Origin of the sequence: Microcoleus sp. B5-D4, assembly GCF_036705145.1 — a bacterium.
In the GTDB taxonomy this organism is placed as follows: domain Bacteria; phylum Cyanobacteriota; class Cyanobacteriia; order Cyanobacteriales; family Microcoleaceae; genus Microcoleus.
The window spans coordinates 17,483-58,086 of record NZ_JAUBTV010000048.1; the positions used below are offsets into that span (position 1 = coordinate 17,483).

34 protein-coding genes are annotated in these 40,604 nt (G+C 45.1%); 15 read left to right on the plus strand and 19 right to left on the minus strand.

The annotated features are described in order from the left end of the window. Nucleotides 1-291 (minus strand): hypothetical protein (locus QUB10_RS20985; protein ID WP_333205234.1); only part of this gene is annotated, 291 nt, incomplete at its 3' end. Between QUB10_RS20985 and QUB10_RS20990 the strand changes: the two genes are divergently transcribed. Then, on the plus strand, nt 278-1,579 hold the full coding sequence (locus QUB10_RS20990; RefSeq protein ID WP_333205236.1) for a CHAT domain-containing protein: 1,302 nt from the start codon (nt 278-280) through the stop codon (nt 1,577-1,579). The two genes, QUB10_RS20985 and QUB10_RS20990, sit on opposite strands and share 14 nt — an antisense overlap. A gap of 255 nt (nt 1,580-1,834) precedes the next feature. Here the strand turns inward: QUB10_RS20990 and QUB10_RS20995 are convergent, their stop codons facing one another. The 8 genes from QUB10_RS20995 to QUB10_RS21030 all read right to left on the minus strand — a co-directional run bounded on the left by QUB10_RS20995 (nt 1,835) and on the right by QUB10_RS21030 (nt 9,531). Beyond that, nucleotides 1,835-2,182 carry a type II toxin-antitoxin system PemK/MazF family toxin gene (locus QUB10_RS20995; RefSeq protein WP_333179692.1) on the minus strand — a complete coding sequence of 116 codons (348 nt, stop codon included), beginning with the start codon at nt 2,180-2,182 and terminating at the stop codon, nt 1,835-1,837. Further along, nucleotides 2,179-2,424, minus strand: coding sequence for a hypothetical protein (locus QUB10_RS21000; RefSeq protein ID WP_333205238.1), 246 nt, complete (start codon nt 2,422-2,424; stop codon nt 2,179-2,181). Before QUB10_RS21000 ends, QUB10_RS20995 begins: the two co-directional genes overlap by 4 nt. A gap of 137 nt (nt 2,425-2,561) precedes the next feature. Beyond that, complete coding sequence (locus QUB10_RS21005) at nt 2,562-2,900, minus strand: type II toxin-antitoxin system PemK/MazF family toxin (RefSeq protein WP_333205240.1); 339 nt, start codon at nt 2,898-2,900, stop codon at nt 2,562-2,564. Continuing rightward, a complete protein-coding gene (locus QUB10_RS21010) occupies nt 2,887-3,111 on the minus strand; it encodes a CopG family transcriptional regulator (protein WP_333205242.1) in 225 nt (74 codons plus the stop codon). Before QUB10_RS21010 ends, QUB10_RS21005 begins: the two co-directional genes overlap by 14 nt. A 162-nt stretch (nt 3,112-3,273) precedes the next feature. Beyond that, entirely contained in the window at nt 3,274-4,659 is a 1,386-nt protein-coding gene (locus QUB10_RS21015; RefSeq protein WP_333205244.1) for a hypothetical protein, read from the minus strand. Between the two features lie 65 nt (nt 4,660-4,724). Beyond that, nucleotides 4,725-7,997 carry a hypothetical protein gene (locus QUB10_RS21020; protein ID WP_333205246.1) on the minus strand — a complete coding sequence of 1,091 codons (3,273 nt, stop codon included), beginning with the start codon at nt 7,995-7,997 and terminating at the stop codon, nt 4,725-4,727. Nucleotides 7,998-8,115: 118 nt separating this feature from the next. Continuing rightward, complete coding sequence (rph, locus tag QUB10_RS21025; protein ID WP_333205248.1) at nt 8,116-8,841, minus strand: ribonuclease PH; 726 nt, start codon at nt 8,839-8,841, stop codon at nt 8,116-8,118. A 123-nt stretch (nt 8,842-8,964) separates the two neighbouring features. Beyond that, nucleotides 8,965-9,531, minus strand: coding sequence for a nucleoside monophosphate kinase (locus tag QUB10_RS21030; RefSeq protein ID WP_333205271.1), 567 nt, complete (start codon nt 9,529-9,531; stop codon nt 8,965-8,967). Nucleotides 9,532-9,887: 356 nt separating this feature from the next. Here QUB10_RS21030 and QUB10_RS21035 point away from each other — a divergent pair, with 356 nt between their 5' ends. Further along, nucleotides 9,888-10,415, plus strand: a complete 528-nt coding sequence (locus QUB10_RS21035; RefSeq protein ID WP_333057848.1) for a P-loop NTPase family protein — start codon at nt 9,888-9,890, stop codon at nt 10,413-10,415. A gap of 256 nt (nt 10,416-10,671) precedes the next feature. On the opposite strand, the gene QUB10_RS21040 is transcribed toward QUB10_RS21035, so the two are convergent. Both QUB10_RS21040 and QUB10_RS21045 read right to left on the minus strand, forming a co-directional pair. Beyond that, nucleotides 10,672-10,935, minus strand: a complete 264-nt coding sequence (locus tag QUB10_RS21040; RefSeq protein WP_333205251.1) for a hypothetical protein — start codon at nt 10,933-10,935, stop codon at nt 10,672-10,674. A 349-nt stretch (nt 10,936-11,284) separates the two neighbouring features. Then, nucleotides 11,285-12,784 carry a GUN4 domain-containing protein gene (locus tag QUB10_RS21045; protein ID WP_333205253.1) on the minus strand — a complete coding sequence of 500 codons (1,500 nt, stop codon included), beginning with the start codon at nt 12,782-12,784 and terminating at the stop codon, nt 11,285-11,287. 610 nt (nt 12,785-13,394) lie between these two features. Between QUB10_RS21045 and QUB10_RS21050 the strand changes: the two genes are divergently transcribed. After that, a complete protein-coding gene (locus QUB10_RS21050; RefSeq protein WP_333205255.1) occupies nt 13,395-14,846 on the plus strand; it encodes a hypothetical protein in 1,452 nt (483 codons plus the stop codon). Nucleotides 14,847-14,893: 47 nt separating this feature from the next. On the opposite strand, the gene QUB10_RS21055 is transcribed toward QUB10_RS21050, so the two are convergent. Beyond that, nucleotides 14,894-15,061 carry a hypothetical protein gene (locus tag QUB10_RS21055; protein WP_333205257.1) on the minus strand — a complete coding sequence of 56 codons (168 nt, stop codon included), beginning with the start codon at nt 15,059-15,061 and terminating at the stop codon, nt 14,894-14,896. A 580-nt stretch (nt 15,062-15,641) separates the two neighbouring features. Here QUB10_RS21055 and QUB10_RS21060 point away from each other — a divergent pair. The 10 genes from QUB10_RS21060 (at nt 15,642) to QUB10_RS21105 (ending at nt 28,357) form a co-directional block, all read left to right on the plus strand. Further along, nucleotides 15,642-18,467 (plus strand): ATP-binding protein, encoded by a 2,826-nt coding sequence (locus QUB10_RS21060; protein WP_333205259.1) that lies wholly within the window; start codon nt 15,642-15,644, stop codon nt 18,465-18,467. Beyond that, nucleotides 18,464-19,855, plus strand: a complete 1,392-nt coding sequence (locus tag QUB10_RS21065; RefSeq protein WP_333205260.1) for a response regulator — start codon at nt 18,464-18,466, stop codon at nt 19,853-19,855. The genes QUB10_RS21060 and QUB10_RS21065 overlap by 4 nt, the downstream gene beginning before the upstream one ends. Nucleotides 19,856-19,914: 59 nt before the next feature. After that, a complete protein-coding gene (locus QUB10_RS21070) occupies nt 19,915-20,076 on the plus strand; it encodes a thiamine S protein (protein ID WP_333205261.1) in 162 nt (53 codons plus the stop codon). An 84-nt stretch (nt 20,077-20,160) separates the two neighbouring features. Then, entirely contained in the window at nt 20,161-20,373 is a 213-nt protein-coding gene (locus QUB10_RS21075) for a hypothetical protein (protein WP_333205262.1), read from the plus strand. Nucleotides 20,374-20,698: 325 nt separating this feature from the next. Then, a complete protein-coding gene (rimP, locus tag QUB10_RS21080) occupies nt 20,699-21,166 on the plus strand; it encodes a ribosome maturation factor RimP (RefSeq protein WP_333040953.1) in 468 nt (155 codons plus the stop codon). A 270-nt stretch (nt 21,167-21,436) separates the two neighbouring features. Next, nucleotides 21,437-22,723, plus strand: coding sequence for a transcription termination factor NusA (nusA, locus tag QUB10_RS21085; protein WP_333205263.1), 1,287 nt, complete (start codon nt 21,437-21,439; stop codon nt 22,721-22,723). 95 nt (nt 22,724-22,818) lie between these two features. Further along, nucleotides 22,819-23,133 (plus strand): YlxR family protein, encoded by a 315-nt coding sequence (locus tag QUB10_RS21090; RefSeq protein ID WP_333152294.1) that lies wholly within the window; start codon nt 22,819-22,821, stop codon nt 23,131-23,133. Nucleotides 23,134-23,515: 382 nt separating this feature from the next. Then, nucleotides 23,516-26,680 (plus strand): translation initiation factor IF-2, encoded by a 3,165-nt coding sequence (gene infB, locus QUB10_RS21095; protein WP_333205264.1) that lies wholly within the window; start codon nt 23,516-23,518, stop codon nt 26,678-26,680. 470 nt (nt 26,681-27,150) lie between these two features. Next, nucleotides 27,151-27,891 (plus strand): low-complexity tail membrane protein, encoded by a 741-nt coding sequence (locus QUB10_RS21100; protein WP_333205265.1) that lies wholly within the window; start codon nt 27,151-27,153, stop codon nt 27,889-27,891. A gap of 241 nt (nt 27,892-28,132) precedes the next feature. Then, nucleotides 28,133-28,357: a hypothetical protein gene (locus QUB10_RS21105; RefSeq protein WP_333152289.1), complete on the plus strand. Its 225-nt coding sequence runs from the start codon at nt 28,133-28,135 to the stop codon at nt 28,355-28,357. Nucleotides 28,358-28,992: 635 nt separating this feature from the next. On the opposite strand, the gene QUB10_RS21110 is transcribed toward QUB10_RS21105, so the two are convergent. From QUB10_RS21110 to QUB10_RS21135, 6 genes are all read right to left on the minus strand, one after another. After that, nucleotides 28,993-29,568, minus strand: coding sequence for an alpha/beta hydrolase (locus QUB10_RS21110; protein WP_333205266.1), 576 nt, complete (start codon nt 29,566-29,568; stop codon nt 28,993-28,995). Between the two features lie 678 nt (nt 29,569-30,246). Continuing rightward, complete coding sequence (locus QUB10_RS21115) at nt 30,247-30,555, minus strand: DUF3493 domain-containing protein (protein ID WP_333205267.1); 309 nt, start codon at nt 30,553-30,555, stop codon at nt 30,247-30,249. Nucleotides 30,556-30,723: 168 nt separating this feature from the next. Further along, on the minus strand, nt 30,724-31,956 hold the full coding sequence (locus QUB10_RS21120) for a DUF445 family protein (protein WP_333205268.1): 1,233 nt from the start codon (nt 31,954-31,956) through the stop codon (nt 30,724-30,726). 85 nt (nt 31,957-32,041) lie between these two features. Then, complete coding sequence (gene ubiE, locus QUB10_RS21125; RefSeq protein WP_333205269.1) at nt 32,042-32,749, minus strand: bifunctional demethylmenaquinone methyltransferase/2-methoxy-6-polyprenyl-1,4-benzoquinol methylase UbiE; 708 nt, start codon at nt 32,747-32,749, stop codon at nt 32,042-32,044. Between the two features lie 392 nt (nt 32,750-33,141). After that, on the minus strand, nt 33,142-34,086 hold the full coding sequence (locus QUB10_RS21130; RefSeq protein WP_333057724.1) for a response regulator: 945 nt from the start codon (nt 34,084-34,086) through the stop codon (nt 33,142-33,144). Between the two features lie 87 nt (nt 34,087-34,173). Then, nucleotides 34,174-35,388 carry a transposase gene (locus QUB10_RS21135; protein ID WP_333057725.1) on the minus strand — a complete coding sequence of 405 codons (1,215 nt, stop codon included), beginning with the start codon at nt 35,386-35,388 and terminating at the stop codon, nt 34,174-34,176. A 227-nt stretch (nt 35,389-35,615) separates the two neighbouring features. Here QUB10_RS21135 and QUB10_RS21140 point away from each other — a divergent pair, with 227 nt between their 5' ends. Next, nucleotides 35,616-36,710 carry a RuBisCO accumulation factor 1 gene (locus QUB10_RS21140; RefSeq protein WP_333057726.1) on the plus strand — a complete coding sequence of 365 codons (1,095 nt, stop codon included), beginning with the start codon at nt 35,616-35,618 and terminating at the stop codon, nt 36,708-36,710. Between the two features lie 143 nt (nt 36,711-36,853). On the opposite strand, the gene QUB10_RS21145 is transcribed toward QUB10_RS21140, so the two are convergent. Further along, nucleotides 36,854-37,861 (minus strand): DUF4349 domain-containing protein, encoded by a 1,008-nt coding sequence (locus QUB10_RS21145; RefSeq protein WP_333057727.1) that lies wholly within the window; start codon nt 37,859-37,861, stop codon nt 36,854-36,856. 166 nt (nt 37,862-38,027) lie between these two features. On the opposite strand from QUB10_RS21145, the gene QUB10_RS21150 reads away from it, so the two are divergent. Continuing rightward, nucleotides 38,028-40,484: an ATP-dependent helicase gene (locus tag QUB10_RS21150; protein ID WP_333205270.1), complete on the plus strand. Its 2,457-nt coding sequence runs from the start codon at nt 38,028-38,030 to the stop codon at nt 40,482-40,484. The last annotated feature ends 120 nt before the right edge of the window (nt 40,485-40,604 follow it).

Genomic DNA, 40,604 nt, shown 5'->3' on the forward strand with positions numbered 1-40,604 from the left:
ACCTACTCCACCTACTCCACCTACTCCACCTACTCCACCTACTCCACCTACTCCACCTACTCCACCTACTCCACCTACTCCACCTAATCGCAATAACTCAAATTCCCCCCCAATATTACCAAGGGATAGATCGCGATTTGATAGAGGGCGATCGTTTTTTTTCGATCCCAACCAACCCTTTAGTCGCGAACAGCGGCAGAACCAAAACAGAATATCGCGAGATATAGGAAAACCCAGAGAAAGGATGCCGCCCGAAAGAATGCAATTTCCCAGGGGAATGAGAAATTTCATCGATTCAAAAATCAGAGATTCTGTTATTCAGTCAGCATTTCGCGGCGACATCGGCAGGAATTTGGAGGCAGGCCAAATATCGGCAGCTTTGTCTATGCTGGACAAATCTTTCAGCCAAGAATTCGGGGAATATTTCGGCCTCAACATTAGCAACGAGTTGGTATCCCCAGAGGAAATTCAAAAAAACTTAGCATCGGTGGGCGCACAAACCGGCACGAAACCCAGCTTAATTTATCTGTTCTCGCAGCCCGAAGAATTAAATTTAATGCTGATCACTTCTTGCGGTGAAGTGGTTCACAAAAGTGTGCCGTCAGCGAACCGACAAGAACTTCTGAAAGTTGTAAATGAGTTCAGGGGTGAGATTACCAAACCGGGGGTGCGGGCTACTACGAGTTATCTACCATCTTCCCAACAGCTTTATAAGTGGATGATTGGGCCTTTAGAGGACAGTTTGACAAAGTGCGAAACTGATACTATTTCCTTTGTTGTCGATCGAGGTTTGAGAGGTATGCCCTTTGCTGCTTTGCACGACGGACAGCAATTTTTGGTGGAAAAGTACAATCTCAGCCTGATGCCCAGCATTAATTTAACAGATACCCGCTACGTCGATCTCAGAAATTCTCAAGTTTTAGCAATGGGTGCCTCGGAATTTTCCGAGTTGAATCCTTTGCCGGCAGTTCCTGCTGAAATAGCGGCTATTTCTAGAGAGTGGCCGGGAGTTAGTTTTCTAAATGAGGGTTTCACTTTGGAGAATTTGAAGCGACAGCATCAAAGCCGACCTTTTGGCATTATTCACTTAGCTACTCACGGCGAATTTCGACCTGGAGTACCGAATAATTCTTTTATTCAGTTGTGGAATAGTCGGCTGCGACTGGATCAATTACGGGATTTGAGATTGAATGATCCGCAGGTGAATATGTTAGTTTTAAGTGCTTGTCGGACTGCGGTGGGAGATGCACAGGCCGAGTTGGGTTTTGGGGGTTTGGCGCTGCAAGCCGGGGTGCAAACGGCTTTGGGAAGTTTGTGGTACGTGAGTGATGAAGGTACTTTGGGATTGATGAGTGAGTTTTACCAGCAGTTGAAGACGGCGCGAATTAAGGGGGCGGCCCTGCGACAAGCGCAAATTGCGATGTTGCGGGGAGATGTGCGTTTGGAGGGCGGCCGATTGCGGGGTTTGAGTCGGGGTGAGGGGGTGGAGTTGCCGGCTTCGCTGCAAGGGTTTGCGGATTTAAAGTTGTCGCATCCTTATTATTGGTCTGCTTTTGTGATGATTGGGAGTCCTTGGTAATTGGTGATTAGTGATTAGTGATTTGTTATTAGTGGGATATCAATGATTTTTTAAAAGGTCAGGAATATTTAGAACGGGAGGTTTCTCCTCACTTCGCTTTTTTGTCGCCCTCTGAGATTATGGGATTTTTGGAAACGCAAAAAGATGTGGGGGAAACGTCGATGATTCGAGGTTTTAGGCAATGGGTGAGGAGTCAAATTCAGTCAGGGGAATGAAAGGGATATTTATCTGTATGAAAACTAAAATTTTTTTTAGCTATAAATTCAAAAGAATACGCAGTCTTTCTTCTACCATCATTAATGTTGTGGGAGAAACTGTACCCCACAGTTCAAAAAATCTTTCTATACTGATCGATCGCACATCTTCACATTTAATGAAACTTCGCTGTCTAAGTCCTCCTTCTGGGGGGTTAACTTCGACGTGCCAGGGAATTCCTTTATCTTTCGATGTGACTGGTAGTACGACAACTAATCCCGAAGCACCCTGATTGAATAAATCTACAGATGTCACTAGACAGGGACGCTTGCCAGCTTGCTCTCTTCCTCGTGTTGGGTTCAAGTCAATCAGCCATATATCACCCCGTGATGGTTTGGCGGATGTCATTCTAAACCATCCTCTAAAGTGATATCCCAAGCTTCCCGTTCTTCAAGTTCTTCTTTCCAAGCTTCTGGGCGATCGCGTAAGGCAAGATAAGCTTGGTTGGCTGCTGCTAAAAACTGTTGTCTTCGGTATTGTTCTATTGCTTGTTCGAGAACTGTTTCGATTGGTTTTCCTGAGAGTGCAGAGATTTCTGCGAGGGTTTGATAAGATGTATTGCTAATTGTAACTGTAGAAGTTTGATCCATGTTACTTTTTTACTTATCTCGACTTTACGCAACTATTATAGCTTAAAAGCTTGGGGTCGCACAGGCGAGACGCCCGCGATCGCACAGGCGCACAGGCGGGATGCCCGTGCCACGAAAAAAACGCCTATATATCACAGTTAATCGACATCTAAATGCAGTTTGAGAGCAGCATTTACCAACTGCATGATTTCTTCACTCAAACTTCCCACTACATCGCTGCTAATTCGCTGTTTAGAACTTGTCCGTCCTTGCTGTGCTTGTACTTTAGAAGGTTTGGATAAACCGCTATCCTCTGGATTTAGTAGGATATCGAAAGGGGAGACACGGGTTACATTAGAGGTAATTGGTAGAATTGTAACTGTATTGGCAGCACGGTTATTAGCGTCATTGCTCACCACTAATACTGGACGGCGTTTATCTATCTCAGAACCAATCGTAGGACTGAGATTAGCGTAGTAAATTTCACCACGTTTCATCTGTCAATCCATCGGCAACTGTTAGATCCCAAGCGGAGTCTACTTCGCTAGATGCTTGTCGGTAAGCAGATTCTAGTTCTTGATTCCGCAACAATTCTAAAGCTACTTCAATTACTTGGGAAGGGGATTGGCATCCTTTAGCAATTTTGTAGCTTTCAATAAACTGTAGTAGCGATTGTGATAGGGAAATTGATATTTTTTCAGCTTGCATTATCTTAGCAATTGGTAATTACAAAGATTTTTATTTAATTCTAGCACAAGCAATAAACGGGAGTAAATTCTACTTATAGGGCGATCGCTCTTTTTGAACCGATCTATTGCACAGGCGGGACGCCCGTGCCACGATGGAGGCGGATGGATGAAAGGGCGATAGTCAAATATTCGAGCTTTTGAGAAGCAAATCGGGTTTTCTATGCCAAGTATTCAGCTCTTCTCCATCTATTACACCATTTTTTAGCCGATACACACCATAAATTTCTAGGCGTCCAGGCCATTCATTATGATTTCCACCAATCAATTGACGTTCTCCTAATACTGTCCAAATAATATCTAAATTATTTTCACTTAGAAAGTTAACCAGTTGATTTTTGGAGATTAAAAAGTTGTCGGGAGACAGTTCATCTAAAGGATTAAATGCAACAACTTCATTATTTGAATTCCTAAATTTAAAATATTCTCCTGACCATCTTAATTCCATCTTCTTCATTAGCCAAGCCGAAGGAATTAAAGCATATATTGTTTCATCAGTTGAACAATCAAAACTACTACTAAAAGAATATTGTGTTGTTGTTACAACGACTGGATAAGGTAAGTCTCCGTGTGTAATATTTGTGTCAGACTCCCAATAATTATCTGCATTCCATGTATGATAGGGTAAACCCCAAGAAAATTCGCCAATAAATATATCAGAAATTATTCCAGATTCTGGCATCCGTTTCCCTTCAAAATTTTTATCTTTTAACCATTGGTAGGTTTCTTCCATATTTTCACAACGCACAATATAGCTTCGTATCAGATACGACATTTCTCGTTGAGAAGTTTCATATTTTTCTTCTTCTAAAGGTTCTTTTTCGGCCCAACCATAATGACCTTCTAGAGTTAACCAAACTGTTCGATCGTTAGGATTAGTTAATTCAATGAGTTGACATGGATCTGGACAGTCATCTTGTTGTTTTATCCAGTCTATCTGTCCTTGTCGAGCAACTTCGTTAAATGTATAGTCAATAGGTTTTAACCAATTTTTTTTATTATTCTGTTGAGATTCAGGAATTTGTTTTAACAAAAAGGATGGATCGATATCTCGGATTCCAATCTGCCAAGTTCCTTCATAAACAGATGATGCAGATTCTTCCTCCAACCCAGAAGAAACTGTAAACTCTAAATTATCTGCCATGCAACCAAGAAATTCATGAAGGGCAATCCATTGGTATTTCTTACCAATTCGTTCTGGTTTATCTGCAGCACGACCATGACTACCACAACGCCTATCAAACCAACCGAACTTCTCAATTGTCCATCCTAATTCAAGGACTCGCTTAACAATCCAGCGTTTGGCAATAGAAGTATCGAACCGATATTCATCTTCTCTTGGATTTTCTAAAAATGGTACAACATACTTTTCAAAAAATTCTGTTTTTTCCTGGTCAATAGTGCTCAAAAAAGATTCTTTCCCAGATGTAATAGCTTCCTTTAATTCTTCGTCTGTAAACTCTTCTTCAAAAGATTCTATACGACTTTCAGGCTCTAGTTGTTTATACAAATCTACATTCTCGGATATTGTTTTATATTCTTCCCAGGCTTGTTTCTGTGTAGTTGTAAGAGAGTCTATAAATTGCTCCTCTCTTTTTTAGTGGGTTCTTTTGGCTCTCCTAATATACAGGAAGACCAGTAACGAGTACGAGATTCTATAACATACCGAGAAAAATCGCCTCCACCAAAATAGTGCATAACTGATGTGTATAGACGATCAAGGCTCCATTTAGGATCGTCTTTAAAACTCTTAAATTTAGTTTTCTTTGAAACACTTCTTAGCTGAGATATAATTAAATAATTTGAATCCCATGACTTAAATAATAAAAGTAATAGTAATAAAGGTAGATTGATGTCAAAATCAAGCTTTATTAATTCAATATATAGTTTTAATTCTTCTTCTGTTGGTAGATCGAGATTCCAATCACTTTTATAAGGGGGATGAGTTTTATCAATATCTACTTGGTCTGATAAAGTACCCAGATGATTAGCTACTTCAATAACACCACGAGCATAATCACGCAAAAGTATATGTACTGGTGGTGTACCTTCTTTAAATACCCATTCATAGATTTTGTTGGCAAGTCCTCCTATTTTTTCAGCATCATTGCTAACCATTGCGACTCCATAAGCAACAGCATAGAGACGTTCTAATACATAAATATCATCAACTTCTAAAAACTGCTCGATAACTTTGACTAAAACTTGAGGTTTTGGATGTAGCATTGAAACAAGAGCTTTTGTTGCACGATCGCGAAGAAAACGATGAGATGTTGTTAAAAACCATGTCAAAGCAATTGCACAAAGTTCGATGGATTCATCTGAGATATGGTCTTTTTCGGCTTCCCATGCCCATTCAAGTAAACGATCGACTGCCCCTTTTTTTTCATACTGATCGAATAAATAAATTGACCAAATTTCATCGCGATCTGGCATTCTGAGATTTATGAGATGACGATGAAGAGATTTTGCATTTAAAGGATGTTCAGGATCGGTAGCTACTGTCAATAGTACATTATAAACTTTTTCTTCGTTTCCTGCTTCTTGGAATATTTCATCAAGATAATCTTTGGTTTTTTGAGTAATTTTAGTGGGATTACGCCAAATAAGACTTTGTAAAAATGGATGTTCAAACCACCATAATCTAATTGATGTTAATTCCATTACTTCTTTTCCAAGTAGTTCAGGAATTTGAATAAATAAAGCTTCCAGTAAACCACTTATACTCTGTGTATTCCATCTAGCTGCTACTAACCGACCTAGCGGTTTATTTTCATCAAAAGATGTAGTTGGATTATCTTTATCTAGGTGGTTTGTCAGCAAATAACGGACTATTAAATGATCGCTAAATTTTTCATAGGGAAATTTAATAATATCAACCCTGTGATTTTGTTCTTCATATTCGTTTTCTGAGGGACGATAAATTAAATCTTCTGATAGTAGGCCCTCAGCAAGCAGGTTATAAAATAAAGTCTGTGAAAACTCTCTATTAGGCAAACAAGAATTAACAATATTTTTGGCTTCTTTTCTTTCTATCCAAGGCTGTTCTTTTTCTGCCATCTTACAGGCTAAAGAATGTACTGATTTTCGTACTAAATTGTCTTGATAATCATAATCAATTCGTTCACATAAGACCTCGTTAATTGAATCTATAAATAGATTTAAAACATCAGTAATGCCGTTAATTCCTTTAGGTATTCGTGTTAATTTACGCTTTTTAATCCCTTGACAAAGTGTTTTTAAAAAAAGTGGGTTAGAAAACTCTGGAACTAACAAAGGAACGTTAGGCTGTTCAATACCATAATAATTGAAAATTTTTTTTGTAGCACTATATTCATGGTTGGCAAATCCATGATGTTCAACTTTAACTAACTTTTCTTCTGGAACCAGGTTTTGTGGTATTGTTGCTTTCTCGTATGAAGTACGACAGCTTACTGCAATAGTAATGCGTGGATACTTATGCAAAACAGCTAATATACCTGCTAGTTCCTTTTTCCATAAACCTTTATCATCACTCTCATTAAGAGCATCAATCAAAATCATTGCATGACTACCACAAGCTTGTGCAGCAGCATCTAATGCGCCTAAAAACTCGTCACGCTGACAAGAAAGGTGCAATCTCTGCATTATTTGAATCCAAGGGTTGCCTTGACAAAAGTGCTGACCCAGTAAAATTATGGTTGGAAGTGAGTTATCCAAACGATGTTTAGCTATATCACAGAAGAGATGAGTTTTACCTGTTCCAGCTTCACCCGTAAGTAGAAGTGCGCCTTGATTACACGCAGCAGTAATATCACTGATGGCAAACTCGTAAATTTCTATTCCTATTTCTTTTACTTTTGAAATTTTATAACGAACTGTTTGTAATAAGTCTTCAATTGAACGATTAATGTCTCTATTTTCTATTTGTTCTCCTTGCTGTTCGTTATGAGATGGATTCACTTGCCAAATTTGTGTGTAACTATCATATTGCCAAACTTTTTTTGACAAACAAGCAATTGAATCAAAATCAATTGGTGACAATGCCTGTCTATCAGATGCTTTTTTCAATGCAGTGATGAGTAAGTTGACATCTTTACTCAGATCGTTTAAAGAGTTAGCTACCTTAGGAACTTTCTTCTGTAAGTCTTCTGATGGCTTCTTGGCATCTTTCCACTTTCGACAAAGCTGACTGTATAAGTTATCAATGCGGTCAAAGAAAATATCTGTTCTAGCAAGTCCTTCAAATATTTGAGCTTCTGGTAAATAAACATGAATTTCTGGTGTGTATCGTGGGCCAGCATTTTCTTTAACTTCTTGAAAACGCTGAATCATCCATTCATTAGTTAGTTCTTGTTTATTAAACCAAAAATAGGCACGACCAGCATACTGAGGTTGTGGGCGAGAAAGCCTTTCAAGAATTTCTGATTCTCCCCAATAGACAAACTGAACAGTCATATGACGTTCTTTAGCCCATCCTTCCCATGTTTGAACACGCTCATCCCAGCGATCCATTTGGGATTTTTCTCCGTCCTTGCGTCCTTCAGTACGGTTAATGGGCAAACAGACTATATATTCAATTAAATTTGGATGTTTATCCAAGGCCGCTTTAACGGATTTATCAATTTGTACCCATTGGCTATCTCCCAATTTATCAGGAAAATATTTTGTTTGCCAAGCCTTCTCATTTCCATTAGGTAATCGCCAGTAACATTCAACACCAGCATCTCCTCCAGCACCCGATTTGCGACGAAAAATAGAGTCTTTTGGTACTTCCTCAAATGATGCAAGTTGACAGCATAGTTCTTCAAATCCTTCATGTTGACTACCTTTGTGAGTGCGAATGTCTTTGAAATCGATTTTAGTCATTACTAATACTCTCCTAGACAAAACTAACGTTCTACTTAGCTAACCTCGGATTCACGGACAGGCTTATATTTTATTCATCTGCCAGATCGAGTACATAAAAATGACTGCTGAGTAATGACTAATGACTGCTGACTAAAGCCTGCCGCTGAGCCTCCAACAATTCCTGAATCCCGGTTTCTGCCAAATCCAAAATTTGATTTAACTGACTCCGACTAAAACTTCCTTCTTCCGCAGTTCCCTGAACTTCGATGATGTTCAAATCTCCATTCATTACCACATTACAATCAATTTCTGCCGCCACATCTTCAAGATAATTCAAATCTAAAAATGGCTCGCCTTCCAAAAGCCCCACAGACACCGCCGCTACTTGACGAATAATGGGCGATCGCACCAAATCACCTTTTTGCACCAACTTATTCAAAGCATCAGCCACAGCCACAAACCCGCCAGTAATTGAAGTCGTGCGAGTCCCAGCGTCCGCTTGCAAAACATCCGCATCCACAAGTATCGTGCGTTCTCCCAAGAGTTGCATATCCAAGCACGATCGCAAACTGCGCCCAATCAACCGCTGAATCTCTTGAGTCCGTCCCGATAATTTCATAAATTCCCGCTCTTGTCGCTGCGGCGTAGAACCCGGCAACATTCGGTATTCCGCTGTCAGCCAACCTTGTCCGGTATTCTCCAAAAATCTAGGCACTCCCGGCTTGATTGTAACGCTGCAAAGTACCTGAGTATCGCCACTTTTCGCCAGTACGGAACCGCTAGCAAATTTGGTAAACTGTCGATCGAAACTAATCGGACGAAGTTGATTTGGTTGTCTGCCATCTGGACGCTGGAAAGACATAATATTTAGGTGATTGGTAATGGGTAATTAGGCATTAAAACTTTAAAAATTGGTATTAATCTTCCGGTTTTTTTGCTCCGGTAAATATGCAGTCATTCAATCTAAAATCTAAAATCTAAAATCTTATGCCGATTGGCCCTTAGCCTCGATTAATTTGAGAATATCCTGCTGGACTTGTTGTGGAGATTGGTTGCCATCAACAGTTAACAGTTTGTTGCGGTATTCGTAATACTCTAAAAGAGGAATAGTGCGTTCGTGGAACAAATCCAGCCGACGCTGTAATATTTCAGGATGGTCATCCGATCGATCGCGCTCGATCGACCTACTCAGCAAAACCTCGATCGGCACTTTCAACAAAATCGCCCAATCTAGCTGCTGAGCCAAATCGTCCAACAAAAAATCCAACTCCTCAGCTTGAAAAGCCGTTCGCGGATAGCCCTCCAGCACCCAGCCATTAAAGACATCCCACAGCAGCAGCCGGCGGCGAAAGAATTCAATCATAGTTGCGTCGGGAACTAATTCCCCTCTTTCGACATAAGACACCGCCAGCTTGCCTAAATCTGTATCTTCTGCGATCGCCTCCCGTAGAATGTCCCCCACAGCCAGCAAAGGAAGGCTCAAATTGCTGCACAGTAGTTCAGCCTGAGTTCCCTTTCCCGCTCCTGGCCCTCCCAGAATCACCACTCTCACAGTCCCTGCTCCTAGTGCCGCGACATTCAAATTTTACGCGATGTGTGTACTTTTTCTTCACAGTCCTGGACTTCCCAAGACTCTCATCGCCTTGCTTTTTCACCCTCTAACTCTCTAACTGGGGCGATCCCCGCCGTATTTTGGTAAAAAACCCCGTTTCTCCCTAAGTGCTAATTGAGTTCAAAAATCCCACAAACGACTGCGAATGCCACTGCAGCGAGCTTTTGACAACTTGTATATATAGTGTTTGATCCGATGTGCACTCGGCCCAGTACACTATATATTGTCAAGCAGGCTTCAGCCACGCCAAGGTCGGAGCTGCACTCAAGACTTAGTTGCTGATTAAATATTGCCCTATGGTTGCTCAGTTACAAACCCCTAAACTCAATTTAACCCACAGCTTGCCCTACACAGTTCAAGGGCTGGTGCAAGTTTTTACAGGCCCGCACCGCTGCTTTTTTACCAGTGTCATGGCTCAGGCCCTCAGAATTGCAGGACAGGGAGCTCCGGTGCTGGCGGTGCAGTTCCTCAAAGGGGGAATTAATCAAGGGCACCAGCATCCGGTGCGACTGGGGCAAAATTTAGATTGGATGCGCTGCGATTTGTCACGCTGCATTGAGAATGCCGATTTAGATGAGCTGGAGACGCGATCGATCGAACAATTGTGGCAGTATGTTCAAAATGCGGTGCGCGAAGGTCGTTATGCCTTAGTTATTCTCGATGAATTGAGTTTAGCGGTTAATTTGGGCTTGATTCCCGAAGCAGAAGTGGTGGCATTGATTGACAACAAGCCGCATCATTTGGATATGATTTTTACTGGGCCATCCATGCCCCAAAGAATTTTGGATGTTGCCGACCAAATTACTGAAATTCGCCGCAGTTAAGGACAATGATTCAAGTTGCGATCGCCTGTTTAGGAATGAGAATTAAATAACTTCCACTCTTGAAAGTGGGATGGGCGCCCCGCCGGTCCAAAAGGGCGGGGCGGGACGCCCATCCCACAATCACAATTAAAATTGTAAGTTATTTAATTCGCGATCCTTAGCGATCGCATTTTTTATGTAAAAAAACAGTATCTAAAAAAAGAGGCGATCGCTTAGCTCAAAGAGCGATCGCACGCTGATCAATTTACCAGCGACGTTACGCTTGAACTACCGGATCGAAGACAACACTCAATCGATCTGCCGGCACCATCCGCTTGAGAATTTTCAAGTGACCGTCTGCATCAGACCAACTGCGAAACTCACCCACAACCACCTTTTCCACATTTGGAAGCGAGCGAACTATAGTCCACGGCTTGAGACGTTTTTCTTGCAACATACTAGATAAATCTCCTTGGTAAATTGGAGCCAACGCCAGTCCCCATCTTTGGCCACGGCCGAGGACTGGCTTTTGACTTTGCAAACTTGCCCTTCTCTAAGAACATAGCACAAAAAAAAGGGTTTGGGATTATATCTTATTTTTCGCTTTTTTTAGAGCTATTTTCTACATAACAAATGATTAAACTCAAAACTTGTTAACTCTTTAATTCGCAACTCAAAACTATTTCATGACTAACACTTCGACTTCGCTTGGGGTGCAGTCTGACTAATAAATTCTGCCTTCTACCTTCTACCTTCCTTTTACTGAGATATTGCACCATTCTCAATAAGTTTTTTATGAACAGGCTTTTCGGCCTGTTCCACAAAGAGTGAATTTTCTTGTGGAACAGGCCGAAAAGCCTGTTAAGCGAGAATAGTGCAAGATGTGAGTTTTACAAATCCCGCCGCGACAGCAGAAACCAGATCCCACCTAAACCCAAAACACCGCACAAAACCCCGCCTTCCCACCCAAAAACAGTCCCCCCCGGCAAATGTCCCGGCTTTGCTTTAGAAGTAAAATTCAGCTCAGAATAGTATACCCACTGGCTGTTAACCCGCCAGCCCACTCGATCGCCAAACTTCTCCCAAACTGTAGCATCATAAACACCAGGCTTTCCCCCCAACTTGAGCCACAAACCCTTTTGCACAGAAAAACCGAATCTGCGGTGACTGTGCCGCACCCAAAGTCGATCGATAGTCTGCAAATCCTTAGCTGGAAACTTCCTAATATCTTCCTCACTCAAATAACCCCGTGAATTTTGCTGCATCACCTCCAGCATTTTCACAGAAGTTTCCTCATCAGCACCACGCCAATTTTTAGCAGCCAGCAGCCTTTCCAAGTGAGAATAATCAATACCTTTTTCGGACTCTAAATTCACAGAAATTAGCGGAGTCTCAGTCACAGGTTGAGTCGGAACCGAAGGACTAACAACAGTTGCCTGCTGCGACTTTTCCAGCACGGGCACAACAACAACAGGAGGTTTTAAAGCATCCAAAACTTCCACAGCCGATTTGTAGCGATCTTTAACATATTCCTGAATCAACTTATCCAAAACCTGACCTAAATCGTCGCTAATTTGTGTTCCTTTTGGCAAAGCCTCCCTCCAAAGCCATCGGCCTTCAAGCGGATCGTAAAGGTCATCGTGAATGTCCCCGTAGATATCCAGATAAGGCATAACAGAAGTCAGCAAGCGAATGCAAGTCACCCCCAAACTATAAAGGTCGCTAGCAGGAACAGCCCTACCGTGACGCTGTTCTAGAGCCGCGTAGCCGGGAGTTCCCAACTTCGTTCCAGTTTTGGTCGGAGCAGCAGCTACTACCTGTTTAGAAACCCCAAAATCTATCAGCACTAACTTACGATCGCGAGCTCGGCGGATCACATTCTCAGGCTTAATATCGCGGTGAATCACATTTCGGTCATGAACAAACTTCAATAAAGGCAACAAATCTAACAGCAGTTCGCAAGTTTTAATTTCGCTATAAGCACCGTACTTATCTAACTCATCCTTTAAATTATTGCCATCAATAAACTCTTGCACTAAATACAATCGCCCATCTTCCTCAAAATAAGAAATTAACTGAGGAATTTGCGGGTGCTTCAGTTCGTATAACCGCCTTGCCTCTTGTTCAAACAGTCGAACATATTTTTTAAAATGACCGGGCTTCCGTTGAAACTCTTGAGGAGGTGACAACTGTTTTATCACGCACAATTCCTCAAATTTGCCATGATTAACAGCTCGGAAAGTCCTACCAAATCCCCCATCGCGCAGCGGTTCAGTTGCTGCATAAAGGTCTTTTAGCAGCAGCTTTGAACCACAATTAAGACAATACTTTGTGCCTGGTGGGTTCTGACGCTTGTCTCTTGGGCAATCGAGATTAAGGCAGTATGTCATATATTAAAAAAATGCGAACAAAATTAGTAGGAAGGGTTTTATATTATTCAAGAGTCCGATCGCGAGCTGGTTTTTGTAGAGGCGATACCTCGAACCTTACGGAGGCGGCAGCCACCTTCGCCATCAGAGGAGGCGCTCTCGCCAGACTGCCCCTGAGCAAGTATAACTCTCTTGAGGGTTTGACCTCAAACTCGAAGTCCTCATCTAACCTTAGACTCCGCTCCGTGCAATACATTTGATTTAGCGGTCAAAGAGCCACCAGATCAAACAGAAATAGTAATTTATTACCAGCCCCGTGAGTTCTGCAACGCCAAAAAAACTGAGGATTCCGCCTGAGATATAATTTTATTGCCAGAGAGAAGCACACTAACGGGAGCCACAGCTTCCGTCAAGTTCGATCGACCTTAATATTTTACCCGTAAAATATTTAACTTAACCAGGCATAATTAACAATCCAAAAATCCCCAACAAACGCACGTTAAAATAAAGACTAGCTTCCGCGATCGCCATCCGATCTCGATCAGACACTTAGCCAGTTTTCCCTGTTTCCTTTTTTCAGCTATTACCAGTTACATCTAATTCGATCGGTCTACTTAATTAGGAACCGCTAGTGACACCAAAACTACTGCCCTCTCCAACTCCCAACTCCCGCAAAAAATCACCAAAAGTACCTTGGTTCGAGCGGTTCATGGCACTGGTCGCCCTAGGAAATTTAAGCCTAGTAATATTTGACATAACTTACGTGCCCGGTCGAGATTTCTACCTCCGGCAACTGCCAGTTCTAACTCAAGTATACGACCCATTTAAAGGAATTAAACCCCACCGAGACACCCAGCAATATCTGGAAACCTTAGAAGAATTAAAAATTCAAGTAGTGCAAACAGGGTTGCCCTCTCCCCAAGTAGCAGCCAAATTGCAGGAAATAAACAATCTGAGCGCGAAAATGATCGACGAAGATCCCTTTCGAGTAGCATCAAAAAGTGGCACCCTAGAAAAAATAAAAGACCGGATGCGCGATCGCGTCCCCAATCCGCAAGACTCCGCTAAACAATCATTCCAAGCATTCTGGAGCCAAGACTATTTAAACAAACAAGGTTGGCAAACAGAAATCAAGTGGTTTGACTCCAAAATCAAGCCATTAATCGCCACCAACTATTACCGCGAGATTGGAGAAAACGGCGAATTTACCGATAACTTCTGGCTAATCGACCTGCCATTTATTGCCATATTCGCGATCGAATTTCTAGCCCGTACCTACTGGATCACCCGCCGCCACCGCAGCGTCACTTGGCGAGCAGCCATGCTCTGGCGATGGTACGACATCTTCATGCTGCTCCCATTCTGGCGCCTGTTGCGAGTATTACCCGTCACAATTCGCATCCACCAAGCCAAAATGCCGGATCTCCAACCCATACGCGCCCAAATCAGCCGAGGTTTCGTCGCCAACTTCGCTCAAGAATTGACCGAAGTTGTAGTAATTCAACTCATCAACCAGATGCAACAATCAATCACCACAGGCGAACTCGCTCGTCAACTCTTTAAATCCCCAAAACAGCGCTATCTAGACATCAACAATATCAATGAAATAGAAGCGATCGCCACCCATCTCGTCCAAATAACCGTCTACAAAGTCCTCCCCCAACTCCAGCCAGACCTAGAAGCCCTCCTCCGGTACAATATTGAAAGCTTCCTCAAACAATCCCCCCTCTATCAAGGATGGAAGCAAGTACCCGGCCTGGGAAACCTGCCCGAACAGCTAGCACAGCAATTAGTTGCAGAACTCTCAAAATTAGCCACCCTCGGCCCCCAAGATGCCTACGAAGCCTTCAAAATCGCCACCGAAGACCCCATAGGCATGAAACTCTCAAGCCAGCTAGTCCAACATTTCGGGCAAGCTTTAGGAACCGAACTGCAACAGCAGCAAACCTGGCAAGAAATACAACTGCTGCTGTGCGACTTCCTAGAAGAGTTCAAAATCAACTACATTCAGCGGTTGAGCGAAGAAGACTTCGAGAAAATTTTAGAACAAGCCAAAGAACTGCAACGGATAGCCCCGCGTTAGAGCAAGTCTCCACCGCTTTACTTATTTTTTTCTTCCCCAATTAGCAATTAGCAATTACCCTGCTGTAACTCCTGCACATGAAGCTTGCGGGAATTGTAAAGTTTCATGTGCGATCGGCATTCTTTACCAGAGTCATCTGCAGAGTTGTGCATCACATCTTCAGCGCCGTAGTTAGTTAGACCGCCGTTAGGGTTCTCAGCGGCCTGGCGTGTCATGTTTTTAGCGAGAAAGGTCAATCGATTTTCGATTTTCGATTTTCGATTGAAGCATTGACTTGCGCGAGATAAATACGTTCGGCAAGTTTCATCGGATACAGGTTTTTTATTTCTGGGTCCTGAGTCTGCTTTCGGAATGAATCGGGGGGCTTGTATCCTGGATGCTTGATTGTCAATTTTTTTAGACGTATATTATATCAATTTCTATGTAAGTTTGATGAGATTCTACTTTTTAGACTCAATCTGTAAAGTAAAGTTAAAAAAATACTACAAATCTCTCTAGACCAAGTAATCTATTAGATATGATTGCTAAGGGGTTTCCTAAAGGCTAAAAAAAATTACAAATGCTCTAAAAAAATAAGCCGCGTCAGTATCTTTAGTCAGTATCTTTAGTCAGCTCTTATTATACCCCTCTCAGAGAAAGCACGTAAGTAGCCCGGCTTGTTTAAGCAAGTTACTGTCTAAAACTTTTCACTAAATATTATAGATTGCTTTTCAATATATATTTCCTCAGCCTCATTTCACTCTTCTCCACTGAGATTTTTCCGCCAACTCGTTACCCCAGAAGTAACATCAATCAATGTCACAGACCTCTGCAACCACTTTCCTGTCAAACCGTTCTAAAAAAAAGGTGTCCCTGCGCCTAATTTTAGTATTCCCATTCGTCCTACAAATATTTGCCGCCGTCGGGCTGACAGGCTGGCTATCCTTACGCAACGGGCAAAAAGCAGTCAACGAAGTTGCTAGTCAGTTGCGGAGTGAAATTACGGCCCGTATCCAGCAGCAGCTCAACACTTACCTAGACACAGCCCCTCGCGTCAATCAACTGAATGCCAATGCCCTTCGCCTAGGATACTTAAATCCAGACGAATTGGAGAGTACGGAGCGCTATTTGTGGGAGCAACTTCAAGCCTTTCCTTCTCTGCCCCAGATGGGTTTTGCTACTAAAACGGGAGAGTTCATTGCCATTGAACGCCAAGAGAATGGCCAAATATTTTTTAAAATAGCAGACAAAGAGCATCGGAATGAACTTCATATTTATGAATCTGATAGCAAAGGCAATCAAACGAAGCTCTTAAAAGTCTCCCGCAACTACAATATACTCCGCCGTTCTTGGTATAAAGACAGTGTACGCTATAGCCGGCCCACATGGAGCGAAATTTTTCCGCTTACAGGTCAGAAAACGCTCTCCCTCCCTGCCGGACATCCAGTTTATGACGAAAGTGGCGAACTGCGCGGAGTATTCGTTGCTAATTTTTTGATCTCTTTCCTCAGTGACTTTCTGCAAAGCATAAAAATCGGTCGATCGGGACAGACATTCATTATGGAACGTTCGGGACTCCTAGTAGGCAGTTCAACTCTCAAAGAAGCATTTATCACCAACAATGGCAAACTCGATCGCCTGAATGCTTTAGACAGCACCGATGATTTAATTCGGCTGACAACAGCGCATTTAAAAGAACACTTTGGCGACCTCACTAAAATTAATAGCTCTCAGCAATTGGATTTTACGATCGCCGGTCAGCGGGAATTCCTCCAAGTTATGCCCTTTCAAGATAGGCGAGGATTGGACTGGCTGATCGTCGTCGTAGTTCCTGAAAGCGATTTCATGGATCAAATTAACGCCAATACCCAGACTACCATTTTGTTGTGTTTGGGAGCCTTGGGGCTGGCTACCGTTCTGGGAATCTTAACCGCACGCTGGATTACCAGCCCGATTCTCCGTTTGAGCGCCGCTTCTAGGGCGATAGCAAGTGGCGACTTAGAAAAAAATGTCCAGGTAAAAGGCATAGAAGAACTAGAAATTCTGGGTCAGTCTTTCAACCTTATGGCACAACAGTTGCGCGAATCCTTTGAGGCGCTAGCCAAGACCAATTCCGAGCTAGAAATCCGAGTAGAAGAACGCACTGCTGAACTCACGGAAGCCAAACAAATCGCTGATAGTGCCAACCAAGCTAAAAGTGAATTTTTAGCGAATATGAGTCACGAATTGAGAACACCACTCAATGGCATTTTAGGATACGCTCAAATCCTAGAACGATCGAAAACTATGGCTCCCAAAGATATCCAAGGCATCAGTATTATTCACCAGTGTGGTTCCCACCTGTTAACCCTGATTAATGACATCTTAGACCTCGCTAAAATTGAAGCCCAGAAATTGGAACTGTACGCGAAAGATTTCCATTTTGCTTCCTTTTTGCAAGGAGTAGCGGAAATCTGCCGCATCCGAGCCGAACAAAAAGGAATTGCTTTTGTTTATCAACCTAGTTCGGACCTGCCTGCTGGCATCTACGCTGACGAGAAACGCTTGCGACAGGTACTAATTAACTTACTGAGCAATGCAATTAAGTTTACCGACGGTGGAGGGGTGACTTTTAAGATAGAACATCTGGAAAAGGACACAGGTGAAAAGGTACAAAGCTCTGAGCAAAAGCCAGCCTCACCAATTCACAAAATTCGGTTTCAAATTGAAGATACTGGCGTTGGTATGACACCAGAACAATTAAAAAAAATATTTTTGCCCTTTGAACAGGTAGGAGACAGTAAGCGTCAGGCGGAAGGAACCGGGCTCGGTTTAACAATTAGCCAGAAAATTGTCGAAATGATGGGTAGTACAATTCAAGTAAAAAGCCAGTCAGGAGTCGGCAGTGTTTTTTGGCTAGATTTGGATTTACGGGAAGCGGCAGACTGGGCAAATACAGCCACGATTACCAAGCAAAGAAAGCTAGTTGGCTACCAAGGTAGAAAGCAGAAAGTTTTGGTTGTGGATGACAAATGGGAAAACCTCTCAGTCATTGTCAATTTGCTGGAACCCCTCGGCTTTGAAGTAACCGAAGCTAAAAACGGTCAAGAAGGTTTAGAAAAAGTAGAAGAGTTTAAGTTTGATCTGATTATCACTGACTTGGTGATGCCAGTGTTAGATGGCTTTGAGATGATGCGTCGTATCCGAAATTTTTCACACTATAAAGACGTGGCAATCATTGCTTCATCTGCCAGTGTATTTGCTACCGATCAACATAAAAGTTTGGAGGGGGGAGCCAACGATTTTCTCGGTAAGCCAGTGCAGGCAGAAGAGCTATTTGAGATGTTGCAAAAGTATTTAAAACTTGAATGGATATATGACGAACCCAAAAATGAAAAAATCAGCACTATTCCCTTTTCCTCTGATCCTCAATCACTTTCTGAATCGAATTCTGTAGTGGCTCCCCCGCCAGGAGAAATTGAACTTTTATTTGAACTGGCGATGAGAGGCAACGTGAAAGGAATTGTGAAGCGCAGTGAGCACCTAGAGAAGTTAGATCAGAAATTTGTGTCCTTTGCTGTTGAGCTGCGCCAGTTAGCCCAAGGCTATCAGGTCAAAAAAATCAAAGAGTTTATTACATCCCACAGAATACAAAAAGAATGAAGGCAGCAAATATGGAAACAAGTAGCATCTTAATCGTCGATGATAATCCTAGCAATCTGGACGTGCTTTCTGAAGCTTTAGCGGGTTTTGGATGGGAGATATTGGTAGCAACTGATGGCGAAACTGCCATCGAACAGGCTGAATATACTCAGCCTGATTTGATTCTGTTAGATGTGATGATGCCAGGAATTGACGGGTTTGAAACCTGTCAGCGGTTGAAGGCAAGTCCGTTGACGAACGAAATCTCCGTAATTTTTATGACCGCTCTTTCTGACATAGGAGATAAGGTCAAAGGCTTTAATCTAGGGGCGGTGGATTACATTACTAAGCCCTTTGAACAAAAGGAGGTGTTAGCTCGCGTCAACCTCCATTTAAAACTGCGTTCTCTTACTAAAATCCTTGCAGAGCAAAACCTCATGCTGAAACGGGAAATAGAAGACAGGCTCGCAGCAGAAGCAGCGTTACATCAGCTCGCGCAGGAGTTAGAAAAACGGGTGGAAGAACGAACGGCTGAACTTTCTCAAGCTTTGGAGAATCTTAAAAAAGCTCAAGTGCAAATCGTTCAAAGTGAAAAGATGGCTTGTCTTGGTCAACTTGTAGCTGGGGTGGCTCACGAAATTAACAATCCAGTTAGTTTTATCTCCAATAATATCCCTATTGCCAAGGAATATATTGCCGATTTGATCGAGATGACTCGGCTTTGCCAGCACAACGTTACTTCGACATCAGAATTTGAGGATAAGTCCCAGGAGATTGAGTTAGATTTTATTGTTGAAGATTTGCCCAAAATTATTGATTCAATGGCGCTAGGAACAGAGCGACTTTACAATCTTTCTATGTCACTGCGTAATTTCTCTCGGTTGGATACATCGGCACTAACGCCAGTGAATATTCACGATGGGCTAGATAGTACCCTGTTGATTTTAGGTCATCGATTGAAAGGTAAAGGCACTCACCCAGCTATTAAGGTTATTAAAGAGTACGGCGAATTACCGCTGGTCGAGTGCTATCCTGGGCAAATAAATCAGGTGTTTATGAATGTATTAGCGAATGCAATTGATGCTTTAGAAGAGTCTACGATCAGTTGTCCGCTCTGCGGGGAAAAGCAACAGAGCAATGACAATCCACAGATTCGGATCTGCACTGAAATGCTTCAGGGCGACAGAGTGGTGATTCGGATTGCTGACAATGGGCTGGGGATAACGCCGGAGATAATGCAGCATTTATTTACGCCGATGTTTACTACAAAATCAGTGGGTAAAGGGACAGGTTTAGGCTTGTCTATTAGCCGTGAGATTGTAGAAGCAAAACATGGTGGTAAGCTGACTTGCATTTCCTCGCCCGAATGGGGGGTAGAGTTTGTAATTGAGCTTCCAATCCAGCATTAGTAAGGGGACTTTTTTAGGGTAAATCTTAGTTTTGCTGTTTTGTCAAGATACCGTTAATCATGGGATCGCCCCTGTCTAATCTACCAATCACCCTCACTGTCAAACTCTTCACCCCCTATCAAGAAGCAGAGGGCTTGTCCGAAGGGAAATTACAATTTCCCAAAGCAACTCCCGTATCGCAAGTCCTAGAACGCCTGAGTGCCACTCCCCCCCTGTTCTAGGATCGATCGCACATCTTGCACCATTGTCAATAAGCTTTTTAGGAACAGGCTTTCCGGCCTGTTCCACAAGAAAATCTACTCTTTGTGGAACAGGCCGGAGAGCCTGTTAAGCGAGAATGGTGCAACATCTCAGATCGATCGCACCTGCTTGAATATCAACCAGGAATTTGCCCTCGCCCCACCCCACTCCAAAACGGTGATGAAGTCGTCCTTATTCCCCCTCTCAGCTCTCCCCTTCTGCCCTCGGACAGTCCGCCGAGGGCGATCGGTTTGTCACCGGGCGGGCGATCGAGCTAAACTGAGAACTGAGGCCTCCCTTCGATCAGAAGAAGTCCTCAAACTTCTTGGAAGAAATTGTTTTACCTAGGAGTGGGTCAAGCCCACTTTTTTTGTTGCATTAGTCGCAGGAAAAGAGTTCAGGGCATCAGACTTGCAAGTTGAGGACCGATCCAGCAGGGGTAATCCCCCCGCTTGAGAGCCCCAGCAGGGATGTTGGGTAAGTCCCAAAGTTGAAGACGAAAGTCGCAGCCACCTAATCAAACCACCTCAAAGCCAAGCAATCTCAACACCAAATTTTTCCTTGCCGTGTCCGAGTTCAGGAGTTTTAACTTAAGTATTCGATATGACTCATCCCCTAATCCCACAAATCATTGACTTAGCTACCCCCGTTGCGGAAACACTGGGATTGGAAGTAGTGGGAGCAGTGTTTCACACCAACCAAAATCCTCCCGTCTTGCGGGTAGACATCCGCAACCTCCAACAAGACACTGGTTTAGCCGACTGCGAGCGCATGAGCACAGCCCTCGATGCCGAGTTAGAGGCAGCCGACATCATACCCGATGCCTACGTGCTAGAGATTTCCAGTCCCGGAATATCCCGATTGCTCAGCAGCGATCGAGAATTTATTACCTTTAAAGGTTTCCCCGTGACAGCCAAAACCACCGAACCCGACTCGCGAATCAAAGAGTGGAAAGGACTACTCCTGGGCCGGGATGAAACAGCGGTTTATCTCAATCAAAAAGGGCGACAGGTTAAAATTCCCCGCCCTCAGATTGTCAAAGTTGAACTAGACGAAGGAAAGGAGATGTAAAGGGAAGTTTTGAGTTTTGAGTTTTGAGTTTTGAGTTTTGAGATTGCCTCGCAGCAAGCTGAAAACGCTTGGCTGCGAGTTAATTTTTAACAAGCATATCTGTATCAGCGGCTTGAATAGGGACAATAAATAAATTGTTATAGCAACAATTTCCCCTGAGCCTATTCAGTAACTCATCACTTTTCTGTCATCACTTCTACTTGAAAATTTCCCAGTACCAATTACCGATTACCAGTTACTTATTACCACAGCAAAAAAGGAGAGTTTTATATGTCAATGGTTCCCCTGCCCGGACTAAAAGAAATGGTCGAAGGTATTAGCAAAGAACGCAATTTACCCAAACACGCCGTCCAAGCAGCCTTGCGAGAAGCCCTGCTCAAAGGATACGAACGCTACCGCCGTACCCAAAAACTCGATCACTTCAGCGAAGAATACTTCGACAACTTTGATGTAGAACTCGACGCAGAACAAGAAGGCTTCCGCGTTTTAGCAAACAAAACTATTGTCGAAGAAGTCATCAATCCCGATCACGAAATCTCACTTTCCGAAGTGCAAGAAGTAGCCACGGAAGCTCAGCCGGGGAGTATCGTGCTCGTAGACGTAACACCAAATCAAAAAGAATTTGGTCGGATGGCGGCCATCCAAACCAAACAAGTTCTCGCTCAAAAACTGCGCGACCAACAGCGCAAAATGATTCAAGAAGAGTTTAAAGATTTAGAAGAAACCGTTCTTCAAGCAAGAGTGCTCAGGTTTGAGAGGCAGTCGGTAATTTTAGCAGTTACCAGCAGCTTCGGTCAGCCAGAAGTAGATGCCGAACTCCCTAAGCGCGAACAGTTGCCCAACGACAATTACCGGGCCAACGCTACATTCAAGGTTTATCTCAAAAAAGTAGGCGAAGGCTCAACTCGTGGGCCGCAGTTACTTGTTTCTAGAGCCGACGCAGGTTTGGTGGTTTACCTGTTTGCTAACGAAGTACCAGAAATAGAAGACGGGGTGGTGAGGATTGTCGCCGTAGCCAGGGAGGCAAATCCGCCATCCCGGCACGTCGGCCCCCGGACTAAAATAGCAGTTGATACTCTCGATCGCGACGTTGACCCTGTAGGAGCCTGCATCGGAGCGCGGGGATCGCGGATTCAGGTAGTAGTCAACGAATTGCGCGGCGAAAAAATCGACGTGATCCGCTGGTCTCCAGACCCAGCAACTTATATTGCTAACGCTCTGAGTCCCGCTAGAGTAGATGAAGTGCGTTTAGTTGCTCCAGAAGGCAGGAGAGCTCACATTTTGGTCGCTGAAGACCAACTGAGTCTTGCCATTGGCAAAGAAGGTCAGAATGTCCGCCTCGCAGCCCGCCTAACCGGTTGGAAAATCGATATCAAAGATATTGCTAAGTACGATCGCGCGGCCGAAGACAGCAAATTGGCAGCAGAAGCAACTAGGCTCGAAGAACTAGCAGGCGACTACGACGCAGACGAAGCAGGCGACTACGACGACGAGGAAACCGCAGAATTTGAGGAAGAGGAGGCAGTCGCCACGGAGGAAACCGAAGCCGCAGTCTAAAAACTGTGACATTCACTGTTATTTTCTCTCTTCGGGAGACAAGGAGGACTTGTCCCCTACTCCCTCCTCTCCCCCTACTCCCCCTCTGACAAGAAATGAAACCGAACTACCGGTGCTGTGCAAGTTGTCGAAAAATAGCTCCTAAGGAAGCTTTTTGGCGAGTAGTCAGGCTCTATCCTTCTCATCAGGTACAATTAGATCGTGGCATGGGCCGTTCTGCTTACCTTTGTCGGGAAGCCGAATGCCTCAAAGCAGCTCAGAAAAAAAATCGACTTGGGCGATCGCTCAAAGCGTCTGTGTCTGACGAACTGTACCAAACACTTTGGCAGCGTTTAGCCACATCTGACTGTACATCTTACTCGGGCCTAGCCGGACGAAAAACCGACAATAGTTCGGCATCGACTGTATAAACCCTCTTGGCAGCCCTACCAGTAATTACCGGTAGCGCCAGCTATAAAACCCCAATCCGATCTGCCCACCAGTCTGGAAAGATTTGTGTCAGATTAGATAAGGGTAGGGTACTAGCAGAGGTATCCTCAAGGTGGAAAGGCCAACTTTGAAGCTTGAGAGAGTGGGTTTTGCCAAAACTCAGACTTCGGAGTTCCAAGTTCCCAAACAGACTTGAGAATTCTTCAACCGCAGACTTCAGCGAGTTGCATCTTTTAGATAAAATTGCTGAGCGAGTACCAAAACCCCGATTCCTGACACTGAATCAATCACACCGAATGATGTCGTCATTAGCACAAAAAATCACAATGTAAAAACTGGTTGGCACAAAAGAGGGCAGAGTGGATGAACAACGGCAAAGTAAGAATTTACGAATTATCACGGGAACTAAATTTGGATAATAAAGACATCTTGGCAGTTTGCGAGCGGCTCAATATTTCAGTCAAGAGCCACAGCAGCACAATTACAGAATCCGAAGCAGAGCGCATTCGCAAAACGGCGGAAAAATACGTAGCCAGTAGCCACTCTTCCCCCGGCAAGCCAGCTCCACCCGAAAGAGCAGCCGCGCCATCGAGAGAATCTGGCCCTCACCCTAACGACCAACAAAAAAAGCAGCAAATTTTAGAAATACGCAGTCCAAAAGTACGGCCGGCTGGTGCCTCCTCCCAGCCTGCAGGCAACGAGGAGAACAAAAACCAGCCGGCGGCAACCGTGGCAACTCCTCCCAAGTCGCCTGCTGCTCAACAACTCCAGCCTCCAGCTAAACCAAATATCAATCGACCTGTACTGTCGAAGCCAAATGTCGCTGTGTCGGCGGCTCCGTCAGAAAGAGTGTCGGAAAATGTAGGTGCGATCGCCCCGGAAACCACCGCCCAGGCTCAGGCACCGGCGGCACCTCAACCGCCGTCGTCCAAGGCTCCAGAACGCACCCAGCAACCGCCGATGGCCCCTCCTGCGCCCTCGGCAAAACTCACGTCGCCGCCCGTCAGAGGGGCGTCCGAGTCGGCTAGCCGTACCCCACAAAATCTGGGGAACAAGCCGGTACTCAAACTGGCAAAAACCGAGCAAGAGCAATCAGGACAGTCAGAAACTCTGGAAGCGCCGGCTAAACCGAGCCGCCCCAGCAGACCTGCACCGGGAGGTACCGAATCTCGCGACGCGCGCATACCGCGCCGGGAAGGCCCTGGTGGCCCAGTCAAAACTCCACTGGCCGATCGACCCCAGCCCGGTGGGCCGCGCCGGAGCCTGGCCCCCGCAACGTCAGCTACCGGGCTGCGTAGCCGGGGCGGTGGCACCGGAGCGCTAGGGGATGACACTGATGACAATGAAGAAGATAATACGCCGTTGCTGGAGATTCCTCTCCTCGAAAGGCCCTCCCTCCCTCGTCCTGCCAAAAAGACATCGGTCATTTGGGAAGAAGATGATGACGAAAACTCAGATGCTGCCAAAGCTGCCAAAGCTGTTAAGGCAAAACGTTCTCGCCTCAAACCCATAGACGAGGATGACGATGACTTAGAAAACGGCTTGGATCTCCCAGCACCAGTCACGGTCAGCCTGTCCCTAGCCCGCCCAGCGAAAGCGAAGGGACAAGCAGCACCCAAGTCAACACCAACTCCGGGCGCACCCGGAAGCAGCGGAAAAAATAAGAGACCAGGCCCTTCTCACGATAAAAGTTCTTCAGGTTCGAGCGGGGGACGCGGCAACCGGGGCAAAACAGCCGAAGCTAAGGTAGAACGTCCAGAAAAGCTGCTGCTGAGCAGGCCGATGACCGTTCAAGAACTAGCAGTTACTCTGGCTGTTCCCGAAACCGAAATTATTAAGCGGCTTTTCTCTAAAGGAATTGCGGTAAATATTACCGAAACCCTGGACATTCCAGCGGTGAGGATGGTAGCCGAAGAAATGGGCGTAGAGGTGGAAACCCCAGAAAAAGTAGCCCCAGCTATCAAAGTGATCGAGATGCTGGACGAAGCGGATTTGGAATACCTCGAACGCCGTCCCCCAGTAGTAACGATTATGGGTCACGTGGATCACGGTAAAACTACCTTGCTCGACTCGATCCGCAAAACCAAGGTGGCTCAGGGAGAAGCTGGGGGCATTACCCAGCACATCGGTGCTTACCACGTGGATGTGGTACACGAAGGCAAGAGCCAGCAGGTGGTATTTTTGGATACGCCCGGTCACGAAGCCTTTACAGCGATGCGGGCTCGGGGAACACGGGTTACGGACATCGCCATCTTGGTGGTGGCGGCGGACGACGGCGTGCGACCCCAGACAATTGAAGCGATCAGCCACGCGAAAGCTGCGAAAGTGCCAATTGTCGTGGCTATCAATAAAGTTGACAAGGAGGGTGCTCAGCCGGAACGGGTGAAGCAAGAGCTTACTGAGTACGGCTTGGTGGCAGATGACTGGGGGGGCGATATCACGATGGTTCCAGTCAGCGCGATCCGAGGCGAAAACCTGGATACGCTGTTGGAAATGATTCTGACAGTCGCGGAAATGGAAGACCTCAACGCCAACCCGCACCGACCGGCTAAGGGTACTGTGATTGAAGCTCACCTCGACAAGGCAAGGGGGCCTGTGGCAACTCTGCTGGTTCAGAACGGCACTCTGCGAGTGGGCGATATTGTGGTCGCAGGCTCGGCTTTGGGCAAGGTGCGGGCAATGATCGATGACCGGGGCGATCGCGTAGAACACGCAACTCCATCCTTCGCGGTGGAAGTGCTAGGGCTGCGGGAAGTTCCTCGCGCCGGAGACGAGTTTGATGTCTTCGCAAACGAAAAAGAAGCTGCGGCGATCGCAAGCGGAAGAGCTACCTCCAGACGAGATTCACGCCTGCTGCAAGGCGGCCGGATCAGCCTCAGCGGCTTCTCTCAACAAGCTAAGGAAGGCGTTCTCAAGGAACTCAACTTGATCTTGAAGGCAGATGTCCAAGGCTCCCTCGAAGCAATTGTCGGCGCTCTGACTCAACTTCCTCAAAAAGAAGTTCAACTCCGACTGCTGCTATCTGCTCCTGGGGAAATTACAGAAACGGATATTGACCTCGCAGCAGCCAGTAATGCTGTAATTATCGGGTTCAATACTACTCTGGCCACCGACGCTCGCCTCGCGGCTGACCAAGCTGGCGTAGACGTGCGGGAATACAGCATCATCTACAACCTCTTGGATGACATTCAAGGGGCGATGGAAGGTCTGCTGGAACCCGAATTGGTGGAAGAACCTTTGGGTCAAGTCGAAGTCCGTGCTGTCTTTGCGATCGGTCGCGGGGCTGTGGCTGGATGTATGGTACTCTCTGGCAAAGTCATCCGTAACTGTAAGGTGCGGGTGCGCCGGGGCAACAATGTCGTTTACGAAGGTGTCCTCGACTCCCTAAAACGGATGAAGGAAGATGCCAAGGAAGTCAATTCTGGCTTTGAATGCGGCATTTCCTTGAGCGGGTTTAGCGACTGGGCGGATGGCGATCTTATTGAAGCCTACCGGATGGTTACTAAACGCCGGACTCTCTCTCAATAGTTTTGAGTTGTGAGTGTTGAGTTGGAAGAGAATTTTTGAGCGATCGGCAATTTGGTTGCGATCGCTCGCAACTCTTCTCTTCACTCAATACTCCCAAACTCATCACTCCCAACTTTTGTTTTTAAGTTATAGCAGCAGCAAGAAGCCAGAAGGCAGAAGGTTTTAGTTATCGAGGTGAGAAGGAAGAAGGAAGAAGGAAGAAGGAAGAAGGTTTTAGTTATCTAGGAAAGAATGTAGAAGCAATACAAGCAAAGATGTTAGCAATTAACAACGTCCTAATCGTCTTGGCTGTTGCTGAAAATTCAAAATTTAAAACTAAAATAAGACTTACGCAAAGCAACCGAGTTGCCTCCCACAATGCTCGGTTTGACCGCTAGATATGTACTCTTCACACCGGGTTTCTTGGTTAAGAGTGCGTCCCAGACTATCAAAACTCAAAATTCAAAACTCATAACTCATAATTATTGAAAGTGCGTTCTTTTTGGTCAGATCCTTTTTTGTGGATTCACCTTTCTGGGGCGGCTACACTGCCGATTTTCCTAGGATTGTGCTTGCTGGGACTGGCAGTGGGTTCTCCCCTGCTCCCTGTCTGGTTAGAAATCTTTTTAGTGGCTGTAGCAGGTATTGTTCCTGTGCTGTGGATGCAGTGGTTCCGCCCTTTTTACATTTTTAGTATTTTAGTTGTGGCGGTAAAACCGCAGAATTTAACTTCTGTGCAGCACCGACTTCTGACTCGGTTTAAAACTAAGTTAAATCAAGGAATCGCTCTTTTTGTAGCTGTTTTGCTGGCAGTAATTTTGTGGCAACTCTACCGATGGGCTCCTCTCGCGGCTTCGGTGGCTCCCTTTCCTCCTTCCTGGCGGTGGGCTGGATTGTTGTTGGCAGTTGCTGCTTTTTTAGCTAGCAATTTGTTTTTGCAGGTGTCTGCTAGTGTCATGGCGGTTTTGTTGACGCCGGAATCAGAATTGGCAGCGACAAAGCCTCATGTTTTAGAAAAAATTCGGCAGGATTTTACGATCGCGCCTTGGCAAGTCGATCGACTTTTGCCGGCTTTTGCAGCCGACACAACTGCCGCTGTGGCTGCACCCGCAGAGTCAATTGGGCCAGCATCCGGCATAGGGAATTCGTCAGTCGGCAGTCTTGTCAACCCCAAAACTGCTGACACCAACGGCGTTACATCTCTACCCGAAGAGTGGAGCGAAAAAAAGTGAAATAAAAAATTAAGAGGGGGACAATTGTAGTTTAAGCTACTTTAATTTGTACAGATGTATGCTGTGAAAAAATTAGGTAAGGCCCCTCTTCTGATAGAGATTATTAATAGTCTTAATATTTAATTTTTAATCGCAAGTTGTGGATATTTTATGTTGGCTCTTTGGAGAGAAGAATCTATAATAGAGAGTGTCAAGGTCAGCTTTCAATCCTTACAGGGGATTAAAATAGAGGTATAACAATATGGCGAATTATCTACCGATCGCGCAAGAACCTCAAGCCGCAGAGCCGATCGAGCTGTGCGAAGATTCTGAAATCTGGGGCAGTCTCAAATCCGCGATCGGCGCAAGTTCAGGATTTCAACGGTGGCAGCTAGAACTCAATTTTGAGCGTCAGCAGCAAAATGCCACCATCGATCAGCAGGTTCGTTCCTATCTGCGGGAAACTTTAGAAACTTTGGCTTACTGAATTCGCTAAAACCCAATATTGTCACGGTTTGTGAATTTTACAAGCCAATTCTGCTGGCATCCCCTCCAATATGCTAGGTTAGTGCCGAGAGTGAGTGTCGAGAGTGAGTGTCGAGCACAACTTCGGAGATCAAATTGCAGGGGACAGTATTTCTCGGCGTTGCTGATTTACGGTATGAAAGGCTAAATATGCAAGTCATAGAAACCAGTATCCACAAAGCTTCTGCCTTTTCAACTTATTTTTTTCATACCTTAATTAAGCAACGCCCAGCAAGCCCTATTTAAATTAGTCACTCATCTCCAAATATTTGACTTTCCCAAGCTTTTTAGCTATGGTTGTTTCTCACAAATCATTTAGGATTGCTATACTTCAGGAGCAACTTTTCGTAAACTCTCGAACATCTATCCCGCTCTAGATTTGACAGCGAAGTTATCTGATTTTAGATTTGAGATTTTAGAATTAGGAATGACTGATTCCCGTCTGGTTTGAAGCTTGGCGGGAGTTAGATTTTTTTTTAAACTTGTGTAAAAATTAGGCAAATTTTGCACAAAAAAATGTAACTCCCCTGTAATTGATGCAGGTTCAGAAACATTGTGCGATCGCTCGAAGCAATCAACCATCCTTGACCAAATCCACTACAATCTAGGCAGACGAATCTTGTTCAAAACGTCTTGCAGCCGTTCTGACACGCCGCCCAATTGTTCCGACAAAGCTACAAGTTTGCCGTAAGCTTCAACTAAACGATCGCCCTCAACATAAACTTCTGGAGTAGGATAATTCTTCATCGCTTCCAGCATTGTAATCTCGTTATCATTAGTTGCAGACAGCACCAAGGCAGATCTCAAAGCTTCTCGATTTGCATTCCCAGAAGGAGTGCGAATTACCTGACCTACCTCATCGAGAATTATTTCCCCAACCTTGCTGTTAAGCGTCCGATCCAAAAAGCTTTGACTGACTTTTACTGGTCTTGTCAGACTGTTGCGAACCGCTTCTGGGTCTTTTTTTGCTTTTCCCAGCAACATTTCTAACGCGGGCGACATTTTCCCAGTTTCTGCAAAAATTTCTAATTCGCTGACGGGTAAAGTCATTCGGATCGCACTGTATTTGAGCACTACCTTTTCGGCCGCCGCCGCCCCATTGCTGTAAAATACAATTCCCGCGCCTGCTGCTAAAAATAGTGTCCACCGCCCTTTGAAAAATGATCGACCCATAGTAAAATCTCCCAACATCTTTTTCTACTTCGACTTTGACACATCTTATTAGTTACTGTACAGGCCAAGGTCTTCGGGAAATGCCACATTATTCGATCGCCCCAGCACTTATACCATTTTAGATTTTAGATTTTAGATTTTAGATTGGCGAATGACTGATGACGATCGTGGTTTCGATCGCAAGTCTACAGTTGGATGATTTTTGGGAACTGGTATTACCTATATCGGATGCTAGGCAAAAAACTCGGTTCAGGGCACTTGTACCGGCCTCTCTGTACACGGTGCACACCCTACTGATAACACTCAACCATTCAGTTTTGCGACCACGATTCAACAGTCAACAGTCAACAATCACCGACGGTGCAACCGGAATTGATATGATTCTCTCTCCCAATCTGCCGATCCTAGCAAAATGCCGAACGCCAGCTCTTCTATCAGTGAAGGCTGGCGCTGGGCTTAAATTTATTTTATATATTTAGGGTCTTTATGAAAGCTGACCCCAATTGAACGAATGACAAGCGGTTTATGATTAGGGCCTTTAAATTTGCTGACCCCAATTTAAGCCACAGTCTTATAATTACAGGGATCGCTGGAAAACCACGATTTCATAATAATTTCTTTATATTTATAACTTTTCCTTGCCTCAGATAGATTTTTGTCTCGATTTGTAAATTTTTGTTACTTCGACTTCGGGGATCGGCCCTCGGCGCGCTGCTCCCAGCGAAACAGGAACACCATCAGGGCCACAACTCCGACTTGGAGGGCAAAATTAGGCAAAGCAGAACCAATTTCCCGGCCCGAGGCAATTTTAGCGAGGAAAACCAAGCCGCCGATAAAGCCCGAAGCGCCACAAGCTACGTAAACAAACTGTCGCAGAGGCCGGTAGGGAGTGGCCATTTCTGCGGTTAAACGCTCGTATTGTTGGCGGCTGAGGTTGCGCGGGTTTTTTGGGATGTATGTGCGATCGTCCGAATTTGGAGCTGGCATAGATTTAGAAAATAAGTAAATTAAGATTGGACCACAAAAACCCGATTTATACCAAAAATCCTCTGGCTGAGGTGGCCAATACGGTCGAAAAACCTGGTTTTTGGTACTTTGGGCGCAAGTCGAGTGAATATTAGGCTACAACAAATATGTCACAACTGCCGCCATAAATCACCGCTGAAGCAAAAGCACCACTGTCTGCAAACAGCCGACAAAAACACCCAAAATGCCTCCTAAATTTACAATTCCCTGCAACTCGCTTTTGACAATTCCCTGAATTGCTAACTCCAACTCTTCAGGAGAAGTACCTTTGACTCGATCGACAATCACCTGGTCAATATTCAAAATCGGGATAGCCTGAGCTACAATATTTTCTAAATCCCGCTCTAGATAGCGCTCTAAAACCAAAGCCAGTTCTTGGCTGACAATTCCTAGGGAAGCGCTCATCACCGCTGAAGTTTGCAATCGATTGAGAAGCAACCGCGAAATATTTTCCCAGTCAATAGATTTGCTCAACCCCTCAAGTACGTCTGTACCCCGCTGTTGAACATAGCTGCGAACACTGTCGCGCATAGTTTTTCGCAACTGTCTCACAGTCGAAACCGGTAAATTTTGCATCGACAAATTTTGCAGCCATTCCTGAATGCGCCCGCGAATTCCCAAAGAAATAGTTAACTCTGCTAAGCGCTGATTTGTCGCTTCTCTGTCATCCAGACAAAAAGTCCGCAGCCGAGTTAAAGTGTTTCGCAAACCAAACAAATTTGCTACTACCCAATAAGTACCGCTGGTTTTTTCTCGAAACCCTTCATCGATGATCGAAATATTGCGATCCGTCAAAAAGTCAATTAAAGCCTGCCGCAGCACTTCCGGGGGTATTACTACCTGCAACAACCACTCAGCAAGCTGAGCAGCCTGAGCTTCCGTTAGCTGAATCTCCAGCAAAACTTGATCAAAAATTTGATTTAGCTGAGCTTCTAAAAAATCTTCCCGACGCGCCATAACTTTGAGAATTCGCGGCACAGATTCCCCCAGCAAATCTCGCAAAATGTTAGCGAGAATTTTAGCCGTTTTTTGCTCTGCGTCTGCTTTTACCTGATCCAGCGCCAACTGCAACAGCCAGAGAATTATCGACTGCATCCGCTCGGTTTGCAGGAGGCGGCGCGCTAAGTTTTGCAGTTCCTGTGGCGTCAGCAGCGAACCCATGATTGTGTCGGAAATTCGCTTTGCTAAACGCTCTTGGTTGCGGGGGATCAAGCCTGGAGTGAAAGGCAACTTCCGCCCTTTGATGTAAATAGCTCGATAGGGGCGGAACAGCATTTTGATAGCTATATCGTTAGTGAAATAGCCAATAATTCCTCCCACTACAGGTGGGGCCAACAACAGCCAAATGTCAGACGGATTCATAAATGATTAAAAATAGGGTAAGGTGCACACGGATCGGTGCACCCTATAGTTAGATAGCTGATATAGACTGCAAGCATTTTTAATTTTAAATTGCTTTGCCCAGTACCAATACTCCCATCATAGCTCCGGCAATGGGGTAGTGGGTGGCGGCGGCAAATCCGGCTTGGCGGGCGATCGCGACTTGTTGCTGGCCGATCGGGAATTTTTCTAAACTAGGATTAATGTAGGCATATTCTTGAGTCATGCCAAATTGCTGAGCAATGGGCACTACAAGAGTGTCTAGATAAAACTGCTGAAAGCTCCGCATTAGGGAATTGCTGGGGCGGTGGAGGTCGAGAATAGCTGCTTTGGCACCGGGTTTGAGCACGCGGTGCAATTCCTGAAGACTGCGGGGGATGTCAGTCACGTTACGCAGCCCGTAACCCATTGTGGCGCAGTCGAAGTAATTGTCAGCAAAAGGCAAGTCTAGGGCGTCAGCTTCTACCCAGGAAATGGGACTAGCAGGGGTGAGAAAAGGTCGATCTCGCCTAGCAGCCACGGCCAATTGTTCGGCGGAAAAATCTACTCCAAATACGCAACCAGTCGGCCCTGCTTGTTTGGCCAGCAACAAAGCTAGATCCCCGCTACCGCAGCACAAGTCTAAACAAGTATTTCCGGGGCCCGCACTGCTCCATTTCACCGCCATTTGCTTCCAAATCCGGTGTTGCCCAAAGCTCAACCAGTCGTTCAATTGGTTGTAAACAGGTGCAATTCGATTAAATATAGTTTTAATTTGTTCGGCGTTATTAGTCATTAGTTATTAGTTGTTAGTCATTGGTCATTAGTCATTAGCCATTAATCATTGGTCATTGGTGATTTATCAGCAGGAAAAAATAATTAATTCGTGCATTCATGTCATGCTGTCGCCAGTCATTAATGCTTTTTTATTTGTTAGCTATCCGCGAGATTTTGTCTTGAATCCTTCGTTGGCTCTTATTTTAAACTCAAGACAGAGAGCCGACTAATAACTAATGACTGACAACTAATGACTGACGATCCCGCCCAAAAACAGGTACAAGCTCCCGACAATCGTCGTGGAAATTCAAAAATTTTAGACTTTTGTTCAAGCTCCAAGATTCACTGCGCTGCAAGTAAATCTAAAATCTAAAATCTAAAATCTAAAATCTAAAATCGATTGACTGATGACTAATGACCCTGAAAACTCGTCAATACCAAAGCAACTTCTTGAGCGGCGAGGTGAACGGTTGTGAGTTCGTCGGGGCGCAGGGAACAAGGTTGTTTCCACTGCATGGAAATTAGGGCGATCGATCGACCTTTGTGACTAACCGGGATGCTCAGGTGAGCTTGAATGCCGGATTTCTGATAGTGCGGCAGACTCGCTAGGTTGGTGTCGAGTCCAATATTCACAACACCCTGAATAGTTTGAGAGGTAATTGCTTCTCGAACCAGAGGGTCATCCGCCAGCCAATTTTCCACAGTTGAACCCGTGGTGTGACAGCCTTGGACTGGGATTAAAACATTTCCTTCCACCAGTTGCAAAATGCAAAAGTCCGCCAAAAAATTATCACTTATAGCAGTAGCAATTGGATCTAAACTTGCTTCCAAACTCGGATAATCCACAGCCGTTTGCATGATTGTTGCTAACAGTTGTATTTGATTTTGAGCGCGATCCAATTCCTCAGTCCGCTGCTTGAGAATTTCATAAGTCTCGGCTGCCTTTTGCACCACCATTTTCAGTTCGTTCGGGTCCCAAGGCTTGGTGATATACTTATAAACCTGTCCTGAGTTAATCGCATCCACCAAGTCTTCAATGTCCGTAAAACCAGTCAAGATAATTCTGACCGTATTCGGAAACTGGGGCACGGTTTTGCTCAAAAACTCCGTTCCCTTCATTTCGGGCATCCGCTGGTCGGAAATGATTACGGCGACCTCGCCTTCGATGCCGAGGACTTCCAAGGCGCGAATTCCGCTCTCAGCTTTGAGAACGTTAAAATCTCGTCGGAAAGTGCGGTAGAGTAAATCCAGATTGTCTGGTTCGTCGTCTACTACCAGCATTTTGGGCTTTTTCGGTCTGTGTAGGGTCATGAGCTGGCGTTTAATTTGATCTAGCTCTGAAATGGCATTATCCATAACAATACGATAAACTCCCCTTTGTACATTTAGGCGAGCAACTATTCTTTGACACTCCCCACGCATAGAATGCGGGGGATTCTTCTCTCAAAGGCTCGACTCTAGACCGATATTACTATCGATCCCCGATAGAACGCCTCCAGAAGCAGTTTTACTCACGGGCTGCCCGACCGCAAGAATACCTCTGTCTCTAATTACTTGTGCTGCTGCTGTATCGCGATGAGTGGTGTACCCGCACGAATGACAACTATGGATTCTGACATCCAAGGTTTTCTTACCAGTATGGGTTCCACATTGGGGGCAAATTTGACTCGTATAGTTTTTATCAACACGAGCAAAATACACCCCGCGCTTCCAACACACATGAGACAGAATCGAGAAGAATTGACCATAGGCTGCATCGAGACTATGTTTACCGAACATCCCCTTTGCCCAAGCCTTAAAATTGATATCCTCAATGAATATCATTCCTGCTTGGTCACATAACCTATGAGCTAATTTATAGTGCCAATCCTTTCTGGTATCACTGATTTTTTGATGAATTCTAGCAATCTTTTTCTGGAGAGCAAGCCAATTCTTAGACCCTTTTCTTTGATGCTTTAATCTTCGCTGCAGTGATTTCAACTCGCGGTGAAGTGCCTGAAAAAATCTCGGTCTGTTGACTAATTCTCCATCTGAAGTTGCGAGGTATTTGTCAAGCCCAATATCTACCCCTAATGGATGTCCTGACGGTGGGCGAGCGGGCAGGTTGACTGCTAACTGGTAGGTCAGCATGACAAAATATCCTGATGCCCTTTTAACTACTCTAATTTGCTTGAGTATAAAACCCTCTGGTGTGGGTCTAGACATTTTCATCCTTACCCACCCAATCTTAGGCAGATTAACCTTTCCATTCTCCACTGCTGCATCCTTAACAGCCGGGAAAACAAACGATCGCATCCGTTTTTTGAAGCGAGGAAACCCATGCCCTCTATCCCACATTGCCACAAATGCCGACTCTAAAACCTTTAAAGTTTGCTGCAATACTTGCGAATGAGGGGTCTTTAATTCGGGACAATGCTTCTTAGCTTCTGCCAAACCTTTGCACTGACTAGCATAGGTTGGTCTAGGAGTATCCGGTGAGATAATATACTCACCAACTATCGAACAAGCATTAACAGAAGACTTACGAGAATTCACCCAATCTTTCCGTTCTCGCAAGGCATAGTTATAAACCTGACGACAAACAGACAACCAAATCTCAAATATTTGAACTTGAGATTTGGTTGGACGTAGTTTGTACTCGTGAGTTACTGTTAGCATGATATAATCATATCATGCTTTTAGAAATCAACCAGGATTTTTCTAAGACTGTAGGTAGCCGCCTCCGCTGCCGAGTTCATCCCCACGCCTGAAGTCGGGGGCTTTCCTCTCGTTTTCCGGTAACAATAGTCTCATAACTCACTTACTATTAATCTATCGCTCTGCCGCGACACGAGCCTTGCCGGTATCCAATTACACATAACTTAGCCTGAGTTTTTGATTCAATTATGACTGATACACCGCAAGATTCCTCCCCTCCTGCATCTGCATCCTCCACAAATGCTGTGGATGCTGAAAAGTTAATTCGATCGCTCCGCCGCAAAGAAGGCACTTGGGTAGAGTGGGGACAGGCCTGCACAGCACTGCTAAAAGCTGGCTACAACTCTCAAAGGATTTTTGAAGAAACTGGTTTTGAGCCAATTCAGCAAAATCAAGTAAGCGTCGCAGCCCAAGTTTACACCAGCATGGTCAATGCTGGGGCTTCAGAGGAAGTTCGATCGCACTTTTTGGGCAAAGGTAGCGATATCTTATACGAGTTTCGGATTCTCTCTCAAGTAGAGCGTGCCGGGGCGGCTGCTTTGATGCTAACCCACAACTTGGATGTTGACGATGCTCGCCAAGTTGCTAAAGCGATCAAGGAGTTTTCGCACTTCGGGAGTCTCCCCCAAGGGTTCACAGACACTCCCGGCGATGCTATGGCTTACCAATGCTGGCAATTGGCGAGACAGAAAAGCGATTTGCAAGAGCGATCGCGCTTAATTGCTCGCGGTTTAAAATTAGCTAGCAGCCAAACCGCTAGGGCGCAAATCGAGCAGTTGCTCGTCGATTTTACCGTAGTTGCGAGACGGGAAGCGCCCCGCTTGCCCGTCTACCGGCTGGATACCGAAGAACAATTGCCGCGCGTTGTCCCGGTTGTCGGCAAATTGCCGCTTTCTACGACAGATTTGCTGGCAGTGCCTTTGCCGGAGGAAATCGAGCCGTTCCGAATGGTAAAATTTTCTGGAGCAGGAGCTTGGGTGGCGATTCCCGGATGGCAGGTAATTTTGAACGCTGAAGATCCGGTGGCGGTTTTGGGAATGAGCGATAAATTGCCGGTACCGCTGCAAGGCAAAGTTGAAGAAGTTTTGATTATTGCCGATCGAGCTCAAAGACAGTGGGATGCTGACAGTTATTTCCTCGCAGATAACGCTGGCAATTTAGAATTGTACTGGTTTGAACAATCCCCGGATATTCCTATTTTGGGGCGAGTTGTTCTGGTGATGCGTCCCAAAAAGATTGTGGATGAAGACTATACCAAAGATGGATGGCAAATTGATGATTAGTGAGTTGACTGTTGACTGTTGATGGTTGTCAGTTGACGGTTGTCAGTTGTCGTTGGTTTTAAGAACGGTTTCTTCGGCTGTTCCCCAATACATAAATTTTATGTGGGTGGAATGACTAATGACTAATGACTAATGACTACTGACTACTGAGGCGGTTTCGGTTCTTGAATTTGCGGAACAGAATGCTGTTTCTTAAATCGATTAAAGCCGTAAACCGCAGCCCCAATTAACAGCAAATAAGGACTGTAAGCCAACAGCCAAATACCCAAAGCAAACAAACCGAGCGTCAATTCACCCACAGAATGAGTCGCTTTCCCCCAAGTTTCCTGCGCCCGCAAACCTAGAGAAGGTTCCTGAGTTTGTTGAGCCGATACTGCTGCTTCTAGAGTTAAGCTAATAGTTGAATAGGCTACTTGATTTCGCAAACTTTTTAACTGAGCGTCAATGCGTTCGATCGACTCCCGAATGTTGCTCAACTCTTGAGAAGCTTTGAGTACATCGCCGACAGAACCCGATCGCTCCATAATTTTTAACACCATTTCCTCGGATTTGCGGAGATTCCGCAGTCTAGCCTCGCTGTCAACTAATTGAGTGGTAACATCCTCAGCCGTCAGAGAACGGTTCTCTACAGTTCCGAGTTTTGCCAAAGCATTTAAAGTAGTTTCTAAACGTTCTTGAGGCACCCGAATCTCCACAGACGCGGTTTGGCGGACACTCGAATCCGGCGGCTTCTGATTTTGGAAACCCAAGATATCGCCTTGCTGTTTTTCGACAATATTAGTAACAGATTTAGTGCTGGCGTCAATAGATTTGACAACTACACTGAGTTGGGCTTTTTTAATCAGTTGGGGACGGGTTGCGGTCGTTTCTGCTGCTTTTTTTGATGCACCAGAAGTTTGTGACCTTTGGGCTGCTGGATCGGGTGCTGGTGCCGATTGTGGAGCCGATTCGGCCACTTGGTTTTCACGGATGCTGGATGAACCTGCGCCGCCTGGAGCGCTGCTGGACGTTTGAGCTCCTCCGCAGCTAGGCAAAGCAATTGTGGAAGATAAAGTTAAGAATACCGCAACAGCAAAACGAGTTGTGCTGTTGTTGGCTGGGTTTGGGTTTGGCTTGTGGGGCGGGGAATTGATTTTGAGGTGAGTTTTCATTTGGGTGACTCCTCTAAAAAAGGCTTGGGTATTGAATTTTATGCTGGTTTTAATTTAAGCTCGAATAGATAGCGTTAGTTTAGCCGATACCGAAATGGAAACGGTAGAGGTTGCAGATTTTTTTATTTTTAACCGCAGATGAACGCAGATAAACGCGGATGTAATAATGACTGATGAATTTGATTCTGATTTTATGCGATCGACAACCAATATCGATCGCCCTGGCAACATTTCCTCTGGGTTAGACTCTGCGGCAGTTTTGCGAGAACAAGCTTGCCTTAAAATTCGCGAAAGCTTGCGTGCGGGGCAGCAAGACATGGCGGATTGGCAAGGCGGTCCCCTTGCTGTTTCGGCGGTTCCGGGGGCCGGGAAGTCTACGGGAATGGCTGCTGCGTCGGCAATTGCGATCGCCCGCAACGGGCTTCACAGCCGCCGCCAGTTAATTGTCGTCACATTTACGCGATCGGCTGCTGCTAATATTAAAGCTAAAATTCGGGAAAGATTGACAGAATTGTCTTTATCTCAAGGCGGTTTTGCGGTGCACACTTTGCACGGTTTAGCTTTGAATATTGCGATGCGCCATCCTGATTTGTCGGGTTTAAATTTAGAAAATTCAACCTTAGTTACTCCCACTCAAAGTCACCGATTAATTCGCACCTGTGTAGAACTTTGGATTGCGGAAAATCCCCGCAGATATCAAGTTTTGTTGGAAGGACAGCAATTCGACGGAGAGGAAACGGAGAGGCTGCGGCGACAATCGGTTTTGCGGACGGAAATTTTGCCGCAGGTAGCTAAAACTGTGATTCACGAGGCAAAATCTTCTGGTTTGTTTCCCGAACAGTTGTTAGAAATGAGCGCTCTTGATACTGGGGATGGTTATGAAATTTTAGCAGTAGCTGGGGGTTTATATCAAAAATATCAGGCTTTGTTGAGGAGTCGGGAATTCATCGATTATGACGAGATGATTTTAGCAGCTTTGCGGGTGTTGGAAAATCCGAAGGCGAGGGCGATCGAGCAAAAGCAAGTATTTGCCGTTTTTGAGGACGAAGCCCAAGATTCGACACCTTTGCAAACTCGGCTTTTGAAAACATTGGCGAGCGATCCAGAGCCTGCTAAATCACCTCCCAATTTTATCAGAGTTGGCGATCCAAATCAAGCGATTAATTCTACTTTCACTCCCGCCGATCCGATTTATTTTAACCAATTTTGTGATGAGTGCGAAGTAGAGAATAAGTTAGCGACAATGGACGGTGCCGGTCGCAGCACCCAAGTAATTATCGAGGCCGCTAACTTTATGTTGCAATGGGTAAATGGTTCGGAATTAGCGAAAAATGAAAAGCCTTTTCGCGACCAAACTATTAAGCCAGTACCCAGCGATGACCCGCAGCAAAATGCAAATCCGGCTCCGATTGGTCGAGGCTTAGAATTGCATACTCCGCGCGATATTTACCATACAGTTGAGTTGATTGGTAAGCGGGTAATTGAGTTAGTAGAAGAATTTTTACCAGCAGAGTTTGAATTTGGAATAAATGGCAAAAATATCGAATCAGGCGGTGAAGCGAGCGATGGGGAAAATAGTGCAAAATTGCCCTTAGAAAATCTGAAATCGATGGCTATTTTGGTGCGGGAAAATAAACAAGGTAAGTTTATCAAAGAAGTGCTAGAAAATCCTCAAAAACACGGATTAAGCTTTGATTTGCGTAAATACGGGATTAAAATTGAGGATGTGGGAGAACGCGACAGACATTCTCAAGTACCTTGGGAAATCTTAACACTGCTGCAATTTCTCGATCGCCCGCACTCTCCAGACTACCTGAAAGCAGCCTTAAAGATTTTGAGCGATCGACAACTCATCCCCAAACAAGACTACAATGCTTTTGCTACCAGCCCCGAACAATTCCTTTACCCAGGCCCCCTAGACCCCCAGCAGTCAGATCCCGTTCGCAAATGCCGCTATTTTTGCTGCGGTTTGCTGCAAGCTAGCTTAGAACTGCCGCCCTACCAAATCATTTCCTTCTTAGCCTTAGCGCTGCAATACGACCAAACAGAATTAGCCACCGCCGACAAATTAGCAGAACGAGTAGCAATCCAAACAGCCGGCAACAATTCAATGCGGAATATTTTGGGCGTACTTAGCGAAATTGTCAGTTCCGAAAGATTTGAACCTGTGGATGCAGACGACAAAATAGAAGAACGTTATACCAGCAAAGGTCAACTAACAATTATTACCATGCACAAAGCTAAAGGATTGGATTGGGATTGCGTATTTTTGCCGTTTCTGCACGAACAAACCATCCCCGGAAATTTGCGGGTTTTGCCGCAAACCCGATTTTTAGGAGATTTCACTTTAGCAGAGGTAGCGAGAGCACAAATTCGAGCAAGTTTGCACGGAAAATATCCTTTACCAAATCTAGGCGAAGCGTGGGAACAAGCAGGTTATTTGAAAACAGCAGAAGAGTTTCGACTGCTGTATGTGGCGATGACGCGAGCAAAAAGTTTGTTGTGGATGGCGGCGGAGAAAAAAGGGCCTTTTACGTGGAACAAACCAGAGAATTTACAGGAGCAAAAACCTTGTCCGGTAATGCCTGTCTTGAAGCAGAGATTTCCGAGTAATGCTATATAAAAGAAGTAAGAATTATATCATGTCCGGTCGATTACGCCAAATCATACCAATTTTAAAAAAGAATGCAACAGTATTCTTGTTCCCCCCGCAATGCAGCGGGGGGGCTAGGGGGGGTCGAAG

Coding starts and splice junctions, on each gene's coding strand:
- QUB10_RS21140 (WP_333057726.1), top strand. CDS start 35,616: ATGACTGATACACCGCAAGATTCCTCCCCTCCTGCATCTGCATCCTCC.
- QUB10_RS21060 (WP_333205259.1), top strand. CDS start 15,642: ATGTCACAGACCTCTGCAACCACTTTCCTGTCAAACCGTTCTAAAAAA.
- QUB10_RS20990 (WP_333205236.1), top strand. CDS start 278: ATGAGAAATTTCATCGATTCAAAAATCAGAGATTCTGTTATTCAGTCA.
- QUB10_RS21105 (WP_333152289.1), top strand. CDS start 28,133: ATGGCGAATTATCTACCGATCGCGCAAGAACCTCAAGCCGCAGAGCCG.
- infB (WP_333205264.1), top strand. CDS start 23,516: ATGAACAACGGCAAAGTAAGAATTTACGAATTATCACGGGAACTAAAT.
- QUB10_RS21115 (WP_333205267.1), bottom strand. CDS start 30,555: ATGCCAGCTCCAAATTCGGACGATCGCACATACATCCCAAAAAACCCG.
- QUB10_RS21055 (WP_333205257.1), bottom strand. CDS start 15,061: ATGACACGCCAGGCCGCTGAGAACCCTAACGGCGGTCTAACTAACTAC.
- QUB10_RS21010 (WP_333205242.1), bottom strand. CDS start 3,111: ATGCAAGCTGAAAAAATATCAATTTCCCTATCACAATCGCTACTACAG.
- rph (WP_333205248.1), bottom strand. CDS start 8,841: ATGTCTTTCCAGCGTCCAGATGGCAGACAACCAAATCAACTTCGTCCG.
- QUB10_RS20995 (WP_333179692.1), bottom strand. CDS start 2,182: ATGACATCCGCCAAACCATCACGGGGTGATATATGGCTGATTGACTTG.
- QUB10_RS21150 (WP_333205270.1), top strand. CDS start 38,028: ATGACTGATGAATTTGATTCTGATTTTATGCGATCGACAACCAATATC.
- QUB10_RS21145 (WP_333057727.1), bottom strand. CDS start 37,861: ATGAAAACTCACCTCAAAATCAATTCCCCGCCCCACAAGCCAAACCCA.
- QUB10_RS21065 (WP_333205260.1), top strand. CDS start 18,464: ATGAAGGCAGCAAATATGGAAACAAGTAGCATCTTAATCGTCGATGAT.
- QUB10_RS21070 (WP_333205261.1), top strand. CDS start 19,915: ATGGGATCGCCCCTGTCTAATCTACCAATCACCCTCACTGTCAAACTC.
- QUB10_RS21020 (WP_333205246.1), bottom strand. CDS start 7,997: ATGACTAAAATCGATTTCAAAGACATTCGCACTCACAAAGGTAGTCAA.
- QUB10_RS21135 (WP_333057725.1), bottom strand. CDS start 35,388: ATGCTAACAGTAACTCACGAGTACAAACTACGTCCAACCAAATCTCAA.
- QUB10_RS21000 (WP_333205238.1), bottom strand. CDS start 2,424: ATGGATCAAACTTCTACAGTTACAATTAGCAATACATCTTATCAAACC.
- QUB10_RS21045 (WP_333205253.1), bottom strand. CDS start 12,784: ATGACATACTGCCTTAATCTCGATTGCCCAAGAGACAAGCGTCAGAAC.
- QUB10_RS21035 (WP_333057848.1), top strand. CDS start 9,888: ATGGTTGCTCAGTTACAAACCCCTAAACTCAATTTAACCCACAGCTTG.
- QUB10_RS21120 (WP_333205268.1), bottom strand. CDS start 31,956: ATGAATCCGTCTGACATTTGGCTGTTGTTGGCCCCACCTGTAGTGGGA.
- nusA (WP_333205263.1), top strand. CDS start 21,437: ATGTCAATGGTTCCCCTGCCCGGACTAAAAGAAATGGTCGAAGGTATT.
- QUB10_RS21005 (WP_333205240.1), bottom strand. CDS start 2,900: ATGAAACGTGGTGAAATTTACTACGCTAATCTCAGTCCTACGATTGGT.
- QUB10_RS21090 (WP_333152294.1), top strand. CDS start 22,819: ATGAAACCGAACTACCGGTGCTGTGCAAGTTGTCGAAAAATAGCTCCT.
- ubiE (WP_333205269.1), bottom strand. CDS start 32,749: ATGACTAATAACGCCGAACAAATTAAAACTATATTTAATCGAATTGCA.
- QUB10_RS21110 (WP_333205266.1), bottom strand. CDS start 29,568: ATGGGTCGATCATTTTTCAAAGGGCGGTGGACACTATTTTTAGCAGCA.
- QUB10_RS21130 (WP_333057724.1), bottom strand. CDS start 34,086: ATGGATAATGCCATTTCAGAGCTAGATCAAATTAAACGCCAGCTCATG.
- rimP (WP_333040953.1), top strand. CDS start 20,699: ATGACTCATCCCCTAATCCCACAAATCATTGACTTAGCTACCCCCGTT.